This window comes from Streptomyces sp. NPDC000134, from assembly GCF_042899225.1.
Lineage (GTDB): Bacteria > Actinomycetota > Actinomycetes > Streptomycetales > Streptomycetaceae > Streptomyces.
This window is the reverse complement of sequence record NZ_JBIAZN010000025.1, coordinates 57,672-115,342: the sequence shown is the minus strand read 5'-3', so window position 1 is coordinate 115,342 and position 57,671 is coordinate 57,672. Positions and strand designations below refer to the sequence as shown.

The 57,671-nt window shown below is 71.5% G+C and carries 43 protein-coding genes and 4 pseudogenes (2 of these 47 cut by a window edge); 21 read left to right on the top strand and 26 right to left on the bottom strand.

What is annotated here, in order from left to right:
- From ACFY32_RS30070 to ACFY32_RS30050, 5 genes are all read left to right on the top strand, one after another.
- Nucleotides 1–1,229, top strand: the 3' portion of a protein-coding gene (locus ACFY32_RS30070) for a protoporphyrinogen/coproporphyrinogen oxidase (protein WP_390675932.1). It extends 166 nt beyond the left edge of the window; 1,229 of the gene's 1,395 nt are visible here — the last part of the coding sequence; its start codon lies beyond the left edge, outside the window; the stop codon is at nt 1,227–1,229.
- A 55-nt stretch (nt 1,230–1,284) separates the two neighbouring features.
- Nucleotides 1,285–2,853: a prenyltransferase/squalene oxidase repeat-containing protein gene (locus ACFY32_RS30065; protein ID WP_390675931.1), complete on the top strand. Its 1,569-nt coding sequence runs from the start codon at nt 1,285–1,287 to the stop codon at nt 2,851–2,853.
- Nucleotides 2,850–3,761: a hypothetical protein gene (locus tag ACFY32_RS30060; RefSeq protein WP_390675930.1), complete on the top strand. Its 912-nt coding sequence runs from the start codon at nt 2,850–2,852 to the stop codon at nt 3,759–3,761. Before ACFY32_RS30065 ends, ACFY32_RS30060 begins: the two co-directional genes overlap by 4 nt.
- Before the next feature lie 64 nt (nt 3,762–3,825).
- A complete protein-coding gene (locus ACFY32_RS30055) occupies nt 3,826–4,092 on the top strand; it encodes a hypothetical protein (RefSeq protein ID WP_390675929.1) in 267 nt (88 codons plus the stop codon).
- Between the two features lie 78 nt (nt 4,093–4,170).
- Nucleotides 4,171–5,667: an ABC1 kinase family protein gene (locus ACFY32_RS30050; RefSeq protein ID WP_390675928.1), complete on the top strand. Its 1,497-nt coding sequence runs from the start codon at nt 4,171–4,173 to the stop codon at nt 5,665–5,667.
- Nucleotides 5,668–5,675: 8 nt separating this feature from the next.
- On the opposite strand, the gene ACFY32_RS30045 is transcribed toward ACFY32_RS30050, so the two are convergent.
- The gene (locus ACFY32_RS30045) at nt 5,676–7,148 is read right to left on the bottom strand and encodes an FAD-binding oxidoreductase (protein ID WP_390675927.1); all 1,473 of its coding nucleotides are present in this window, start codon (nt 7,146–7,148) and stop codon (nt 5,676–5,678) included.
- A 227-nt stretch (nt 7,149–7,375) separates the two neighbouring features.
- Between ACFY32_RS30045 and ACFY32_RS30040 the strand changes: the two genes are divergently transcribed.
- The gene (locus ACFY32_RS30040) at nt 7,376–8,167 is read left to right on the top strand and encodes an SDR family oxidoreductase (protein WP_390675926.1); all 792 of its coding nucleotides are present in this window, start codon (nt 7,376–7,378) and stop codon (nt 8,165–8,167) included.
- Nucleotides 8,168–8,478: 311 nt separating this feature from the next.
- On the opposite strand, the gene ACFY32_RS30035 is transcribed toward ACFY32_RS30040, so the two are convergent.
- The 6 genes and pseudogenes from ACFY32_RS30035 to ACFY32_RS30010 all read right to left on the bottom strand — a co-directional run bounded on the left by ACFY32_RS30035 (nt 8,479) and on the right by ACFY32_RS30010 (nt 17,353).
- Nucleotides 8,479–8,784 (bottom strand): hypothetical protein, encoded by a 306-nt coding sequence (locus ACFY32_RS30035; protein ID WP_390675938.1) that lies wholly within the window; start codon nt 8,782–8,784, stop codon nt 8,479–8,481.
- Nucleotides 8,785–9,234: 450 nt separating this feature from the next.
- Nucleotides 9,235–9,416: pseudogene (locus ACFY32_RS30030) on the bottom strand (IS701 family transposase); the annotation flags it as partial.
- Nucleotides 9,417–9,541: 125 nt separating this feature from the next.
- On the bottom strand, nt 9,542–15,796 hold the full coding sequence (locus ACFY32_RS30025) for a type I polyketide synthase (protein WP_390675925.1): 6,255 nt from the start codon (nt 15,794–15,796) through the stop codon (nt 9,542–9,544).
- On the bottom strand, nt 15,796–16,008 hold the full coding sequence (locus ACFY32_RS30020; protein WP_390675924.1) for a hypothetical protein: 213 nt from the start codon (nt 16,006–16,008) through the stop codon (nt 15,796–15,798). Before ACFY32_RS30020 ends, ACFY32_RS30025 begins: the two co-directional genes overlap by 1 nt.
- A gap of 86 nt (nt 16,009–16,094) precedes the next feature.
- On the bottom strand, nt 16,095–16,772 hold the full coding sequence (locus tag ACFY32_RS30015) for a class I SAM-dependent methyltransferase (protein WP_390675923.1): 678 nt from the start codon (nt 16,770–16,772) through the stop codon (nt 16,095–16,097).
- Between the two features lie 242 nt (nt 16,773–17,014).
- Nucleotides 17,015–17,353, bottom strand: a complete 339-nt coding sequence (locus tag ACFY32_RS30010; RefSeq protein ID WP_390675922.1) for a hypothetical protein — start codon at nt 17,351–17,353, stop codon at nt 17,015–17,017.
- A gap of 68 nt (nt 17,354–17,421) precedes the next feature.
- On the opposite strand from ACFY32_RS30010, the gene ACFY32_RS30005 reads away from it, so the two are divergent.
- The 3 genes from ACFY32_RS30005 to ACFY32_RS29995 all read left to right on the top strand — a co-directional run bounded on the left by ACFY32_RS30005 (nt 17,422) and on the right by ACFY32_RS29995 (nt 20,461).
- A complete protein-coding gene (locus ACFY32_RS30005) occupies nt 17,422–18,102 on the top strand; it encodes a formylglycine-generating enzyme family protein (RefSeq protein WP_390675921.1) in 681 nt (226 codons plus the stop codon).
- 108 nt (nt 18,103–18,210) lie between these two features.
- Complete coding sequence (locus ACFY32_RS30000; RefSeq protein WP_390675920.1) at nt 18,211–19,530, top strand: hypothetical protein; 1,320 nt, start codon at nt 18,211–18,213, stop codon at nt 19,528–19,530.
- A gap of 130 nt (nt 19,531–19,660) precedes the next feature.
- Nucleotides 19,661–20,461, top strand: a complete 801-nt coding sequence (locus tag ACFY32_RS29995; protein WP_390675919.1) for a GNAT family N-acetyltransferase — start codon at nt 19,661–19,663, stop codon at nt 20,459–20,461.
- A 57-nt stretch (nt 20,462–20,518) separates the two neighbouring features.
- On the opposite strand, the gene ACFY32_RS29990 is transcribed toward ACFY32_RS29995, so the two are convergent.
- Nucleotides 20,519–21,628, bottom strand: a complete 1,110-nt coding sequence (locus tag ACFY32_RS29990) for a B12-binding domain-containing protein (RefSeq protein WP_390675918.1) — start codon at nt 21,626–21,628, stop codon at nt 20,519–20,521.
- Complete coding sequence (locus tag ACFY32_RS29985) at nt 21,625–23,166, bottom strand: PP2C family protein-serine/threonine phosphatase (protein ID WP_390675937.1); 1,542 nt, start codon at nt 23,164–23,166, stop codon at nt 21,625–21,627. The genes ACFY32_RS29990 and ACFY32_RS29985 overlap by 4 nt, the downstream gene beginning before the upstream one ends.
- A gap of 393 nt (nt 23,167–23,559) precedes the next feature.
- Between ACFY32_RS29985 and ACFY32_RS29980 the strand changes: the two genes are divergently transcribed.
- Nucleotides 23,560–23,901, top strand: a complete 342-nt coding sequence (locus tag ACFY32_RS29980; protein ID WP_390675917.1) for a plasmid stabilization protein — start codon at nt 23,560–23,562, stop codon at nt 23,899–23,901.
- A gap of 161 nt (nt 23,902–24,062) precedes the next feature.
- Here ACFY32_RS29980 and ACFY32_RS29975 read toward each other — a convergent pair whose 3' ends face one another.
- Nucleotides 24,063–25,325, bottom strand: a complete 1,263-nt coding sequence (locus tag ACFY32_RS29975) for a cation:proton antiporter (protein ID WP_390675916.1) — start codon at nt 25,323–25,325, stop codon at nt 24,063–24,065.
- Nucleotides 25,326–25,749: 424 nt separating this feature from the next.
- Here ACFY32_RS29975 and ACFY32_RS29970 point away from each other — a divergent pair, with 424 nt between their 5' ends.
- Nucleotides 25,750–26,118, top strand: a complete 369-nt coding sequence (locus ACFY32_RS29970) for an STAS domain-containing protein (RefSeq protein ID WP_390675915.1) — start codon at nt 25,750–25,752, stop codon at nt 26,116–26,118.
- Nucleotides 26,119–26,160: 42 nt separating this feature from the next.
- Here the strand turns inward: ACFY32_RS29970 and ACFY32_RS29965 are convergent, their stop codons facing one another.
- From ACFY32_RS29965 to larE, 5 genes are all read right to left on the bottom strand, one after another.
- A complete protein-coding gene (locus ACFY32_RS29965) occupies nt 26,161–28,194 on the bottom strand; it encodes a SpoIIE family protein phosphatase (RefSeq protein WP_390675914.1) in 2,034 nt (677 codons plus the stop codon).
- 1 nt (nt 28,195) lies between these two features.
- Nucleotides 28,196–29,356, bottom strand: a complete 1,161-nt coding sequence (locus ACFY32_RS29960; protein WP_390675913.1) for an acyl-CoA dehydrogenase family protein — start codon at nt 29,354–29,356, stop codon at nt 28,196–28,198.
- Nucleotides 29,357–29,599: 243 nt separating this feature from the next.
- Entirely contained in the window at nt 29,600–30,754 is a 1,155-nt protein-coding gene (larC, locus tag ACFY32_RS29955; RefSeq protein ID WP_390675912.1) for a nickel pincer cofactor biosynthesis protein LarC, read from the bottom strand.
- Nucleotides 30,751–31,446, bottom strand: a complete 696-nt coding sequence (larB, locus tag ACFY32_RS29950) for a nickel pincer cofactor biosynthesis protein LarB (RefSeq protein WP_390675911.1) — start codon at nt 31,444–31,446, stop codon at nt 30,751–30,753. The genes larC and larB overlap by 4 nt, the downstream gene beginning before the upstream one ends.
- Nucleotides 31,443–32,291 carry an ATP-dependent sacrificial sulfur transferase LarE gene (gene larE / locus ACFY32_RS29945; protein ID WP_390675910.1) on the bottom strand — a complete coding sequence of 283 codons (849 nt, stop codon included), beginning with the start codon at nt 32,289–32,291 and terminating at the stop codon, nt 31,443–31,445. The genes larB and larE overlap by 4 nt, the downstream gene beginning before the upstream one ends.
- 193 nt (nt 32,292–32,484) lie before the next feature.
- On the opposite strand from larE, the gene ACFY32_RS29940 reads away from it, so the two are divergent.
- Complete coding sequence (locus ACFY32_RS29940) at nt 32,485–33,324, top strand: SigB/SigF/SigG family RNA polymerase sigma factor (RefSeq protein WP_390675909.1); 840 nt, start codon at nt 32,485–32,487, stop codon at nt 33,322–33,324.
- A gap of 80 nt (nt 33,325–33,404) precedes the next feature.
- Here ACFY32_RS29940 and ACFY32_RS29935 read toward each other — a convergent pair whose 3' ends face one another.
- From ACFY32_RS29935 to ACFY32_RS29925, 3 genes are all read right to left on the bottom strand, one after another.
- Nucleotides 33,405–33,827, bottom strand: coding sequence for an STAS domain-containing protein (locus ACFY32_RS29935; protein WP_390675908.1), 423 nt, complete (start codon nt 33,825–33,827; stop codon nt 33,405–33,407).
- Between the two features lie 82 nt (nt 33,828–33,909).
- Entirely contained in the window at nt 33,910–36,354 is a 2,445-nt protein-coding gene (locus ACFY32_RS29930; RefSeq protein ID WP_390675907.1) for a SpoIIE family protein phosphatase, read from the bottom strand.
- Between the two features lie 197 nt (nt 36,355–36,551).
- Nucleotides 36,552–37,304 (bottom strand): alpha/beta fold hydrolase, encoded by a 753-nt coding sequence (locus ACFY32_RS29925; protein WP_390675906.1) that lies wholly within the window; start codon nt 37,302–37,304, stop codon nt 36,552–36,554.
- Nucleotides 37,305–37,696: 392 nt separating this feature from the next.
- On the opposite strand from ACFY32_RS29925, the gene ACFY32_RS29920 reads away from it, so the two are divergent.
- Entirely contained in the window at nt 37,697–38,236 is a 540-nt protein-coding gene (locus tag ACFY32_RS29920) for a DUF488 family protein (protein WP_390675905.1), read from the top strand.
- A gap of 201 nt (nt 38,237–38,437) precedes the next feature.
- Here ACFY32_RS29920 and ACFY32_RS29915 read toward each other — a convergent pair whose 3' ends face one another.
- A complete protein-coding gene (locus ACFY32_RS29915) occupies nt 38,438–38,665 on the bottom strand; it encodes a DUF5133 domain-containing protein (RefSeq protein ID WP_390675904.1) in 228 nt (75 codons plus the stop codon).
- 378 nt (nt 38,666–39,043) lie between these two features.
- Between ACFY32_RS29915 and ACFY32_RS29910 the strand changes: the two genes are divergently transcribed.
- Nucleotides 39,044–39,610, top strand: coding sequence for a DUF6817 domain-containing protein (locus tag ACFY32_RS29910; protein ID WP_390675903.1), 567 nt, complete (start codon nt 39,044–39,046; stop codon nt 39,608–39,610).
- A 795-nt stretch (nt 39,611–40,405) separates the two neighbouring features.
- Nucleotides 40,406–43,636, top strand: coding sequence for an ATP-binding protein (locus tag ACFY32_RS29905; RefSeq protein WP_390675902.1), 3,231 nt, complete (start codon nt 40,406–40,408; stop codon nt 43,634–43,636).
- Nucleotides 43,637–43,646: 10 nt separating this feature from the next.
- Here ACFY32_RS29905 and ACFY32_RS29900 read toward each other — a convergent pair whose 3' ends face one another.
- Nucleotides 43,647–45,083, bottom strand: coding sequence for a hypothetical protein (locus ACFY32_RS29900; protein ID WP_390675901.1), 1,437 nt, complete (start codon nt 45,081–45,083; stop codon nt 43,647–43,649).
- 204 nt (nt 45,084–45,287) lie between these two features.
- Here ACFY32_RS29900 and ACFY32_RS29895 point away from each other — a divergent pair, with 204 nt between their 5' ends.
- The 3 genes and pseudogenes from ACFY32_RS29895 to ACFY32_RS29885 form a co-directional block, all read left to right on the top strand.
- The gene (locus tag ACFY32_RS29895) at nt 45,288–46,967 is read left to right on the top strand and encodes a carboxylesterase/lipase family protein (RefSeq protein ID WP_390675900.1); all 1,680 of its coding nucleotides are present in this window, start codon (nt 45,288–45,290) and stop codon (nt 46,965–46,967) included.
- Nucleotides 46,968–47,090: 123 nt separating this feature from the next.
- Nucleotides 47,091–47,759, top strand: coding sequence for a Type 1 glutamine amidotransferase-like domain-containing protein (locus ACFY32_RS29890; RefSeq protein ID WP_390675899.1), 669 nt, complete (start codon nt 47,091–47,093; stop codon nt 47,757–47,759).
- 555 nt (nt 47,760–48,314) lie between these two features.
- Nucleotides 48,315–48,512: pseudogene (locus ACFY32_RS29885) on the top strand (alpha-amylase); the annotation flags it as partial.
- Nucleotides 48,513–48,522: 10 nt separating this feature from the next.
- On the opposite strand, the pseudogene ACFY32_RS29880 reads toward ACFY32_RS29885, so the two are convergent.
- Together ACFY32_RS29880 and ACFY32_RS29875 are read right to left on the bottom strand one after the other, a co-directional pair.
- Nucleotides 48,523–49,639 (bottom strand): annotated as a pseudogene (locus ACFY32_RS29880) (amidohydrolase family protein); the annotation flags it as partial.
- Between the two features lie 354 nt (nt 49,640–49,993).
- A complete protein-coding gene (locus ACFY32_RS29875; protein ID WP_390675898.1) occupies nt 49,994–51,181 on the bottom strand; it encodes a PP2C family protein-serine/threonine phosphatase in 1,188 nt (395 codons plus the stop codon).
- 280 nt (nt 51,182–51,461) lie between these two features.
- On the opposite strand from ACFY32_RS29875, the gene ACFY32_RS29870 reads away from it, so the two are divergent.
- Entirely contained in the window at nt 51,462–52,229 is a 768-nt protein-coding gene (locus ACFY32_RS29870) for a GNAT family N-acetyltransferase (RefSeq protein WP_390675936.1), read from the top strand.
- A gap of 135 nt (nt 52,230–52,364) precedes the next feature.
- Here the strand turns inward: ACFY32_RS29870 and ACFY32_RS29865 are convergent.
- The 3 genes and pseudogenes from ACFY32_RS29865 to ACFY32_RS29855 all read right to left on the bottom strand — a co-directional run.
- Nucleotides 52,365–53,012: pseudogene (locus tag ACFY32_RS29865) on the bottom strand (NAD(P)-dependent oxidoreductase); the annotation flags it as partial.
- A gap of 163 nt (nt 53,013–53,175) precedes the next feature.
- Nucleotides 53,176–53,817, bottom strand: a complete 642-nt coding sequence (locus ACFY32_RS29860) for a hypothetical protein (protein WP_390675897.1) — start codon at nt 53,815–53,817, stop codon at nt 53,176–53,178.
- Nucleotides 53,818–54,112: 295 nt separating this feature from the next.
- The gene (locus ACFY32_RS29855; RefSeq protein WP_390675896.1) at nt 54,113–55,018 is read right to left on the bottom strand and encodes an NADP-dependent oxidoreductase; all 906 of its coding nucleotides are present in this window, start codon (nt 55,016–55,018) and stop codon (nt 54,113–54,115) included.
- A 147-nt stretch (nt 55,019–55,165) separates the two neighbouring features.
- Here ACFY32_RS29855 and ACFY32_RS29850 point away from each other — a divergent pair, with 147 nt between their 5' ends.
- Nucleotides 55,166–55,537 carry a MerR family transcriptional regulator gene (locus ACFY32_RS29850; RefSeq protein WP_390675895.1) on the top strand — a complete coding sequence of 124 codons (372 nt, stop codon included), beginning with the start codon at nt 55,166–55,168 and terminating at the stop codon, nt 55,535–55,537.
- 242 nt (nt 55,538–55,779) lie between these two features.
- On the opposite strand, the gene ACFY32_RS29845 is transcribed toward ACFY32_RS29850, so the two are convergent.
- Complete coding sequence (locus tag ACFY32_RS29845) at nt 55,780–56,025, bottom strand: DUF5133 domain-containing protein (RefSeq protein WP_390675894.1); 246 nt, start codon at nt 56,023–56,025, stop codon at nt 55,780–55,782.
- A gap of 542 nt (nt 56,026–56,567) precedes the next feature.
- On the opposite strand from ACFY32_RS29845, the gene ACFY32_RS29840 reads away from it, so the two are divergent.
- Nucleotides 56,568–57,671: the 5' portion of a cellulose-binding domain-containing protein gene (locus ACFY32_RS29840; RefSeq protein ID WP_390675893.1), read on the top strand. It continues 96 nt past the right edge of the window; only the first 1,104 of its 1,200 coding nucleotides appear in the window; the start codon lies at nt 56,568–56,570; its stop codon lies beyond the right edge, outside the window.

Below are 57,671 nucleotides of genomic sequence, written 5' to 3'. Positions count from 1 at the left end.
GGGCGACGCTGCTCACCTTCCGCTACCAGGAGATGCTCAACCTCATCGTCGACGCCGGCCTGGCCGCCGAAGTCCTCCCGGCGTCGGATGTGCTCGGCTTCGTACGGGATGGCCGTGTCTCGCGCATGCGCGTCGGTACGGCTACCGGTCTCCTGCGCGGCATGACACGGTCCGGGGTGCCCGGAACCGACCTGCTCAAGGTCGCTGCGGATTTCCACCGGATACGCAAGCGCCTCGGCTGGGACCTGTCGGCGGCCGCGGCGGACGACTTCGAGTCGGTCGGCGACTACGCGGTGCGCCGGGGTCTCTCGCCGAGGACGCTGGAGTACCTGCTGGATCCCCTCGCGTGCAGTTTCTCCTTGGCCGGCGCCGACCAGGCCTCCATACTCACGGCCTTCCAGTTCTTCGACGTCGCCGTGAAGGGCGGGGGCTTCTTCACGTCGTCTCGCGGGGTCGCCTTCCTGCCGCAGGGGCTCGCCCGCCGGCTCTCCATCGAATACGGCGTCACCACGCACGGGGTGGAAGCCCGGCGCGGGGATGTGGACGTCTCATGGTCCGGGCACGACCGGCCGTCCCGGACCAGTACGGTCCAGGGCTGTGTGATCGCGGTGCCGCCACACCGGGCAGCCGCGCTCTACGACCAGCTGACGGCCGAGCAGTTGTCGCACATCTCGGGCATGGAGTACTCCCGCAGTGTGCACATCAACTTCTTGCTGGACCGCCGGACCAGAGAGCAGGCGCGCATCCTTTTCGTTCCTCGGGTGGAGGACCCCACGGTGATCGGCTTCTCGCAGGAGCACAACGCGTCGCCGAAGCGGTACCCCGACGGCAAGGGCGTGGTCCTGGTGAACCCCCGGCGGGAGTGGTGCGACCGGAACTGGGACCTCGACGACGAGAAACTGGCCGCGAGCTGCCTCGCCTCGGCCGAACGGCTCGGACTGCTCCCCGAACTGCGGGACCACACGGAGGCGCTGTACGTGAACCGCTTCGACCCCTGCCTCGTGGTCCGCAGACCGGGAGACATACGGGCACTGGCCCGCTTCGCCGGCTCCTTCGATCCTGCCAGCCGCGTCAGATTCGCGGGCAGTGACTACCTGGGTCATTCGTCGACCAACGGCGCCATCGCCTCCGGTGAGGCCGCGGCCGCGGGGCTGCTGGGCACCCTCGGCCTGGAGCCGCGATGGCGGACCCGGCGGTACCGGACGGTCGCCTCCCTACGGAAAGGCTAGAAGCCCAGCGACGAACGACCCGCTCTCCTGCGCCAGAGAGGGGACGCAGAAACCGATGCGCCCGAGTCAACACACGCGGGGCGGTGCGTGGAGCGCCGAAAATCTCCCCGGAGCACACGAGCACCTGCGCGCCGAGCTCGTCAGACGTCTGGAGGGACGGCTCTCGGTCGACGGCGCCCTGCGTGACCCCTGCCGCAGCAGGGTCCTGGAGACCGCGCTCGCCTTCCCTCTCCTGCGCGGCCATCCCCGGTACGGCGAGCGGGAACGGGCGGCCGAACACCATCTGCGTGAGCACCACGCGCGGGCTGCGCCACTCGAACGCGTTCTGGCCGAGGGCGCGTTGCGGAACGGCACACGACTCGGCGGCGACCTCGTCGAGGACGTCATCGCCCGGACGCCCGGCTTCACCTCCCGGCGTAAACGCGCGCTGATCGATGCCTTCGGAACCGTACTGGGCGCCCGCCCCCGGCTGCCTTGGGACGAGCAGGCGTTCGCCCTGGACGGCCTGCACAGCTGGGCGCGTGTGCAGACGACCGCGGCCAAAGTCCTCACCGCTCACGCCTCGGGACGCCCGGACCGCATCACCGACGAGGACGTACGGGTACTGCTGGAGACGCGGCGCGGGCGTGACGTGTGGGAGGGGAACATCCTCATCTTCCTCTGCGTGCTCCACGCACTGGCCAGGCTTCCCCGCACCGGCGCCGTCGTGGAGGACGGGCTGCGCACGCTGGTACGGCACCAGCGTGACGACGGCGGGTTCCCGTTCGTGACCGACACGGACAACTGGAGCACCGCCACGGCCGGCGTCGCCCTGGCCGCAGCCCGCGCGCCCCGCGCCACGCTGTCCAGGATCGAGACGTACCTGCTTCGGCGGCAGCAGCCCGCGGGCGGCTGGTCCTACACGGACCGTGCGCACCAGACTGACGTGGACGACACGTCGGTAGCCGTCCAGTTCCTCCACTGCACCGGCCCCGCGCGCAACCGCGAGGCCATCGCCCAGGGGTTGCGCTCCATCGAGGCCGTCGCCCGGCCGGACGGCGGGTTCCCCACCTACGTCGTCCAGGCGCCTTCCGAAGCGAGCATGACCGCGGCCGCCCTGGACGCCCTGAGCACGGACTGGGACCGGCACGGACGGCTGATGGACGACGGGCTGAGGTACCTGGCGTCGCAGCAGAACGCCGACGGCACCTTCCCTCCCGACTGGAGCAGCAGCCGCTTGCACACGGTCTTCCGGGTCGTCCTGACCGCCGGCAGGTACCCCTCGGACGCGCCGGCGCACGTACGGCACATGCTGCGCAGGTGCATGAGGGCGGTCCTCACCGAGCAGAACGAGGACGGCGGCTTCGGTCAGCGCGTGGGCGACCCCAGCGACGTCATCAGCACGGCCTACGGGCTGATCGCCCTGTGCCGTCACCCCAATCCCCGTCCGGCCGCCGCCGCTATCAAGTACCTGCTGGCGGCCCGGGACAACGACGGAGGACTCTCCTCCCCGCCCGACTCCATCGGCCCCAGGCCGTTCCTCTTCACCGTGCCGGTACTCGCCGAGATCTTCACCCTCCTGGCTCTGGGACACGTGGCGCACCGCGTCGCGCCGGCGCCCGGGGACAGGGAGCGCACGCCGTGAACCGAAGCCCGGTGCCACTCGCGCCCGACCTGCCGTTCCCCGCGCGGATCAATCCGCACACGAGTGACCTCGCGGGCCCCCTGCTGCGCTGGGCGACGGACCTGGCGGCGCTGCCCGGCTCCGCGGTGGCGGACTGGCGGGCGGCGCGCTTCGACGTCCTCGTCGGGCGCATGTACCCCCTGGCGGACAGTGACCTCCTCCCCGTGATCGGCCGAGGCGTGCTGTGGCTGTTCCTGTATGACGACCATCTCGATCCCGGCCGGCCCGGCGCGGATCCGGTCCGCGCCGAAGTCACCACCCGGCTCGCCACCCGTGTCGTCGACGAGCCCTGGACGCCGTCTCCTCCGGACCCTCTGCTGCGGGCGCTGTGGGAGGTGTGCCAGCAGTTGCGGGAACGCGGGGATGCCGCCTGGTGGCGGCGGTGTGCCGGGGACCTGACCGACTTCCTGGACAGCATGCGCCACGAGGTGTCCGCCAGGGCGGCGCACCGCCCTCCCGCTCTCAGTGCCTACCTGGACGCGCGCCGGCGCACCTCGGGCTGGATGGTTCTCACCGACCTGGCCGAACTGTGCACCGGCCAACTGCCCGCGGGGATTCACCACTCGAATCTGTTCGAGCGGCTGCGGGCGTCCTCCGCGGACGTGGCCTGCGCCGTGAACGACCTGCTCTCCCTGGAGAAGGAGGCGGCGGCGGGAGAACTGCACAACCAGGTGCTCATCCGTCAGCGACTGCATCGCTGTGACCGTCCGACCGCCCGGCGGCTGACGCTGCGGTGGGCGCGTGCCCGGCTCGGCGACTACACCCGGGACCGGGAGCGGTTCCGGGACACCTCGTACACCGACGGCCTGGAAAGCCTCATGCGCGGAAGCCTCGACTGGAGCAGGGAGACCGCACGTTACTCCGGCTGACCGTCCGGTGTGCCGGAGTACCTCAACCCCGCGGCCCGGGGCCGCCCGAGAGATCGGAACGACAGTGAGCAGGAAGAACATCCTGGACAAGATGATCGACCGTGCTGACGACATCAACCGGGACATGCGGAAGGCCACCCGGCGTGCCGTCAAGAGCAGGAAGAAGAGGGGGAACAGGGACAAGGCGGCCCGGAAACTGGCCCGGCGCAACAGCGAGGACATCCGGGCCCTCGCCACCCAGGTGGCGCTCTTGTCCGCGAACGTCTCCGCGCTGACCGAGCGGGACGCCGGGACCGGCTCAGCACCGGCTTCCGGCGGAGGCAAAGGATAGCGGGCGCCCGCGGCCCCCTGCCCGTCTCCGGGGGCCCGGAGCCGGCCGCCCCCGGCTCACGACGATGGAGGAGCGCGGATGCCCGAGCGACGGGCGAGTCACACGGCCAGGGCATTCGGCCGCCTGATGGCCGAGGAGGTCCACGACGCCGTTCCGTGGGCCGCCGCACGCCGGGAGCCGTCCGGCCCCTCACGCGAGCGCAGGGCGCGGCGGCTGCGCGGCACGCTGGAGGAACTCGGTCCGCTGTACATCAAGGTGGGGCAGATCCTCGCCACCCGGCCCGACTTCGTACCGCAGTACGTCATGGACGAACTCGCGCAGCTCAACGACCGCGTCACGGTCTCCCCGTTCTCTTGGTTCGTTCCCGCGCTCCAGGAGGAGCTGGGCGCCGACTGGGAGCACAGGTTCAGTGACTTCCGCACCGGCGAGCCACTCGGCACGGCGTCGCTCGCCCAGGTCTACCGGGCCACGCTCGCCGACGGCAGCCCCTGCGTGGTCAAGATCCAGCGTCCGGGGGCCACCGGCACCGTGCTCGGCGACATGAAGGTGATGCGGCACGCGGCGCGGGTGCTGCGCACCGCCCTGCCCGAGTTCAGCCACGTCGTCGACGTCGGGGCCATGCTGGAGGTGCTGTTCAAGGCGATGGAGGACGAGCTCGACTTCACGCGCGAGGCCCGGAACCAGAAGGACGCCCGCAAACTGGCCCGGCGCTACAAGCGGCTGCGGGTGCCCAAGGTCATCACCGCCACCCCCCGGGTGCTGGTGATGAGACTGGCGGACGGTGAGTCCGTCAGCCGGCTCAAGGAGGGCGTCCCGTCGGCGAGCGCCAGGAAGAAGATCGCCCGTGACTTCATGTCCTACATGTTCCGCGGCTACTTCGTCGACCGCTTCTTCCACGCCGACCCGCACCCCGGCAATCTGCTGCTGAGCGCGGACGGCAAGGGCCACCTCATCGACTGGGGGATGGTGGGCCGGGTGGACACCAGTACCAGCGCCGCCCTGCTCGGTGTGTTCCTGGCCCTGGTGCGCAACGACGGGCCGGGGCTGGCCCGGCAGTGGATGAGTCTGGGCAGTGCGACCCCGGGCAGCGACGTGTCCGGCTTCATCGGTGACATCACCCGCGAGGTGCCGCACTGGAGTGACGCCTCCCTGGAGGAGCTCAACTTCGGTGTCGCGCTCACCTCGGTCCTGCGGTACTCCACGCGACGCGGCGTCCGGACCACGCCCATGGTGTCCGTCGTCGGCAAGTCGCTCGCCAACGCCGAGGGATCGGTGCGCGGCTTCCACCCGAAGCTGAAGTTCTCCGAACTCCTGCGCACGGTACTGCCCGACGTGATGGGCGACCTGGTGCGGGAGCGCTGCACCCTGGAGCAGGGCAGCGAGTACGTCCTGTATCTGATGGGCCTGGCCCAGCACGCTCCCGGAGAGTTGCAGCGGCTCCGCACAGATCTGGCGGAGCGCCAGCTGACCGTGCACACCCGCTCGCAGGCCGCCGACTCCGCCAGGAGGTCGGCGGCAGCAGCCGCTCTCGCGGGCCGTCTCGCCCGGCGCGTCCTCCCCCTGCCCGAGAGCTGAGACCTCCGCTACCCGTCGTGCAGCGGGACGATGTTCCAGTTGGAGCGGAACAGGTTGGCCGGGTCGTAGCGCGCCTTCACCCGGCCGAGGGCCCGATGGTTCGCTTCTCCGCCCAGGGCTTCTACGACCCGATCCGCCTCGTCGGGGTTCAGCATGTTGACGTAGGCGTTCGTCTCGGTGGTCGCCGCCACCGCGTCGGCCACCCGGCGCAGTTGCCCGATATTTCCCGCGTCCTGTGCCGCCTCGGACCAGTGGGTGTCCAGGACCATCCACAAGGGCGACCGTCGGTTGCCGAAGGCGGATGCTCCTTCGGGAACGTCACCGATGGCGCCGCCGGTGTGGATGAGGGCCGTCTCCCCGTCCATCCTCATGTGCGCCCAGAAACGCAGCAGCGCGTCGACGGCCTCGTCGGTGAGGTCACCGAGATGCAATTCCTTGGTGTAACAGCGCCGGCCGACCCGGAACTCGTCGTCCAGCATTTTCTGGACTCCCTCGGCGAAGGGCAGCACCTCGGTCGTGGTGACACACGGGTGTCCCGTACTGTTCAGCCGCTCGATCTCCCGTTTCCCCTCCGGCGATTCGTCGTCGCCCAGCCACATGGCGATCAGCATCATCATCCGCTCACCCACCAGTTCGGGCGGCACGAATGGATACGGCGGCATACGGCGCTTCAAGGACACGTTCCAGCCGACCGTGGCCGAAACCTCCGGAAGGCGCCGGGCGTACTCGCGCAAGGCGGCCCCGGCATCACGCGGCCGGTACAGGGCCGCGCCCACGCGGATGTTCGGGCCGAACGGATGGGCGCGTAATCCGAAACGCGTGACCACACCGTAATTGCCGCCACCGCCCCGCAGCGCCCAGAACAGGTCCGGGTGACTCGTCGAGGACGCCCGCACCACTGTGCCGTCGGCCAGCACGACATCCAGATAGCGGAAGTTGTCGCAGGTCAGCCCGAACCTTCGGGAGAGCCAGCCGAATCCGCCCCCCAGCGCGAGGCCGCCCAGCCCCGTCGTGGACACGGTGCCGGAGGGAATGACGAGCCCATGCGGGGCGGTGGCCCGGTCCAGATCCGCCAGCAGGCAACCGCCGTCCGCCTCCACGGCTCGCCGCGCCGGGTCAACCCCGACCTCGCGCATGCCTCCGAGGTCGATGGTCAGTCCGCCGTCGCACAGGGCGGAACCCGACACGGAGTGGCCGCCGCCGCGAACGGAGAAGTCCACACGGTGCCGCCGGGCGGCGTCGACCGCCGCGACGACATCCGCCGTGGACGCGCAGTATGCGATGAGGCCGGGGCGTTTGTCGACCATGGCGTTCCACACGGCCCGGCGTTCCTCGTAGGCCGGCTCGCCGGGCTGTATGAGCTTTCCCCGCAATCGCGGGCTGAGTTCTTCGATGAGCACGGCTCGCATTGCTTCGTCCACCGCACGAAGCCGAGCAGGCGGCTGATCGCCATTCGGGCCGGACATGCTCTTGTCGCTCATGTCACCCTCCTCCGTCGGCCCATTGTTTCACTCACGGCAGATGACGGAAACGCCCGTCTCACCCGGGTCCGTGAACGAGTTGAACTCCCGCCGCGTTCTCGGCCCGCCGGCCACTGGCGGACGCCGCGAGGGTGCGCGACACTCCTGGACGAGTCCATCCGCCGCCTTACCCCGACACCGGAACTCCGGAACCCCGGATTCTCGGACCACCGGACAGGAGCACACCAATGGATCTGCGACTGGCGGGAAAGACCGCTGTGGTTACCGGGGGCAGCAAAGGTGTGGGCCTGGCGACCACGCGCTTGCTGCGTTCTGAAGGGGTCGAAGTGGTGACGGGTTCCCGTACGATCACTGCGGATCTGGCGGAACTCGACGTGACACCGGTCTCCGTGGACCTCTCCACCCCGGACGGCCCCGGCCGGCTGATCGAGACCGCCGTCGAAATCCTGGGTGGCATCGACTTCCTGGTCAACAACGTCGGAGTCGGCGATGCCCAGGACATGGTGCCGGGCGCCACACGGATGCTGACGGACCTTCCCGACTCGGCGTGGGACCACGCCTTCGCTCTGCATTTCTACAGCGCCCTCCGTGCCATCCGGGCGGCGCTTCCCAACCTGGTGGAGCGCAAAGGCGTGGTGGTGAACGTTTCGTCGTCCTCCGCCCGCATGGTCAGCGGCGGCCCCTACGACTACAGCGTGGCCAAGGCGGCCCTGAGTGCGCTGACCAAGGTGGTCGCCGAGCAGTACGGTCCCTTGGGCGTACGAGCCGTCACCGTCTCCCCCGGCCCCGTGGAGACCGGGGTGTTCACCGATCCCGACGGCTTCGTCGGCAGCCTGGCCAAGGCCAAGGACATGGAGCACCGGGCGTTCTCGGAGCAGCTCATGGAGCAGATCGGCTCCTCCACCCAGCGCATCACCGCTCCGGAAGAGGTCGCGAGGCTCATCGTCTTCCTGCTGTCACCCAGCAACATCCACGGTGCCGAGTACCTGATCGACGGGGGTGCCATCAAGCATCTCTGAACAGCCGTCGCTTCGGCGGGGTGGTGCGTGCTCGGAACGGCTTTGCCCCCTGATCTCGGACTCAGGAGACACTGGGTCCTGAGGATTTGAGAACGCACATCTCGTGGTCATGAAGCACTACCCGTCGCAGTTCAAGGCGGATGCGGTCGGACTGTACCGGTCGCGGCCCCAGGCGACGATCCGGCTGGTCGCTGCCGGTCTGGGCATCAGCCCAGAGATCCTGCGGAACCGGGGCCGGGCGGCCGGTGCGAGCCGACCGCGCGGACGGCGTGCGAAGACACCCGCCGGCCGTCCTGGCCAGCACCGATTCCTCAGCCAATGTCCGCGGCTACCAACGCCTGCTGGACTTCGCCCGCCAGCAGGTTTCCGGCCGCCGCTGCTGGGCCCTGGAAGGCATCGGCAGCTAAGGCGCCGGCCTCGCGGTCTTCCTGGACCAGGCCGGTGAGCAGGTCGTCGAGGTCTGCCGCCCGAAACGAGCGGCCAACCGCGGCGGCCGCAAGTCCGACATGCTCGACGCCATCCGGGCTGCCGAGGAGGCCCTGGCCACCGAGCATCCAATCCAGCCCCGCCTCGGTGGCGAACGCGAAGCGCTGCGGGTGCTGCTTTCCACCCGTCACGGCGCAGTCCTCGCTTCCACCGCCGCGAATCACTGGCTCCAAACGCGACCTGGGCTGGGACGGCTGCAGGGTCCATCTCACCGAGACGTGCGGCCCCGACTCCCGCACTTGATCACGCATGTGGTCACCACCGCCGCCGCGGTCAATGACGACCGCATGGCTGCGGTGGTCCATGCCGGTCTCGCCCAGCGGGAGTTGCTGCCCGCGGAACATTGGGTCGACACCGGCTATGCCAACAGCCCCGCCATGGTCGCCGCCCACCGCGATCACGGCGTGGAACTGCATGGCCCGCTGCAGGCGGTCAACAGCGTCCAGGCCACGCGTGATGACGGCGCCTACGGGCAGGATGCCTTCACCATCGACTGGGACAACCAGAGCGTCACCTGCCCGAACGGCCGTGCCAGCAAATCGTGGGCCGTGCACAGCTCCCAGCGGCGCATGCCGGTGATCGAACAGGTCGTGGACGGGATGGTCGACCGCCCAGCGGGTGACCACGGTGTCGTGCCGGGTGGTGGCCATGACATGGAAGACGTCCGCCCCTCCAACGCGGAGCGCCACCCCTTGGAGAAGCCGTAGGCGGCGTCCGCGGTCACCCACCGGAACGGGATCTTGTCTGCGACGGCGCGGCGGCTTTCAAGCCCTGGACCGAGACGGGCATCGAGAATGCTCGTAACGCGAGGCATCCGACATGCGCCACCTGGACCGCGCAAAGCAGAAAGGTCGTCCAGCCAGCAGACCGGGTCGCCGGCCCCGGGCGTTAACCGTCGGCCGGCGCCTGCGCCCCCGTGACCTCGTCCGCCCCGCCGGACTTTCTGGGTGGGTTCAGGAGCTTGTCGATGTGCCGAGCCATGGCCTCCGGGGTGGGGTGATCGAAGGCGGCTGTTGCGGCAAGCCGAATGCCAAGGGCGTTGTTGAGGCGGGTGCGGAACTCGGTCGACGCTAGCGAGTCGAATCCAGCGTTTCGGAATGGCTGGTCGGCTGGGATGTCCTCGGGGCTTGCGTGACCCAGGATCGCGGCCGCATGGCCGCAGACGAGGGTGGTGAGCGCCGTGAGCCGTTCGCCAATGGGCAGAGAGCACAGCGCGGCCAGGTCGGCCTGTTGTGGGCCGCTGGCACCGTGGGCTGCGGTCGCTGGCCGGCGCCGACCGGCCTGACGTGGCAGGTCGGCATACAGGTCTGGCAGGCTCGGATCATCAGTCAGTGGGACCAGCGCGGTGACTGCTACGTGTGGTTGGTCGAGTTCTATCGCGGTGTCGAAAGCGCCCAGAGCCTGCCGGGTCCCCATCGGCGCCATGCCCAGCCTGGCCCACCGGGCGAGCTCGGTGCTGCCGACCTTGACGGTCAGCTCGCTGGCCTGCTGCCACATGCCCCAGGAGATGGAGACAGCGGGCAGCCCGAGCTGACGTCGATGGTGGGCCAGCGCGTCGAGGAAGGAGTTGGCGGCGGCATAATTTGCCTGGCCGGGTGCTCCTACTATTCCTGCCATGCTGGAATAGAGTACGAACGCCCGCAGGTCCAGCGTGCGGGTCACGTCGTGCAGGTTCAGCGCGGCATCGACCTTGGCCCGCAGCACGGTATCCAGCCGTTCCGGGGTCAGGTCGTCGACCAGCGCGTCGTCTAGCACCCCGGCAGCATGGATGACGGCGGTCAGCCGATGCGCGGCTGGTACGCAGGCGAGCAGCCTGGCGAGGGCGGCGCGGTCGGCGGTGTCACAGGCCGCAACCGTCACCGTGGCCCCCAGGTCTTGCAGCTCTCGCTTGAGCTCTGGGGCACCGGCAGCCTGCTCGCCACGGCGGCTGACCAGCAGCAGCCGACGTGCCTGATGCGCGATGATCAGGTGCCGCGCCAGCAGGCCGCCGAGGACGCCCGTACCGCCGGTGATGAGCACGGTGCCGTCCGGATCGAGTTCCGCGGCCTGTGCGAGGACCACCTTGCCCGTGGTCAGCCCGTGGCTGAGGCGCCGGAACGCCTGGCGGGCATGACGGATGCTCCACAACTGCGTCGGCAGGGGGGTGATGGATCCCGCCTCGAACAGTGCCAGAAGCTCGCCGTAGGCTGATCTGAGTACCTCGGGTGGCAGCCGGTCAAGGCGGAAGTACTGGTAGTTGACATCGGGATACTGGATCTTGACCCGCGCGGGATCGCGCGCGCCTAGCATGCCCATTTCCACGTAGCAGCCGCCGGGACGGAGCAGCCGAAGCGACGCGTCAACGAATTCCCCGGTCAGGCTGCCCAGGATGAGATCGAACCCGGTACCACCGGTCGCCTCCCGCAGTTCCTGCTCGAAGGCAAGGCTCCGTGAGCTGGCGATATGCTCTCGCGGGACACCCATCGCGACCACGAGCGGCTGCTTGGCCGGGCTGGCGGTCGCGTAGATGTCAGCGCCACGGGCTCGGGCGAGCTGGACGGCGGCCATGCCCACTCCGCCGGCCGCGGCGTGGATGAGGACCTTCTGCCCCGCTTCCAGGGCCGCCAGCTCATGGAATGAGTGATGGGCGGTGACGAAAGCCGCGAAGAAGCCCGCGGCCTGCGGTAGCGTCCAGCGCGGGTGGACCGGGTAAACCCAGCGGCAGTCGGCGTCCACCATCGGGCCGAAGCCGCCAGGCACGAAGGCGAGCACCCGATCTCCGCGCTGAATGCCCATGACACCTTCGCCTGTCTCGACTACCGTCCCCGCCGATTCGAAGCCGATCGGGGCGTCCACCTGACCGAGGCAGACCAGGGTGTCGCGGAAGTTGACGCCGGACGCGTGCACACGGATGCGCACGTGCCCGGGTGCCACCGGCTCGCGCAGTTGCGGTACGCGAACCGCTGCCACGTCTTCGATGGTGTGCGAGGGCGGCGCTGCGAGGTGCCAGGGGATATCGTCCGCCGACAGGTCAAGGATCTGGCCGCCATGTCCTTTAGCGAGGCGGGGTGCCAGCATCCGTTCGCCGCGCAGCGCGAGCCGCGGCCGCCCGGTGGCGACCGCCGCTGCTAGGACGGCGGGATCAGGGGTGCCGTCGAGATCGATGTGCTGTATCCGGCCGGGGTGCTCCTGTTGTGCAGCGCGGAGCATCCCGGCGACGGCCGCACCTGGCAGGTCCTCGATCGGCTCTCCGAAGGTGGTGCTGTGCACGCGCCTGGTCAGGACTACCAGCCTGGAGTCCTGCAGCCGCGGATCGGCCAGGAAAGCCTGTACTTCGGCGAGTACGCGGCACAGTCGGCCGCGTACTCGGTTGGCCGTTTCTGCTGGCGGCAGCGGATCAGGGAACCCGGAACCACCGTCGCGGTCGTCCAGTATCACCACGGCCGGCACTGGGGCGGTCGCGGACGCCACCGCGGACACGGTGGGGCAGCGTGCGCCGTCGGACAAGTCAGTCCGGGTGCTGACGATGGCCCAGGAGGGCATGTCGGCCGGCCTGTCCAGTGCCGGAACGCGCCGCCACGTGGGCCGGAAGGTGACGTTGTCGGCCGCAGTGACCACGGCCCGCAGCGCCCGCGCGGTCGTCGGCCGGACCCGCAGGCCGTCGATGGCGCAAACCAGTTTCCCGTCCGGCCCGCTTACGCGCACCTGGAACAGGGCCGGGTCCGTGAGGGTCAATGTGCTGCGCAACGTGTTGGCGCCTAGGCCGGTATACGTGAGCTTGCCGATCGTGTACGGCAGGAGCGTCCCCGCGTGGTCGGTCGGGTGGGCTGGACCGGTGAACATGATTCCATGCAGCGCGGCGTCCAACAGCGCGGGATGGATCGCGAAGCCACTCGCGCCGCCCGCGCCGTCGGGCTGCCCAGGGCTGAGCCGAGCCTCGGTATACCAGGTACGGCCGGCTGCCCAGGCGGCCGTCAGGTTGCGGAAGCAAGGACCGTATTCGTGACCGCGGCGCTTGAGGCTTTCATAGCAGCCGGTTACGTCAGCGGACTCGGCCCCGGCGGCCGGCCACGGCCCGGCCGATGCGGGCGCGCCGCTGTCGTCGTCGGCGTGGTCCCCACGGGGAGAGGCGAACGCCTCCGCGTTCAAGGCCCATGGCGCGACGGAATCGCGGGTCCGGGAGTACAGCCGGTGGGAGCGGCGTCCCGCGTCATCGGAGCTGTGAACCTGGATGTCCACGCCGTCGCCGAGAAGCGGGATCGGGGCATGCAGCACGATGTCCTTCAGGCACCGGGCCGGGAATGCGGCGTGCATGAGCAGGTCGAGCATGCCGGTGGCCGGCAGGAGCGGCACCCCGTGCACCGCGTGGTCGGCCAGCCATGGCGCCGCGGCAAGCGATACCTGGCCGGTGTGCACGGTTGTGCCATCGGGCAGGTCAGTGACCGCCGCTAGCCACGGATGCCCGGTCGCGCGCAGGCCAGCCGCGGCCAGGCCCGCGGTGCGGGCCTTCGGCGGCAGCCAATAGCGTCGGCGCTGGAACCGGCTGACGGGTAGGCCAGTGGGGGCGCCATCCGGATAGAGCGCCCGCCAGTCGGGTTCCACGCCGCGTGTCCAGGCGGCGGCCAGCGCCGCGGTGAAGTCGGCGATGCCACCCTCGCCGCGGCGCAGCGTCCGCCCGCCGAACGCATCGATGCCTGCGTCGGCGGCGATATCACGGATCGCACCGACCAGCACCGGGTGTGGTGAGACCTCGATGAAGTGCCGGCATCCCCGCTCTAACGCGCGGGTGATCGCCTGCTGGAAGAGCACCGGCCGCCGCAGCCCCTCGTACCAGTAGCAGTCGTCCAGCTTCTCCTGGCCGACCGGCTCGCCGGTGACCGAGGAAATCATGGGCAGTGCGGGCGGACATGGGCGCAGCCCGCTCAGGTCGCCGAGCACCGCCTCACGGACCGCGTCCATGTGTCGGCAATGTGAGGCGTAATCGACGTCGAGTCGTTTCGCCCACGTGCCCTGCGCCTCGCAGCGTGCGAGCAGGTCTGTCAGCGCGTCGGCGTCCCCGCTGACCACCGTGGCGGCAGGCCCGTTGACGGCGGCCACCTCTAGCCGGCCGCTCCATCTGCGCAGCAACTCGCCCGCACGGTCGGCGGGCAGCGCCAGCGACGCCATCGCTCCGGTGCCGGCGACCCTGCGCACAGCCCGGCTGCGCACAGCCACCACTCGTGCCGCCTCCTCCAGAGTGAGTATCCCGGCGAAGTATGCTGCGGCGATCTCGCCCTGGCTGTGCCCGATCACCGCAGCAGGGCGAATGCCGTGTGCGCGCCACAGCTCAGCCAGTGACACGTACATCGCGAAAAGCGCCGGCTGCACCTCCTCCGCGCGGTCCAGCGATCCACCACCGCGTACCGCGACGGTGACATCGCAACCGGTCCAGGGCCGCAGCGCCTCGGCACACCGGACCATTGCCCCTGCGAATACCGCGGATTCATCCATGAGGCGGGCGGCCATCCCCGGCCAGTGCGCGCCCTGACCGGGAAAGACGAACGCCACCCCCGCGCCGTCGCGTGCCCTCCCCCGTGCTCCGGCGGCTTCCGGCACGCTCCCGTCGGCGGCGAGGACATCCAGACCGGCTATCAGCGTCCCCATGTCATTCCCCAAGACGACAGCCCGCTCGGGCAGGGCGCTGCGGGTGACGGCCAGTGACCAGCCAGCATCCCCCAGGGCAGCGGCCGTGTCGCTGGACTCACGTGCCCAGCGGGCCAGCGCCGACGCCTGTGCCTGCAACCCGGCCGCCGAGCCCGCGGACAGCGGCCACGCCATCTGGCCGGGGGTCCGGGTTCGGGACCGATGGCGAGCGGGGCGCTGCGGTGCCTCCTCAACCACCACATGCGCGTTGGTGCCGCCGATGCCGTATGCGAGCACTCCGGCCCGGCGTACCCGGCCACCGCGCGGCCAGTCCTGCGGCTGCTGCAGCAGCCGCATCGTGCCCCGGGACCAGTCGACCGCGGGAGTCGGATTGGCGGCGTGCAGCGTCGCAGGCATCAACTCGCGCTCTATGGCCATGACCGCCTTGATCACGCCGGCCATGCCAGCGGCCTGCTGGGCGTGACCGATGTTCGTCTTCGCCGACCCCACCCATACCGGGTTGCCCGAGGTGTGATGCGCCCCGTATGTGGCCTGGATGGACGCTGCCTCGATCGGGTCGCCGACCCGGGTGCCGGTACCGTGGGCCTCGACTAGGTCCACATCGTCCGGTCGCAGCCGGGCATCCGCTAGCGCCGCGGCGATGACGGCCTCCTGCGCGGGACCACTGGGCACCGCGAGCGCCGTGCTGGCCCCGTCGTGGTTCACCGCGGTGCCGCGGACGAGGGCGAGCACCGGCCAGGCTGCCGCTGTTGCTCTCGACAATGGTGCCAGGACGAGGGTACCGATGCCTTCACCGGGGGCGAAGCCGTCGGCCTCCGCGGCGAACGCCTTGCACCGGCCGTCCGCGGTGAGCGCCCCGGTGTGATCGAGCGCGATCAGCCCGGCCGGGGATGTCACTACGCACACGCCAGACGCGATCGCCAGGTCACACTCGCCCGCGCGCAGGCCTCGTACCGCCAGGTGTAGCGCCACCAGCGATGACGAGCACGCGGTGTCCACCGACATCGTCGGGCCGTGCAGGCCGAGCACGTATGACAGCCGTCCGGCCGCCGCGGAGATGACGCTGCCAGTCGCCTCGTATCCGAGCAGGTCGGGGGTGACCTCGCCCACGTCCGTGTAACGTGTGTCGCTCACGCCGACGTAAACGCCGGTGCGGGAACCGCGCAGCGATGACGCGGCGATCTGCGCTCGCTCTAGCGCGAGCCAGGCGCTTTCCAGCAGCAGCCGGTGCTGCGGGTCCATGGCCGTGGCCTCACGCGGGCCGATACCGAAGAATCCGGCGTCAAAGCCCGCGACATCGTCAAGGAAGGCGCCCTTGAAGGCGCCGGCGTTCATCACCGGCGGCGCAGACTGCAGCCCACGGAACATGGCCAGGTCCCAGCCCCGGTCGGACGGCGGGCTCGTGGAGGAATGACGGCCAAGCGCCAGCATCTCCCAATACTGCTCAGGAGAATCCGCTCCGCCTGGAAATCTACAGTCCATGCCGACGATCGCGATCTGTTCATTCTCGCCCCGGTCCACTACATCCCCTTTCGCAGTTCGCGCGGTAGCCCTTTTGCCCGATGCATATTCACGGTTACCCAACGGGTGCGCAGGCGCTCCGCGATGTGGGCACGCAGCACGTCCAGGCTGAGGACTGTGCCGATGAGGCGGCCAATACACGCTGCCGAATCCTGGTACATCTTGGCGTTCACCGGAGAGGGCCGGTCAATCACTTTCACCATGTGCACCATCCATCCTTTCGGCGGGCTAGCACGGCTCCGGAATCGCACCCGCCCGGATGGCGTTCGGGAGGAGGGCGTCGCCTTGCCGAGGCGCGTCAGCGGGCGGGCACTTCCGCCTCGAACACGGCTGCGCAGCCGTATACTCGCAGGCCGAAAAGCGGGAACCGGGCCGCGAGTACCGACCGCAGATCAGCGAGGCTGTCCCGCTGGTTATGGAAGAAGCCCCTGCCATTGAACAGGGCCAAAGCCGCGCGTGCCTGGAGCGTTACGGGCACGTCGACAGTGAGGATGGTGCTGCCGAACACGTGGCCGCCGGGCTTGACGCAGGCGGCCAAGTGGTCAAGTACGTGCCCCGCCTTTTCTGGTATGGCACCTGGCAAGCAGTGCAGCAGCATGGTGGCGGCGGCTGACCCGAACGTGTCCGGTTCGAAAGGCAGCGGTTCCAGCGCGTTGACCCGCTGGAGGGTGGGCTTGTAGCGCGCCAGCCGTGACATCGTGTAATCGAGACTGTACGGATTCAAGTCGGCTAGGGTGATCCGCTGGTCGTTGCCAGGCTTCTGGCACCGGTCCAGCAGGTAACCGGTACCGACGCCCAGATCGAGATGATTCGGCGCCAGGTTCCGCTCGTACAGGCTGAGCAGATGGGCGACAGGCACGCGCCAGAAGTACGGGCAGGTGACCCGGTAGACTGCCAGGTCATATAACGCCAGCGTCCAGGGCCGGTACACGGCCTGGCCTGCTTCTACCTCTGGATCAAGGGCATCGCTCGGCATGTCACGCCTTACCTCCTGAGGTCGGGACGTTCATGAGTGCCTGCCTTTCCGCGACGGTGAGGTCGCGGAAGCCGCCCGATGGAAAATCCGCCGGCACTTGCCACGATGTCTCACGCGGTGCCAGCGGAACTAGCGCGCCGCCACGGCAACGTGTTGAAGCCGAATCGGTGTTGAACCGCTTTGAGTCTCGTCGAGACTCCGATGTGCCCCGTGATCCGTCGAGTCGGCATGCTGGTTTTAGGCTAGGGGCTTGAGGGGCAGGGCACCAGGGCCTTTGAGAAGTGATCTTTTGTTCGGTTTCGTAAGGCCAGCCCGAGGGCGGTGCGGGGCCGTAGGCGGCGGCTGGTGCGGCGGAGGGCGGCTGCGATATTGGTGCGGCCGTCCTGGCGGTGGATGCCGACAGCGAGGTTACGCAGGCCGGCCATGACGCGGGGCGGCAGGTTCTCCGCGGTGTTGAAAGTGAAGGCCGCCAGCATCAGAGCCACGAGCACCGCCAGCGCGTGCCAGGGAGCCGGGCGTCCGGTGACCGCACCGCTTCTTCCTGCCGTCGCCCGTCGCGCCTGATCGGTGGCACCGTCCATGGGGGTACCTCACCGGGCTCGTCGTTCCCGGCGCAACCGAATTCGCGTCCCGTTAGGATCTCCTGATCATGGACGTGATGACGGGAACCGAGATGATCACCATCCCGCCGGGGCAGGTAACCCTGTCGGACCGGCGGACGCAGCGCAGTTGGTCGGTCGAACTCGCGCCCTACCGGCTCGCCGCGACCCCGGTCACCCAGGCGTTGTACACGCAGATCACAGGGCGCCGGCCGAGCGCCGCCCCCGGGGACCAGTTGCCCGTCGAGTGCGTCTCCTGGTGGGACGCGGTGCGGTTCTGCAACGCTCTGTCCCGACATGTGGGCCTCACGCCCGCCTACCGCTTCCGTGCCGAGGCCGAGGCCGAGGATATCGAGTGGGACGTCTCCGCCGACGGGTACCGGCTGCCGACCGAAGCCGAGTGGGAGCACGCCTGCCGTGCCGGGACGGCCGGACCGCGCTACGGGGAGCTGGACGATATCGCCTGGTACCGCGGCAACTCGCACGAGCGCATCCGCGAGGTGGGCGGCAAACGCTCCAACCCATGGGGGCTGTACGACATGCTCGGCAACGTCTGGGACTGGTGCTGGGACATCTACGACGCCGAGGTCTACGGCGCCTACCGAGTGCTCCGTGGCGGTGGCTGGTTCGATGAGCACTGGAGTTGCCGGGCCTCCGCACGACGCCGCAGCCACCCGACCTTCCGGGTCGATGACGTGGGATTCCGCGTCGCGCGTTCCATCGTGCGCTGACCCACGTCGTGTGCGAGAGCGAGGGCCACTCCTCCTGAAGTACGACCCGGCCGCCGCGGCAGCCCCAGCACTGTGAAGCCCCCCGGTGGTACGGGAGATGATGTCCGAATGACACTGCTGCCGGTCACCGTCCCCGCGTCGCTGCTGAGCATCCACCGCCTCGACCCCGAGAGCGGGGAATGGGGTCTCAGGGTCGATCACGCGGTGGCGACGGCAGCCGGCGAGACGTACGTGCTGACCGGGCTGCGCCGCTATCGAGGGCACGCGGTCGGGTCGGCCGATCCCGCCGAGCAGAACTTCGGGTACCAGATGATCACCCGTCACGGCGTGGACGGAAAGCCCGCCGCCACCGCCGTGTTCGGACAGGCGGTGCCGGGCGGAGCCCCGTCGGCCGTACCGGAGGGCGACGGGGCGACCCTGGCCGTCCTGCCGGACGGTGCGGTCGCCGTCAGCTCCCAGCCCGGCAGCACCTACCTTCTCTCCCCGGACCTGGACAAGGTCCTCGCGTCCTGGCCGATGTCATCGGGGTGGGGGAAGGAGGAGGGCCCCGGGGAGGACCCGTTCGCCGCGTCGATCGCCGTCACTCCCGCGGGACGGCTGCTGTGCATGATCTCCGAGTACGGGCTCAGCGACTGGGCCGACGCCCACCCCAACCTCGTCGCCGTCTCCGGCCCCGGCGCCCTCCTCGGTCCAGGTCACAAGCCCGTGCTGCGCGCCATCGCCACCCTGGACGCGCGCACCGACCGCCAGAGCGACGCCGGCCGTCACGCGCACGTGCGGTACGGCGACGCGCCGGTGGGGCGCGGCAACCGGCCCTCGCCCTCGCTGACCGAGGCCCTGTCGGAACTCACCGGGACCAGCGGAAATCTCCACGGCTACGTCGATTCCACGATGACCCGCCCGGCGGCGCTCGGCGACGACCTGTTCGTCGTCCCGGTCTTCGGGAAGACCTACCGCTCCAGCAACCGGGGTCAGGAGTTCAGCTTCGCCCTCGTCGACGACCGCGGGGTGGTGCGGGGTCGGCTGGGAGGTCTGCACCTGCGCGACGACAGCCCGTTCACCGGCTTCGACTTCACCGTGGTCGCCGACCCGCACCGTGGCCGCGCCTTCCACCTCAACCGCTACGGCCTGTACGCGTGGAGCGCCGACGGGGTGCTGCGGGCCCGGATGTCCACCGCGGACAGGGCGTTCAAGCCCCTCGTCCACTTCGCGCTTCTTGAGTGCACCCCCGCGGGGGAGTTGCTCCTCGCACACCGCAAGCAGCACCTGCTGCTGCGCGTAACGGTGCCACTGGACCTCGACGAACTGGCGGCGGCGGTGGAGGCCGCGCTGAAGGGCTACGGGCGCGAGCGCACCGCGCTGAAGAGGGAGTACGCCCCTGTGAACTGGCTGTGGTCGGACGACTCGGCTGGGGTCAGCCATCTCTGACGTCCCCCGCGTCCGTCGTCCGTGTAGATCGTCGCGGTTGCGCTTCGCGCGGTCGCGCGAACTCGGGACCGCTTCCTTTCGTTGAGTCCTGCGACAGCTCTCGCCGTACACGACCGTTTGAGGAGTCTCAGTGACGGATCTCGCGGACTCGATCGAATCGATGGAACAGCTCGCCACGGTCTGGCGGGCGTTGGTCCTCGACCGTGACCCCAGGGCAGACGTACGTGACCTCCCGGGCATCGCCGTCCGCTGGGCGGACTGCCGCTTCGCCTTCTGGAACTGTGTCACGCTGACGGAGGTGCAGGCCGACGCCGCCCTCGTGGCCCGGCGCACGGCCGAGGCGGCGGAGATCATGCGGTCGAAGCGGCACCCCGGTTTCCTGTGGCTCTTCGAAGACCTCCTGGACGAGGGGGCACGCGCCGCCCTGGACGACGCCGCCGAACGGGCGGGCCTCCGACTCGCCTTCCCCGGCACCGGCATGGCCGGGGACCTGCTGCCCGTACCCGACCCCGTTCATCCCGACCTGACGTTCGTACGGGTCCGCACCGACGACCACCTGACCGCCTACGCCGACCTCAACTCCCGTGCCTACGGTTTCTCCCTGGACGAGGGCCGCGACGGCCTGGCCGGCTCCGCCCTGTGGAAGGACGGCGTGTACGCCTACCTCGGCCTGCGGGACGGCGTACCGGTGACGTGCGCGGGGGCCGTGGAGGCGGACGGCCGGCTGTTCGTCGCGCTGGTCGCCACGGACCCCGAGTGGCAGCGGCGGGGTTACGGGGAGGCCGTGACCAGGAAGGCGCTGCACGAGGGTGCGCGGGCCACCGGGCTGACGCGCGCCACCTTGCACGCGACGCAGGCGGGGGCGCCGGTCTACCCGCGCATCGGCTTCCGACCGAACTCACCCATCCGTTTTTACGGACTGGACGGCTGACGACCCAGCAGGCCGCCAGCGTGAGGCCCGCCTTGTGTCGAAGACCGGGATTCGTTCTCAGCGGCGGGCGGTGAGCGCGGTGCGGCCGGCGTCGAGGTGACGGCGGGCGCGGGGGAAGTCGAGCAGTTGGTCTTCCAGCAGGTCCAGGGCCGGCAGCAGGGAGCGGTCCGGGACACCGCGGGCGGTGAGGACGTCCGCGGTCCAGGCGAGGAAGCCGGCGAACAGGTCGGAGTCGTCGACGTACAGGGCGGCGGCGAGGAAGTCCACGATGTGGGCGATGTCCTCGGCGGTGCGTTCGCGCTGGTCGTCGTCGTAGTGGGCCATGGCGGGGAAGCGCTCCCGCAGGCGCTGCAAGGTCTCGCGGACCAGGGTGCGGGATGCCTGGGTGACCAGGGTGTATTCCTGGTCGGCGAGATGCGGCAGGTCGTCGGCCACCTGATGGGGCGGCCCGGGTGCGGGCAGGGGGCCGGCGGCGAGCCGGTCGGCGGCGGCGCGGGCGTCCGGCGCCCAGGCGTCGGCGCGCAGTTGGCGGGCGTAGCGACCGTCGGCTCCGAAGGCGAGGCCACCGACCATGACCGGTGTGCCGACGGCCTGGACGGCGGTGATGGCGGCGTGGGCCAGGGGCAGGCGGGTGGACAGCGCGGCGGACAGGCAGACGGCGTCCGCGCCGGTGCGGTGGATCTGTCCGATCAGGTGGGCTGTGGGCACCTGGGCCCCGAGGTAGGTGACCTGCCAGCCGCGTAGCCTGAGTGTCTCGGCGAGCAGGCGTGCGGGCAGGGCGTGCCATTCCTTGTCCACGCAGGCGACCGTCACCTTGCCGACGAACGTGTCGGGGCGCTGGACGGGCAGCGCGGCGATGACACGGTCGTTGATGGCGGTGGCGGCGTGCTCGTCGGCGACGCTCATGCGGTCGGCGGCCCATTCGATGCCCACCTTGTGCTGGACGGCGCCGATCACTTCGAGAAGGACCGTCTCCGCCGCCAGGCCGGCGTCCAGGGCGTCGGTGACGACGCCGAGGGCGGCGTACTCGTCCGCCGCCCGTACCGCCGTGAAGAGCTTGTCCGCCCATCCCCCGGCCCGCTCGTCGCCCGGGGAGGGGGCGAAACGGGCGCCGATGCGGTGCCGGCCGGGTTCCTGGCCGGGGCTGGAGGTGGAGGTGTCCGTCATGTTGTGTATCTGCCCGCGGTCGTGCCGTCCACGGCACTGAGGTGCGCGCCGCGCGGGGCGGTGATGGCCAGGACGGCGATGTCGTCGTGGCTTCCGTCGCCGATCCATTCGTCGGCGAGCATCTGCACGCGCTCGACGACGGCCTGGGCGGGCATCCCGGCATAGCCGCGCAGAGAGCGCTGCAGGCGCTCTTCACCGAACATGGTGTCGCCCAGCGGGCCGCCCCTGGCCTCCGTGACGCCGTCGGTGTAGAGCAGACAGGTTTCGCCCGGCGCGAGCCGCAGCTCGGCGGTGCGGGTGGCGATCTCGGGCAGGACTCCGATCAGGCTGCCGCCGGTGTCGGCCTTCTCCACGCTGCCCTCGCGGCGCAGGATCAGCGGCGGGGCGTGGCCGGCGGAGGTCAGGCGCAGCAGGACGTCGCGCTCCTCCCGGCGGGCGGACGCCAGGACGAGGGTGACGAAACGGGTGGAGTGGGCGTTGCGCAGGGAGTTGTTGAGCAGTCGCAGCATCCGGCCGTGGTCGTCTCCGAGCGGAAGCAGGGCGTGCAGGGTGTTGCGGATCTTGCCGGTGAGGACCGCGGCCTCCAGGCCCTTGCCGGCCACGTCGCCGAGCACGGCCAGGGACTCCGAGCCGTGCTGGGTGGCCGGGTGGACGTCGTAGAAGTCACCGCCGACACGGTCGGTGTCGACGCTGGCCCGGTAGCCGCCGGCGAACTCCACCCCCTCCACCTCGCGCAACGTGGGCGGCAGCAGGTCACGCATGAGGATGTCGGTGATCGCGCTCTGCTCGGCGTACAGGCGCGCGGCGGACATCGCCGCGCCGGCCCGAGCGGCGAACAGCCCGGCGGACGCCTCCTCGGACTCGCTGAACGCGGCCCGCGGGGCCCGGCGCAGCAGGACCAGCGCACCGGCCGGCACGCCGTGGCCGGGAAGCGGGGTGATCGTCAGCGAACCGACCTCGCCGAAGCCCTCGGGAACCATCCAGTCGGCAGCGGCGGCGGGGTCTATCCAGCGGGAGGGCACCGGCGGGAAGCCCCGCAGCGCCTCCGGCAGCCCGGGGACGTTTCCGACATCGCTGGAGACGGTGGAGTGGACCAGGCGTCCGTGCTGGTCGCAGAGGACCATCGGCAGTCTCTTCGCCGTGGTCGGCGCGATGACCAGCGCCGCGTCGGCCAAGTGCTCCGCGGCCAGACGCGCGGTGACCTCCATGCATCGCTGCAGGTTCAGCGACGCGAGCAGGGCGCTGGACGCCTCGGTCAGGAACCGGGTGCGTTCGCGTTCGGCCTCCAGTTCTTCGACGGCCGACCGGTAGGCGGTCTCCTCCACCAGCCACCACACCGTGTCCCCGTCCGCGAGCGCCGACGGCCGCGCCGAGAAGAACCCCTCCCCCACCGCGCCGCTGACCGAGCCGGTGCCGGGAGCCGCGGCGGCGAGCCAGCCCGGCGCCGACAGCGCCTCACCGACGCGGGCCCCGGGCAGCAGCACCCGCGCGGCGTCGTTGAGCTCCGCGACGCGCCCGGCCGCGTCCATCACCACCATCGGGTGAGGGTCGGCGGCGGCGCCCGCCACGGGTGCGGTGCGAGCGCGGGGCATATCCGGGGAGGCAGGCATGAGAAGGGCACCCTCCAAGGGGGTAGGCCCTCAATCTGCCTTAAGGGCGGTACGTGGCGGTCCGACGGCAACGGTCACGCATGCCCGGCCGTCCGTGCAACCTTGGAACCGTGACCTTGTTCACCTCGATGCACAGCGACTCCAAGGCAGCCGCCGCTCCTGCTGTCTTTTGCGAAAACTTACGGAGGGCCGATGACATCGTAACGCTTCGGCCATGCGGGCTGTCCGGACCGGCCGGGATCGTTTGGCCACCGCGGCGCAGGCAACCCGTTCCGGCGGCCATCCGAGAGTCGGACGACCGGCATCAGGAGGAGACGCGCCATGCCTGCAGGAGCCAGCGCCAAGCGGGAACGTCAGTACGAGCACATCAAGGACAGCGCTGAGGACCGCGGAGCGTCCGAGGGCCGGGCGAAGGAGATCGCCGCCAGGACCGTGAACAAGGAGCGTGCCCGCTCCGGCGAGGCGAAGTCCGCCAGCAGCAGCTCCACCAAGGGCAAGTCGCCGTCGCAGCGCGGCGGCGAGAAGTCCCGTTCCTCGCGCGGCGCGGGCTCGGGCGGGGGCCCGACGCGGGAGCAACTGTACGAGGAGGCGAAGAAGAAGGGCGTCGAGGGCAGGTCCACGATGAACAAGGACCAGCTCGCCAAGGCTCTCGGCCGGAACTGATCCCCTCCTCGCTCCTCGCGCTCCGCGTCAGCCCTTGCCGTCGCGCGGCAGGGGGCTTCCGCTTCCACTTCGTCGTGACGCGAGTCACCCGGTCGCTACAGCCGCATCGCGAGAGCGGCGCCGGAACGCGGCCTCGGCGCAACGTCGTACTCGTGGCGGTCCTACGAGCCCGCGGGCGTGGTTCCGCGCAGCCGGTCCAGGCGTTTCACGACCGGGCCGGCCGTGACGCCGTGCAGCACGACGGAGGCGAGGACGGTGAACGTCACCACCGCCCACAGCTCCCGCGCCGGTACGGGGAAATCGTGCTGTCCGAGGGCGTAGGCGAGGTAGTAGAGGGAGCCGATGCCCCGGATGCCGTAGGCCGCGGTCACCCAGCGCTCGCTGTGCCGCATCCGGGTGCCGAGCAGGCCGGTCCACCCGGACAGGGGCCGGATCACGAGCAGCAGGATCAGGCCGGTGGCCGCTCCCCGCCACGTCAGCGCGTCCAGACCGCCGAGCGCGATGAAGGCTCCCACCAGGAACAGCAGCACAGCGGTGAACAGACGCTCGACTTGTTCGATGAAGTCGTGCAGGACGTTGTGGAAGCCGTGAGCGCGTTCCTCCGCGCGGATGGAGCAGGCGGTGACGAACACGGCGAGGAAGCCGTAGCCGTGCAGCAGCTCGGTCACGCCGTAGGCCAGGAAAGTGGCGCCCAGGGCCACGAATCCCTCCCGGTGCTCGGACAACCGCAGCACCGGTGAGCGGGTCTGGAAGAACAGCTTGCCGAGCGAACGGCCGATCAGCCAGCCGCTCAGCAACCCGATCGCACTCTTGAGGGCGAGGTCTTCCAGCGCCCACCCGCCCATCCAATCGGCGGACCAGCCTGCCCCGGCCGCGGCCGCCAGGGCGACCGCCGCGTAGGTGAGGGGGAATGCCAGACCGTCGTTCAGGCCCGCCTCGCTGGTCAGAGCGAACCGCACCTCGTCCTCGTCGTGCTCGTTCTCGGTCGGCTCCCCCACCCGGACTTCCGAAGCGAGCACCGGATCGGTCGGTGCCAGCACCGCGGCCAGCAGCAGTGCCGCCGCGGGCGGCCAGTCGAGCAGCCACCAGGCCGTCAGGGCGGTGCAGACGACGGTCAACGGCATGGTGACGCCCAGCAGCCGCCAGGTCGCGGCCCATCGCCGCAGGCCCATCGGCCGGTCGAGCGCCAGTCCGGCGCCCATCAGGGCGACGATCACGCAGATCTCCGTGATGTGCTCCACCATCAGCCGGTCGTCCACCGGGTCGATGACCGGCAGCGGCAACGGCAGCAGATACACGCCGATGCCGGCCCCCAGGAACACGAGGGGAAGCGACAGCGGCCTGCCGACGACCACCCGCGGCAGTACCGCCGCGAGCAGCGCGCCCGCCCCGAGCCATGCCAGCACGGCGTCGCCTATCGTCACCGCGCCGATTCCCCCTCGATCGAGTCCGTCCGTGGTGGCCGAGGCTGTGCATGCGGGAGGACGGCCCCCGGCCGCTCCCGTCATCCGGCTCTCGGCTGCTCCGACGTAACCCCCCATACCCTGCATTCGCCCTTGATCACCTGCGGACGACGCACCGGTACCCGACCTGTCCTGCCCCCGCCGCAGTGCTGCGGCCTCGGTTTCCGGGACGCCGGACCCCCCGTGACGGACCCGCCTACCCCGACGACCGCACCCCACCCCGGTTCGAGGAGTCCCGGCCGGGGGGCGGCTTCGGCGGACGGCCACCGGCCTCTGCGGTCACCGGGTAATCTCCTGGTCATGCGGGAAGTACCGGAAGGGAGCGACGCCGTGGTGCGCGCTCCTCGCGTTCCCGCCGTACACGATCGTCAGGACAGGAGGAGCGGTGACCGACCACCCGCTGACCGTCACCCGTGAGGTCGATCCGTCCGGCGCCATCGTGCTGGCGGTGGCCGGGGACCTGGACTACAGCAACGCGCAGCGGCTCACCGACGCCGCTGACCTGGTCGCCTTCGAGGCCGGCACCCATGTGGTGCTGGATCTGTCGCGGCTGACCTACTGCGACTCGACGGGCATCACGGTGTTCGTCAACATCCACCGCCGCGCCGGGGCGGGTGGCTCCCGGCTGGTCCTGGCCGGGGTCGGCGCCGACCTGATGCGCGTCTTCCGTATCGTCGGACTCGATCAGATGTTCGTCTTCGAGCCCTCCGGCCGGCAGGCAGCCGACGCCACGCGTCCCCGGGAAGACGCCTGAGGCTCCTCGCTCCCGCTCGCCCTCTTGGGCCCGGTCCGCGTCCTACGGCGATGCGGTGACCGCGAGGAGGGCGAGGTCGTCGCGGCGTTTGTCGCCCCACCTTTCGAGCGCCGAGGTGAACAGCGCTCCGGCGATCTCCTCGGCCGGGCTCTTCCCCGGGGTCAGGCGCAGTGCCTGGACCTCGTCGGCGAGGTCCTCCGGCTCGCGGGAGCGGTAGTTGCCCGCGCCTTCGGTGAAGCCGTCGGTGTAGAGCACCAGCGTGTCCCCCGGGCGCAGGTCGACAGAACGCACCGGATGGTGCAGATGGTCGAAGACACCCAGCATCGGCCCGTGTTCCTGGAGCAGGCTGGTGGCGCCGTCGGCGCGGCGCAGGATCGGGTACGGATGGCCGGCGGAGGTCACCTGCACGCGCAGGCCGGTGGCGGCACCCGGATCGATGAGGACGTAGACCAGTGTGCAGAAGGGGCTGTTGTCGCGGCGCAGTGCCCGGTGGACCAGGGGCAGGACGTAGCCGGGCGCGGGGTCCTGCTGGGTGGCGGTCCACAGGGTGTGGCGCACCAGTCCGGTGGCCGCGGCGGCGACGGGGCCCTTGCCGCAGATGTCGCCCAGGGCGAGGGCCCACCTGCCGTCCTCCAGAGGGAAGACGTCGTAGAAGTCGCCGCCGATCTGGAGACTGTCGCCCTGGGCGCGGTAGCGGGCGGCGATGTCCAGGCCGGGCATCGCCGGCAGGGCGGGGGGCAGCAGCGGCGCCTGCAGCGCCTCCGTGGTGGTGCGCAGCCGGTTCAGCAACTGGTCCTGGCGGATGCCGACCGCGATCCGGTCGGCGATCCCCGCCAGGGCGTCCAGGGCGGTCGAGGGGAGCGGCTCGCGCGAGAAGAGGGCCATCACCCCGATGAGTTCACCGTTGGTGATCAGCGGATATCCGGCGAAGGCGGTCATCGCCTCGCGCTGTGCCCACTCCTGGTCGTTGACGCGGGGGTCCCCGATGACGGAGTTGGTGAGGTGAGGGCGGCGTTCGGCGGCGATGAGCCCGATCTTGAGCTGGCCGACCTCGATGCGGGAATGCCCTCCGTCCAGATGGGTGTACAGGCCCGCGCTGGCCAGCAGATGGAGCACGTTCTCATCGGGCTTGAGCACCCAGACACGGGCGAAGGCGGCGCCCAGGCGATCGACGACGGCCTGCGCGCAGCTCTGCAGCCGCTCCGCGAGCGGGGCGTTGCTCGTCATGGCGTCCGCCACGTCACCGGCGAGCAGGGCGTGGCTGGTCCGCTCCGCCAGCTCCCGCCGCACGTCGGTGGCGGCGGTGATGTCTTCGAGGACGACGAGCGTGTACAGCGTGCCGTCGGCTGCCGTCGTCCGCTGGGTGCCGATCCGCAGGAGCTGCGGTCTGCCGTCGACGATCCGCGAGAACAGCGAGGCCCGGTGGGAGCTTTCGTCGGCCGCCACGAGGTGGTCGGTCAGTTGGGGGCGGACGTGTTCGGGGAAGAGGTCGGGCAGTGGACGGTTGAGGGAACCGCCGCTCAGGGAGAGCGTCTTCGCGGCTCGGCGGTTCCAGGCGGTGATGCGGCATTCGCCGTCCACCGCGAGTGCGCCGACGAGGCTCTGATGGAACAACGGGCCGAACAACTGTTCACCCGGCTGGCGGACGGGTGCGCTGGCCGCTTCCAGGGTGCGCTGGAGGGCGGCTTGTGTCGCGCGGTAGCTGTGGGCGCGGGTGAGCTGCTCCAGCGCCGCGCGGGCGGTGCCCGGCAGCAGGTGCAGGTCCTCGACGCCGACCCGGTGGTCCTCCGTGGTGAGCAGGGAGAGCATCTGGTTCTTCTGCCGGTCGCCATCGCCCACGAGCATGACGATGCCCAGTTGGGGGATGCGGGCCTTGAGCGTGGTGACGAGGCCGTTGGGCGCGGTGACGGCCGGGCCCACGACCAGCAGTGTCGGTCGTCCCTCGGCGTCGGGACCGGGGGCCTCCGGGTGATCCATGCGGACGATCTCGGCGTCCGCGGCCAGCTCCGTGCGCAGGGCGGCCTCCGCGGCGTCGTCCAGTCCCGCCAGCAGCACGCGGCAGCGCAAGGGGGCCACGTCAGTCCCCCAGCAGCGGGCGTCCCAGCAGGGCCCGGCCCGTCCATGTCCGCAGCGTGTCGGTGAGCGGGGCCATCACATGGGCGGCCCGCGCGTCGCGCAGGTACCGGTGCAGCGGACCGTCCTGGGCGTAACCGATACCGCCGGTCAGGGTGAGCGCGTCGTTGATGACGCTCTCGGCGGTCTCGGCGACCTCGGCCTTGGCCGAGCACACGCCCAGCAGCGCCTCGGGGCCTCCCGCCTCCGCTTCGAGGGCCGCCTGGTAGACGAGCCGGCGCGTGCGTTCCACCCGCGCCCACATGGTGCCCAGCCGGTGCTGGACGAGGGGGTTGGCCGCCAGCGTGCTGCCGCTGTGGGCGTACTCCCGTCCCAGCACGTGTCCGCGGGCCTCCTCCAGCGCGGCCTTGGCCACGCCGAGGTAGGTGCCGGCCATCGCGATCAGGAAGAACGGGGCGACCACATTGAAGACGTACCAGATCTCGTCGCCTTCCTCGCCCAGCAGCCGGCTGCGCGGTACGACGGCGGCGTCCAGGGTCAGGCCGCTGGAGGCGTTGCCGCGCATCCCCATGCCCCGCCACGGCGCGCCCCAGACCAGGCCGGGGGTGTCGCGGTCCACCACGACACACGAGAACTGGCCGGGCAGGGCCTCGGTGTCCGCGGCGACCGTGGACAGCACGTAGGAGTCGGCATGCCCGCCGTTGGTCACGAAGCTCTTCGCGCCCGTCAGCCGGAGGTTGTCGGCGTGTGTGGTCATCCGGGTCCGGGAGATCCAGAACTCTCCGCCCGTGCCGGGCTCCGACAGCGCCAAGGTGGTCAAGTGCTCACCCGCCGCTATCGACTTCAGGTAGCGGGAACGCTGATCATTGGTGGCCTTCGCGGCGATGACCGCGGAGGCGACCAGGTGCATGCCGAAGCAGATGGAGGTCGACGCGCACGCCTGTCCGGTGGCCTCCCCGACCTGGGCGACGGCCAGCAGCCCGTGGCCCATGCCGCCGCTGCTCTCCGGGACGACCAGGCCCCCGAGCTCAGCACGCAGCGCGGCCATCCCTTCGGCCGGCCAGCGGCGCTCCGCGTCCACGGCTGCCGCACGTGGGGCCAGAACGTCCTCGGCCAGTCGCCGGGCAGTCGCCACGGCCGCACCGAGCTCCTCCACCTTCGCCACTCATCCTTCCTTGCCTCGGGGTGCCGCGGTCCCGTAGGACGGCGGCACCCTCCGCGTGCGGCATCACACCGCACGCCACGGAAAAGCCAACGGCCCACCCTGCCACGTCCCGGTCACCTGGGCCCAATGAGGTCACCGCCGCTCCGGTGCGAGAATCCTGCCGTGCGGCCCGCCGTCGCCGCGTCGTGGGGCGCCATCGGGTGACTCGGCGGTTGTCGGCGCGCCGGCGGTTGTCGGCGCGCCTCACGCCCCGGGCCGGTCGTCCGGGCGCGCCGCCCGTGCCGCGACCTCGCGCAGCGGCAGGCCGAGCGCCTCCGCCGCCGCCTTCAGGTCCTCGTACTCGGCTTTGGCGCCGTGGGGTCCGCGCTTGACGCGCACCGGGTGACCGCCGACGTCGACCGTGGCCACCGTACGGGGCAGCGCGGTGCGGCGCACGCGCCTGTCCCTCACGCCCAGCGTGCCGGTCTCGGCGAAGAGGACCTCGCGCAGCCGGCCGGTGTCGCCGGGGCGGCACAGCACATGGGCGACGTGGGCGGGGCGGCCCTTCTTCATCACCGCGGGCACCACCCAGGCGTCCAGGGCGCCCTCGTCCAGCAGCCGGGCCACCAGGTGCCCGAGCAGCTCTCCGGTCACGTCGTCGAGGTTGGTCTCCAACTGCACCAGCTCTTCACCGGCCGGTGCGGCGGCGTCGGCCTCGCCGAGCACGGCCTGCAGTACGTTCGGACGGCCCGGGAACCGTTTCGTGCCCGCGCCGTAGCCGGTGCGCACCGGCCGCATCGCGGGCATCGGGCCGTAACCGGTGCCGGCGGCCTTCAGCAGCGCGGCGCCGGTCGGGGTCACCGTCTCACCGGTCACGTCGATGCCCCGCACCCGGGCGCCGGTCAGGAGTGCCATGGTGGCGGGCGCGGGCACCGGCAGGACGCCGTGGCGGGTACGCACCTCACCGCTTCCCACGCCGACCGGCGCGCTGCGCACCTCGGTGATCCTCAGCACATGCAGCGCCGCCGCCACGCCGACGGTGTCCACCACGGTGTCCAGGCCGCCCAGTTCGTGCAGGTGCACCTCGGCCGGATCGGCACCGTGCAGGGCGGCCTCCACCTCCGCCACGGCCGTGACGGCCCGCGCGGCCAGGGCGGCTACGGGGGGCGGCGAGGCCGTTCGGACCCGCTGGAGCAGTTCCGCCGCTCGCCGTTCGGTCGCCTCGTCGGCCACGTCCACTCGGGCCCGGGTGGCCCGGATTCCGTCGACGTCGACCCGCTGCGCGTCCAGCTTCCAGTCGGTCAGTCCCGTGGAGGACACCGCGGCGCGCACCTCGTCCAGCGGCGCCCCCAGGTCCAGCAGGGCGCCCAGCAGCATGTCACCGGAGAGGCCGGTGGCGGGGTTCAGCCACAGGATCACGCCGGCCGCCGGGTGGCGCGGGCGAGCCGGAAGGCCGCCATGGCGGCGGAGAACCCGGAGTCGATGTTGACCACCGTCAGCCCGGCCGCGCAGGAGGACAGCATGGCCAGCAGCGCGGTCACGCCCTCCAGGGAGGCCCCGTACCCGGTGGAGGTGGGGACCGCGACGACCGGGGCGGCGACCAGTCCGCCCACCGCGCTGGCCAGGGCGCCCTCCATGCCGGCCACGACGATCACCGTATCGGCCCGGCGCAGCTCGTCGGCGACGGCCAGCAGCCGGTGCAGCCCCGCGACACCCACATCGCGGATCACCTCGACCCGCAGGCCGACGGCCGAGGCCACCGCCGCCGCCTCGGCGGCCACCGGGCCGTCCGAGGTGCCGGCGCTGACCACGCAGAGACGGAAATCCCCGGCGGGCGCGGGCCGCCACACCAGCAGACGGGCAGCCTCGTCCCACCGTCCGCCGGGCACCTCGCCCAGCACCTCGGAGGCCGTACCGGTGTCGACGCGGGTGACCAGCACCGGCCCGGTGTTGGCCGTCAGCAGACGCCGGACGATCGCGACGACCTCGGCGGGCGTCTTGCCGGGCCCGTACACCACCTCGGGCAGCCCTTGCCGGGCCTCCCGCGCGGTGTCGACCCGCGCGAAGCCCAGATCCTCGAAACCCGGTCCAGCCTGCGGCTCCCCGCTCACGCCCCCGCCTCCCGCACCGACGGCATGCCGAGCAGCACGTTCATCCGGCCGCTGCTGAAGCCGGCCAGGTCCAGGGCGCAGAACACGAAACCCGCCCGCCGTACCGCCGCGTCCAGTTCATCGCGCACCGTCACCGCCCGGTCGATGTCCCGCGCGGGCAGCTCCAGCCGGGCAACGGTGCCCTCCGCGTGGGCCCGCACCCGGCAGTCGGCGAAACCGAGCGCCTTCACCGACGCCTCGGCCCGTTCGACGCGCGCCAGCACCTCGGTGGTGACCGGGTCCCCGTAGGCCACCCGGGAGGCCAGACAGGCGGCCGCCGGCTTGTCCGCGACACCGAGATCCAGTTCCAGCAGGCGTGCCACGGCGCGGATCGTCGCCTTGTCCAGGCCGGCGTCCACCAGCGGGGCGACCGAACCGCGCTCGGCGGCCGCCCGCAGACCGGGCCGGTGGTCCCCCAGATCGTCGAGGTTGGTGCCCAGCGCGACGGCGGCCCCGGACAGCTCCGCCAGCGGGGCCAGCGCGTCGAACAGCGCGCTCTTGCAGTGGTAGCAGCGGTCGCCGCCGTTGGCCCGGTACTCCGGGCGGTCCTGCTCGTCGGTGCACACCTCGATGTGCCGCAGACCACGAGTCCGGGCGAACGAGCGGGCGAACTCCCGCTCCGCCGCCGGCAGGCTCGGCGACACCGCCGTGACGGCCACCGCCCGTTCGCCGAGCACCTCCCCCGCCACGGCCGCCAGCAGGCAGGAGTCCACACCGCCGGACAGCCCGACGATCAGCCGGTCCTCGCGCGCCACACGCGCCCGGAGCCGCTCCAGCGCCTCACGTATCCGCAGTCCCTCGTCCATATCCCCGCAACTGTAGGTCAACGGCGAACGGCCCGGCGCGGCGGCATCATGGCACCGCGGCGTCCCGTCCGTCGCGGTCCGGCCTCCCGGAAAAAATAAAATTCCGCAGGAATGCATGCTCACCTCCGGGGTAGACGCAAGCTCGCCGGACGAGGAACCGGCAACGAGGACGATCTACTGGTAGGGGCGGAAAATGGCGACGACCATGCAGACTGCGAGGGAGACGGTGGGTGCTCCGGAGGTCGCGGACCCCTCCAAGGTCGCGCCGAGAGACGCGCGGGAGCTGTCGAAGCTGTTCTTCGACCGGCTGGCGACGCTGGAGGAGGGGACACCCGAGTACCAGTACACGCGCAACACGCTGATCGAGATGAACATGTCCCTGGTCCGCTTCGCGGCCGGCCGGTTCCGCAGCCGGGGTCCGGAGGAGATGGAGGACATCGTCCAGGTCGGCATGATCGGACTGATCAAGGCCATCGACCGGTTCGAGATCTCCCGCGAGGTGGAGTTCACCTCCTTCGCCGTGCCGTACATCGTCGGCGAGATCAAGCGGTTCTTCCGGGACACCTCCTGGGCCGTGCACGTGCCGCGCCGCCTCCAGGAGGCCCGCGTGCAGTTGGCCCGCGCCACCGAGGAGCTGCGCAGCCGGCTCGGCCGCAACCCCACGACCAAGGAACTGGCCGAGCTGATGAGCCTGCCGGAGAAGGAGGTCGCTGAGGCCCGGCTGGCGTCGAACGGCTACAACTCCGCCTCCCTGGACGCCGCCATCGGCGGCAGCGAGGACGGCGAGGCCGCGCTGGCGGACTTCATCGGCGCCGACGACGCCGCGCTCGAACTGGTCGAGGACTTCCACGCCCTCGCCCCGATGCTCAGCGAACTCGACGAGCGCGACCGGCAGATCATCCACTGGAGGTTCGTCGAGGAACTCACCCAGAAGGAGATCGGCGAGCGTCTCGGGGTCTCCCAGATGCACGTCTCCCGGCTGCTCTCGCGGCTGCTGGGCCGCCTGCGCGAGGGTCTGCTCAGCACCGTCTGAGGGCCGGCGCCCGGACTGGGACGCGGTGGTCGCGGTGTCCTCGCGTGAACAGGACGCCGTGTCCCGCTCCGGGCGAGGGTTCAGTGCGCGGCGAGCGCGTCCTCGACCGTCGCGTGCAGCGGCAGGACCGTCGTGAGACGGGTGAGTTCGAGTATCCGTCTGACCTCCGGCTGCACCCCGGTCAACGCGAACCGGTGGCCCGCGTCCGAACGGCGGCGCTGAACGTCGACGAAGGCTCCCAGCGCGCTGGAGTCGCAGAAGTCCACGCGGGCCAGGTCCAGGATCAGCAGCGGAACGTCGCGCATCTCCGGGGTGGACACGTGTCCCAGCAACTGGGGCGCCGTGTGGTAGTCGATGGCGCCGTCCACGGTGACGACCGCGTGGCGTGGGCCGCGGTGCGAGGCGAGGGAGAGCGTGGGCCCGGCGGGGAGCAGACCGCCGGGCTCGGCCAGAGGTGTGCCGGCGACGGGACCGTGCGCGTCGGGAGCGGGTGAGGTAGTCATCGGGGGCAGCTCTCCTGGAAGCGGGGCAGAGGGGTCGGCCGGGCGCCGTGGAGCCGGTCGGGGAAGCGGCCGGGGTGCGTGATCACGAGGCCTTGACCTCCGCCCACACCACTTTCCCTCCGTCGATCCGGCGGGTGCCCCATCGTGTCGCGATGGCGTCGACCAGGAATATGCCCCGGTGGCCGAACTCCCCGGGCTGGGACACGATCAGACGGGGTTCCTCGGGGTTGCTGTCGGTGACTTCCAGTACCACCCGCTCACCCGACCGCCTCAGCTCCACCCGCAGCGGTGTCCTGGCGTGCCGGACGGCGTTGGCGACCATCTCGTCCGCGATCAGCATCATGTCGTTCATCAGGTGCCGCAGTCCCCACTCCCGCATGGTCCTGGAGACCAGGTCGCGGGCGTCGGGGACGGCGCTGGAGACGGGGGCGTACTCACGCGCGACCGTCGCCTGCTGAGACGCTTCCTCGGGCCGGTGCAAGTACAGCATGGCGATGTCGTCCTCGTGTTCGCCGTCGGTCAGAGCGTTCAGCCAGGAGTCGCAGTCCGCCTCGATCTCGCCCACCGGCCCGGCCAGCAGCTCCCCCAGCAGCCGCAGTCCCTCGTCGATGGGGCGTCCACGGCGTTCGACCAGCCCGTCGGTGTACAGCAGCAGCCGCGACCCCGGCGGCAGGGGAACGTCCTGCTCCTGGTAATGGCGCCTGCCCACGCCCAACGGCGGCCCGACCTCCTCGTCCAGGAACCTCACGCTGCCTTCCGGGTCGCGGCGGGCCGGCGGCAGGTGCCCGGCGACGGCCAGACGCAGCCGGTCCCGGCGCGGGTCGAGCACCGCGTAGACGCAGGTGGCGATGGAGCCGGGAGCGATGTCGTCGAGCAGCGCGCTCAGTTGCTCCAGCACGTCGGCGGGGCCGAGGCCGAGCTGTGCGTAGGCGCGGCAGGCCGTGCGGATCTGGCCCATGACCGCCGCCGCCTTGACGCCCTTGCCCATCGAGTCGCCGACGACCAGCGCCAACGCGCCGTCGGTCAGGGGTATCAGGTCCACCCAGTCACCGCCTGCGCCGCGATCGCGTGCGGCGGGCAGGTACCGTGACGTACTGGTGATGCCGTCGACATGGGGAAGCTTCGGCAGCAGGTGGCGTTGCAGTTCCATGGCCGCCTCCCGCTCCTGGCGGTACGTCTGCGCGTTCTGCAGCGCTACGGCTGTCTGGGCGGCGACACCGGTGATCAGGCGCTCGTGCCGCTCGGTGAAGACCCCTCGTTCCGGATGGCCGAAGAAGAACCCGCCGAGCACCGTCCCCCGGGACATCACCGGTACGGCCAGGTAGCTGCGCACCGGCAGGTGCCCCTCCGGCATCCCGTGGTGCGGCGCGTTGTGGCCGTAGCGCGGGTCCGTGGTGATGTCGTCGGACCTCATCACGCCGAGGCCCCGGAAGGTGGGCTCGAACACCTGGGTGTTGCGCGGCATGGGGAACTTGTCGAAGGCGGACCGGTCCACGCCGGAGATCACATAGAGCAGATACGACTCCCCCGTCTCACCGAGCACGTTGTAGAAGAAGGCGCCGAACGCCGCCCCGGCCAGGCGGGTGGCGGCGTCGACCGCGTGCTGGACCAGCGCGTCGAGGTCCAGTTCCGCGGCCAGGACGCCGCCGACCTCCTGCAGCAGTTCGACGATCGCGGCCTCCTCGCGCAGTTCCCGCTCACGCTGCTCCAGCTCCCACTGGGACCGGCGCAGCTCCGCCGCGGCGGAGCGCAGCTCGGTGACGACCGTCTGCAGCTCCGCGGCCCGCTGTCCCGTCAGGCTCTCCAGGTCCTCCAGAAGGGCACGGACCGCGTCCGTCCGCACGGCCGGAGACGCCGGGTGGCCGGAGAGCAGCGCCAGGCGCGTGCTGCCGCCGAGGGTGCGGAAGAGCGCCGCGGTCCCGGCGGGCAGCGCAATACGGGAAAGCAGCACCACGGCGTAACGCCGACCGGGCGACAGGGTCCCGCCGAAGGCCAGTGCGGAACGGACGTCCCGCTCGGGGTGGAACTCCCCCAGTTCCTCCGGCCGGACGTCGGTCACGTGCACCGCCGGACCGTCGGCGTCGCCGTCAGGCGGCGCGCTGCCGTCCGCGTCCTGGGCCGTTCCGCCGAGGCGTTCGAGCAGCCGGTGCATCAGGGGTGCCTCGCGGGCGGTGCCGGACGACGGTACGGGCCTGCCCGGCGCGTCGGATTCCGCCGTACCGCCGGGCCGGCGGGTGTGCGGCCCGCGGTATCCCGCCAGGGCGTACCGCCTCGGGTCTCCCTCGGTCACCGGCGTCCTGTTGGCGGGGGCGGCGTCGGCGTCGCACGGGTCGCTGACGAAGACGCCCACCGCGCGGCAGGCGGGCTCGTCACGTCCGTCGACCAGGCTGTCGTGGAGAAAGTCGGCGACCCGTTGCGCCGCGGTGCCCGGTGAGTCGGCGCCGCTGACGGCTTCCCGCAGGCGGGCCCCACACCGGGCGGTCTCACTGAGACCGAAGGCCGAGAGGTCGAATCGGACATCCTGCACTCTGCGTCGCACCTCGATGACGAAAGCGGAAATCCACGGACGAGCAGCAGCACCGTGGCCCTCACAGGGTAAACCCCAGGCTCCTCCCGTTGCTCCCCGATTGACGCCTTGCTCCTGCGTGCTGTTCGCGACGGTGCTCGGCGGCTGTGCCACGGGCGACGAGGACGCTCCGCAGCTCCGGGGTCAGGAACCGGGTGTCACGCGTCAGCCCCGGTCGTGGACTTCTCGATCAGCTCGGCCACGGCATCCGGAGTGCTGTAGTGCGCCGCGTGCGCGGCGTCCGTCATCTCGACCGCGCGCCCGTCGGGGAGCAACCGTGTCGCGCGCCGGGCCCAGGCCGCGGAGACCACGGTGTCACCGGCCCCGCGTACCACGAGCGTCGGTACGTCGACCCGGGCCAGGTGGCTTTCGAACGCCATGGCGGCGTCCCTCAGCGCGTGGCGCAGGGACACGGCGAATCGCACGGGCCCGGTGAGCAGGTAATCCGCCGCGGCCAGACCGATCAGGGCCGGCGGTTCCCGCCACGCGTCCGCGAGCAGCCGGACTCCGTGGCGCCAGGCGGACACCCCCGGTGTGAGCGCCGGGCCGAGCAGTACGAGCCGGTGGGCCAGACCCGGGTGGCGGGCGGCGAGGGCAGCGGCGACCTGGCAGCCGACCGAGTTGGCCACCACCAGGCTCGGTCCCCGTACGAGCTGGCCATGCCAGCGGGCCAGGGCTTCGGCGGTCCGCACCACGTCGGGCATCCGGCGCACGCAGACGCGGGACCGAGCGCTGCCGGGCAGGTCCGGCACGAGCACGGTGACCCCGTTCGCGGCCAGTCGTCGCGCCAGCGGTGCGAAGTAGCGTCCCGACAGTCCCAGCCCGTGCACCAGCACCACTGACGGGGCACCCGCGTGCGGCGGGGGGCCGAAGACACGGGTGAAGAGACCGGCGACGGTGCGCTGTTCCATCCGTCCCCTATTACCCCGTCGCGGCCTCCTACACGGCCGCGACGCCCCGTGCGTCCGGCGACCGGGGCACGGACCGTCGAGCGCGCTGTCGCGACCGGGCCGGGCTTCGGGCACGTATCTCCTCACATCGTCGGCCCGGAACGTCCGTCCGCGAGGCCGAAGGACGGGTGACACGGCGCCGCGCGGTGTTGTCGGACGGCGGGTGAGGGGCAGAGGCAACAGGAAGGGCGTGATCGGGCGAGTACCTGGGACGGAGCCGACGTGGTGGACCGGATCGCCGATGTGTGGGAGCCGCGGACACCCCGTGGCCGGGGCCCGGTGCGGCCGGCGGTGGTGGACCGGCGTCTGCGGGAGGACGCGTACGGGGCCGACGTACGTACGCGGTGCCCGCGGTGACCGGCCGCCCCCTGCTCACCTTCGGCCACGGCACCGCCGGGCGTGCGAAGCTGACCGGGTTGCTGCACGGGGCCGACGTGGCCGCGGTCGTGGACGTGCGTATCGGGCCCGGAAGTCGGCGCGACCCCGACCTCGGCCGTGACCGGCTGGCTCGATGGCTGCCGGAGGCCGGCCTCGCCTACCGCTGGGAGCAGGCCCTGGGCGGCTTCCGCAAAGCCCCGCCGGACTCCCCCGACGTCATCTGGCGCAACGCCTCCTTCAGGGGGTACGCCGCCTACACGCGCGAGCCCGATTTCGTGGCGGCCATGGACCGGCTGCTCGGGGAAGCCTCCTCGACGCGCACCGCGGTGATGTGCAGCGAGGCGGTCTGGTGGCGCTGCCACCGGCGCCTGATCGCCGACTTCGCCTCCGTCGCGAGGAGCACCCCGGTACTGCACCTGATGCATGCCGGCCGACTGGTACCGCACCCGCCGACGCCGGGGCTGCGCCTTCGTCCCGACGGCCTGCTCGTCTACGACGACACCGCAGCCTCGTAGGGCGAGTACCGAACCCGTTCGCGGGCCGGGGTCCGGGACGGCAGGCGGACGGCGGCCGCCCGGATCGGGCGACCGCCGTGGTTCGTGTCCACAAGCGAGAAGCGTGAGGGGCGCACGTCGAACCGTGCGGTCGGTCCTCCGGGTCCGAGCCCCTGGGCTCGGCCGTCACCGTGCTTCGCCGGCGGAGCGGACGTGACGCGGTCAGGCGGTGAGGAGAGCGTCGTCCTCGGCGCGGGCACCGGGCAGACGGCGACGGGCCGCGGCGAGGGCGGCATCGATGTCCCGCGTGCCGGTCGACACGCACAGCGTGTACGTGACGTCGTCCAGGCGCCGGCGCACCTCCTCGCTGCCGTCCTCGGCGTGCAGGACGCGCAGCGCCTCGTACTGGTCGATGAGGTTCCGCAGTACTGCGGGGTGTGCCATGAGCATCGGAACTCTCCTGTTGCCGGCATTCGCGTGGGCGGTACAAGCAGTCTTGTGCCCCGAGTCCGCGTTCCCACTCCGACGTGTTGCCGGCACGGCCGGGACCGGCGTGCCGGCGAGGCTTCCCGGTAGCGGGGTCTCGGCGTCCCGCCGGCGCGTCGGACGAGGCCGACTCGGGGTGCTGTGCCGGTGCCGCACGCGGGGAAGCACCCAAGCCATATCTGGGGTGAGTGGAGGAAATCCCAGGATTGACTTGGAGAGCCAGCCGCCGGACGATCGTCGCAGGCCCCGGCGGCAACCCGCCCGGCGTCTTCGTACGGCTCCGGACCGGCGAAGGCGCCGGGCGGGTGCCGACCGACCTGTCGCCGAAGGGAGCCGGAGACCGTGCCCGCTCTTGCTGCCACGACCGACCGCGTTGTCACGCTGCTGCGTGAGTGCGGTGCCGAAAGCATCGTCCACCCCGGCGGCACGCTCCTGGCCCACCTCCAGCGCGTACAGGCGCGGCTGGCGGCGTGGAAGGCCCGTCCGGCCCTCCAACTGGCCGGCCTGTGTCACGCGTTCTACGGCACGGACGGCTTTCCGACAGCGCTGCTGCCGCTTGACCGCCGCCATGACCTCGCCGCGGTGATCGGCACCGAGGCCGAGTCACTCGTGTACCTGTACGCCGCATGCGACCGGAAGGCCACGTACCCGGCTCTCCACCGGGCCGACGCCGCCTTCCACGACCGGTTCACCGGCCGCTCCCACGTACCGGGGCCACAGTCGCGCCGGGACTTCACCGAACTGTCGGCGGCCAACGAACTCGACCTCGCCGTCATCGACTCCGTCTTCCGTGACACGTGGGGCCCTCGGTTGCTCGCCCTGTTCACCCGACTCCGGCATCTGCTGAGCACGGACGCCTGGCTCGACTGCCGTACCGTCCTCCAGGCCGGTCCGTGCTCGTCGGCGTGAAGGCCGGCCCGCGCTGGGACGGTGGACATCCGGCCACTGCCGACCGCCGGCGTCCCCCGCGGGGCCGGGCGTGCGCAGGTCGAGCAGAACGGCGACGCGGCCCCGGCCGCCCGGACCGAGCGCGTCGTGGCCGTTCTGGATCAGCTCCACCAGGGCACGACCCGCGTACTCCTGGGCCATCTCCTCGCTCAGTTCCTTGAGGCTCTCGGAGAACCGCCAGTCGCTGCCCGCCTGCCGGGCCAGCTCGATGCGGCGCCGGGACAGCGCGGTGATGGTGTCGTCGTCGATGGGCAAGGTTTCCCCCTCGCGGCCGCGGCCGGCACGGATGACCAGCGCCTGTCGCCGGCCGGCCGGTCCCCGGAGCATCGGACGGACGGGGCGGCCCGGCGGCGGGATTCGGCCAAGCCGGTTACGGCGCAATCGCGCAGGTCGACGGGGTTCGCGGGCGTCCTCGCGCTCGCTGCTCCGGGGAGGCGGCACGTGCGCGCCGGACCGCGCCGACCGAAAGACGCCGACGCCCGCCGGCTCTTGTCAGACCCGCGTGATAGCGGGGCCGGACCGGTGAACGGGGCTGCCGAAGGGGCGGTGTCAGCAGAGGGCCGACTGAAAGGATCGGTACCCGCCCGCCGGTGAACTCGTGCGCCGCGTCGGGGCGTTGCACGCAGTTGATCCGCTTTTCGAACAACCACTACGCTCCGGACCAGGGACGACGGCTGCGGCCGACGGGACCCCGGAACGCCGCGGGGGTGGTGGCATGGGTTGCTCGGGGAGCGGATGTGGTGGCCGGTGCCGGACATGAGCACACGGGCGCCCGGCGGGCTGCTCCTGGGGCGCGAGGACTTCCTGCGCGCGGTGCGGGCGGGTGTCGAGCGCGCGGTCGCCGGGCACGGTGGCGTGCTGCTGGTCACCGGTGAGGCGGGGATCGGCAAGACGTCCCTCGCCGGGCGGGCGGTCCAGGAGGCGCGGAGCGAGGGTCTGGCCGTGCTGCGCGGGGCGTGCTGGGACGCCGACGGCACTCCCGGGTACTGGCCCTGGACGCAGGTCGTGCGGAACCTGCGCAGGTCCGCGCGGACGGAGACGTGGCAGGTCGCCTCGGAAGCGGCCGGGGTGGCCTTGGAGGTCCTGCTCGAAGGGAGTGGGGCCGAGGCCGGGGACGTGGCTCGGTTCCAGTTGTTCGACGCGGTCACCACCTTGCTGGTCACCGCCGCACAGCAGCAGCCCTTGCTGGTCGTGCTGGAGGACGTGCACTGGGCCGACTCGGCCTCGGTGGCGTTGCTGGAGTTCGCCGCCCAGCACCTGTCGCTGGAGCGGGTGCTGATCCTGGCCACGTGCCGGGACGTGGAGATCGAGCGGCCCGACCATCCGTCGCGCGACCGGCTGCGCTCGCTCATGACCCGGGCCACGACGCTCTCGCTCCCGGGCCTGGGAGCGGCGGACGTCGCCGAACTGATGCACCGCACGGCCGGTCGGGCACCGGACGACACCCTGGTCACCGAGGTCCTGCGCCGCACCGGGGGGAACCCCTTCTTCGTCCAGGAGACCGCTCGGCTGTGGGCCGGCGGTCATGAGGTGACGGCGGTGTCGCCGGGTCTGCACGCCGCGCTCCAGCAGCGGCTACGGCTGCTGGACGACCCGGTGGCGGCCTGCCTCGGTGCCGCGTCGGTGCTGGGGCGGCGGTTCCGCACCGACATCCTGGCCCGCCTCCTGGACAGCCCGCCGACGCAGGTACGCCGCTGGCTGGCCCAGGCGGCCGACGCCCATCTGGTCGACCGGGAGTGCTCGGGAGTGGTCGTCTTCAAGCACGACCTGGTGCGCGAGACGCTGTACGGCTGCCTGGACGCGCGACGGGCCCGCAGGCTCCACGCCGCGGCCGTACCCGCGCTGCGCGACACGGCGGCGGCTTCGGTGGACGTGATACTCCCCGTGGAACTGGCCCGTCACGCCACCCTCGCGTTCGAGGAACTGGACCGGGACGAGGCCGTGGATCTGATGCTGTCCGCGGCGCGGCACGCGGAGCACCGTATGGCGCACGAGGAGGCGGTGGGCCACTACGAGCGCGCCCTGGACCGCCTCGCCGGCACAGACCCGGCCCGGCGCGCGCTGATCGGCCTCGACCTCGGGCTGGCGCTCCAGTCGGCCGGCGAACAGGCGCGCTCATGGCGGGTGTTCGCGGACGCCGCCGCGCTCGTGCGGGACCTGGGCCGACCGCTGCTGCTGGGCCGCGCCGCGCTCACGCTCTACGGCGCCGACGGACGCGGCGACACGACCCTGCTGAGGCCGCGCGCCCTTCACTGGGCGCACGCGCAGCTTCGCGCTCGCGGCAGGACGACGCCCGAAGGACGCCACGGCCCCGCGGGCCACGAGGCCGTACCGGCGGCCCCGGACGACACCGGACTCCAGCTCTCGGAGTCCCGGTTGGCCCGGCGCGTCGCGGCGGCGGTGATCGCCGAGGCCCGTGCGGCGGGCGACGACGACGCCCTGCACATCGGTCTGTGGGCGCGTATGCAGGCGGAGTGGGGGCCGCAGGGCGCGGGCGGCCGACGCGAGCTGGCCGCCGAGCTCGTCGCGGTGTCCCGGCGCCGCGGCGACCGCTGGACCGAGCATGTGGCGATGTCCATGCGGTGGGTCGCGGCGCTCGAGGCGGACGACCCGCGGTTCCTCGAGGACTTCCACACCATGGTGGCCGTGGCCGCCGCCGACGGCTCCCCGCGCCTGCGGCTGACCTCCCTCATCGACCGCAGTGTCGTCCACGCCATGGCGGGCGAGTTCGCCGAGGCGGCGCGCCTGCTCGACGAGTCGGAGTCCCTGAGCGTCACCGGCCCCACCTACCACCGGCACTTCCTCTCCCACCACCGGTGGGCCCTGCTCGTCCTGCGGGGCGAGTTCACCGAGGCCAGGCGGTCACTGGACGCCCTGCGGAGCCGTCAGCACCCGTACGTCCTCCTGCTGGAGGCCCTCACCGAGCTGGAGGCCGGGGAGCGGCCGCGCGTGCCCGTTCCCCGGCCGGGCGCGGGAGTCGACGGAGACACGGCGCTGTACCGCGGCCTCGCCCCGCTCTGGCTGCGCTACCAGGCACAGGCGGCCGCCGCCTCGGGCGACCCGGCGTGGTGCGAGGACGCCCGCGCCGCGCTGGCCCCGTACGAGGGCCAGTGGCTGGTCTCCCTGCTGGGCTGGGACATCGGCGGCCCGGCGGCGCTGTGGCTGGGCGTCCTCGACGCCGCCCGCCGGCAGTGGGACTGCGCGATCCGCCGGCTCACCGCGGCTCTCCGGTCTGCCGAGCGGCTGCACGCACCGCCCTGGTCGCTGCGGGCCCGGATCGAACTGGCCCGCGCGCTCGCGGAGCGGGACACCGACGGCGGCCCCGACCTCGCCGCCCTGCTCGACGAGGCGACGTCGCAGGCTCAGCATCTGGGCATGCCCCATCTGCTCACCCGCGTCGGGCACCTCACCGCCCGCCCGCCGCAGGGCCGGCCGGCCGCCTCGGTGTGCGAGTTCCGGCGCACCGGCGAGGTGTGGCGCCTGACGTACGAGGGCCGCACCGTGCACCTGCCGGACGCGAAGGGCCTGCGGGACCTGCACGTCCTGCTGAGCCTCCCCGGCCAGGACATCGCCGCGGTCCGACTGCTGAACCCGGGCGACGACTCCGTGGCCACGGCGCACGGCCTGGGCGCCGACGAGGTCCTGGACGAAGAGGCCCGTCGGCGCTACCGCTGTCACCTGGAGCGACTGGAGACGGAGATCGACCGCGCGGTGGCGCGGGGCGACGACGCCCGCGCGGTGGCCTACGACCGGGAGCGCGCCGCCTTGCTGGGCGAACTGCGGCGTCACACGGGTCTCGCGGGCCGCCCACGCCGTCTGGACGACCCGCGCGAACGCGCCCGCAAGAATGTCACCGCCCGTATCCGCGACACCCTGCGCAGGCTGGACGAACAGCACCCGGCCCTCGCCGCGCATCTGCGCCGCGCCGTCTCCACCGGGACGATGTGCCGCTACGCCCCGGGCCAGGACATCCACTGGCATCTGTGAGCCGGTGGTGTCAGAGGGGTTGCCAGTCGTGCCAGGTGCTGCCGGGCTGGTGCTGCCAGCGGTGGTGGACGCCGCCGGGGTTGTTGGCGACGATCTCCAGACGGCCGTCGCGGTTGCGCAGGGCCCGGATGAAGTAACCGCCGCCGCCGAAGTCCTGCCAGGTGCGCCAGGCCCCGGCCCGGTCCACCTGATAGTTGTGCTGCAGGAGATCATCGTTCATGGCGAACACCTCCAGCCGCCCGTCGTGCGACTCCACCACGGCAAGCCGCGCCCCGGACGGACCGCCCAGCGGCTGCCACTCGTACCAGTCACCACCCGGCGTGTTCTGCCAACGGTGATGCACCCCCGACACGTTCGACGCGAACACCTCCAGCCGCCCGTCATGATTGCCACCCACCACCACATGCTCACCACCCAGCCCGAAATCGACCCACTGCCGCCACGTCCCCGACAGATCCGTCTGACACGTATGCCGGAAGACGTCATCGGTGAGCGCGAACACCTCCAGCCGCCCGTCCGAAGCCGACGCCACCGCCAACCGCGCACCCGCCGGACCACCCAACGGACGCCAGTCGTGCCACGTACCACCAGGCGCCTCATGCCAACGATGATGAACACCCGAGGAATTGGACGCGAACACCTCCAACCGGCCGTCATGATTCCTGCCCACCGCCAGATGCTCACCCCCACCCCCGAACGTGTACCAGTCGGCCCACTCCCCCGACCCCTTCACCTGATACCGATGCACGAACGTCCCACCACTCATCGCGAACAACTCCAACCGCCCGTCCGGCGCCGCCGACAACGCGACCGTCGCCGACCCCGGCCCCCCGAACGCCCGCCACCCCGACCAGGCACCACCCACCGCCACCTGATACGTGTGATAAATCTGATCGACCGCCGCATGAAACACCTCCACCCGACCATCCACCGACAACCCCACCGCCAACCGCTGCCGCCGATCCGGCACCACCGGAGCGTTCCACCAACTGGTCTCCTTGCGGGCGCCGGCCCAGGAGAAGCTGAAGTGGATGTGGTCGGTGTGGGGGTTGGCGCCACGGTAGGGCTGCCAGCCGGCGTCGGGGCGGTTGGCCATCCAGATGCGCCGGTTCCAGATCATGTACATGATGCCGAAGCGGCGGGCGAGGGCGTGCGGGTTGCCGTGCCGGTCGGTGGCGTGCAGCCAGTCGATCAGGTCGTCGGCCAGGTGGCCCTGGCTGTGGACTTTCACGCCCCAGTCCCAGGCGCGGCCCTCCTTGTGTTCGCTCTGGCCTCCGCTGCCGCAGGCTCTGCTGATCCCCAGGTCGGTCGTGCCGGGGTAGGCGGCGAGCACCAGGTCGCGGAAGTCGAGCAGACCGGGTTTGGCACCGGGGTCGCAGTCGCGTTGCGGGTCGTAGGACGCGTAGTTGTCGATGCCGGGGCCGAAATCGGGCGTCGTCGGCGCCATGGCGGGCTCCCTCGGGATGCGGCCCTCGCCGGGTGCGAGGGGCCGTACCCCTGAAGCGCGTGATCGCAACGCGCGGGCCGCCGGACGCGATCACGCGCCTCCTCCACGACCGGACCCCCCAACTGGGGCGCGCACCCCGGCCGATCAGGTCACCGGCGGCGCGTCCGCGCGTCGGGGGCCATAGCCACGAGGAAGGCTTTCGCCGTGACGAATCGCCCCACGCCCCGTCGGTCGTACGTCGTGATGACGGTCGGCGCCCTGACGCTCTCCACGCTGATGTCCGCCCTCCCGGCCTCCGCCGCGCGCCCCGCCCACGGGGCCGCCGACGCCCAGCCCTCCGCTCCGGCCGGCACCGCCGTCGGAGAGACGGTGCGCACGGAGGCGGGGCTGGTGGCCGGGGCCCGGTCGGGCGCGTACCGCGTCTTCCGGGGCGTCCCGTACGCGGGCGCTCCCGAGGGACCTCACCGGTGGGCCCCGCCCCGGCCGGTACGGCCGTGGAAGGGCGTCAGGGACGCGACGAAACCGGGGCCGTTGTGCCCGCAGGTGCCCTCCCAGTACGCGCAGACCGCCAGCACGGAGGAGGACTGCCTGGTCCTTGACGTCACCACACCGCCGGCGGCCGACCGGCGGCGGCCCGCGCCCGTGCTCGTGTGGGTCCACGGGGACGGTGCCGTGGGCGGCGGTTCCTTCTTCGACGGGCGCCGGCTGGCCGGGCGGGGACTGGTGGTCGTCAGCCTCAACTACCGTCTCGGCGTCTTCGGCGGCCTGGCCCTGCCCGGACTGGACGGCTCCGGCACCTTCGGACTCCAGGACCAGCAGGCGGCGCTGAGGTGGGTACGGGACAACGCACGCGCCTTCGGCGGGGACCCCGGCAATGTCACCGTGGCGGGGGTGTCCTTCGGCGCGTCCGCCATCGCCGGGCACCTGACGTCTCCCGCGTCCAAGGGCCTCTTCCACCGGGCGGTCATGGCGAGCGGTGAGGGCATGATGGACATGCCGGCCGGCGCGATGGGTCCGGACGTGCCGGGATACCCGTGGTACGTCTGGCGGAGCGGTCGGGAGATGGAGGACATCACGACCGAGATGATCTCGTCCCTCGGCTGCCCCGGCGACCGGCCCGCACAGACCCTCGCCTGTCTGCGCGCCCTGCCGGTGAAGACGATCCTGGAGGTGCCGTACATCATGAACGCCTTCCAGTCCTTCGGCTACGGGAACGCCACGCTGCCCCAGTTGCCGCCCACGGCCCTGCGCGCCGGGCGTCTGCACCGTGTGCCCGTCCTGTCGGGGGCCACCCTCGACGAGCACCGCCTCTTCGTCGGGATGACGTACGACGCGGTGGGCAGGCCGTTCACCGAGGCCGACTACGATCGCGCGCTGCGTACCGCCTTCGGTGCGCGGTCGGCCGGACGGGTGCGGGACGAGTACCCGACGACCGCCTTCTCCTCCCCGGCCCTGGCCTGGTCCGCCGTGATCACCGACCGCATGTGGGCGCGCGGCACCCAGGCCATGCACGACGCCTTGGGACGGCATGTGCCGCTGTACGCCTACGAGTTCGCCGACCGGAAGGCGCCGATGTTCCTGCCGCTGTCCGGTGACTTCGACTTCGGCGCCTACCACTCCGCGGACATCCCGTACCTGTTCGAGGACGAGGCGGCCGAGCCGCAGTTCACTGCGGAGCAGCACAGGCTGTCGGCGGCGATGACCGACTACTGGGCCGCGTTCGCCCGCACCGGCGCACCGCACGGCCCCGGGTCGCCCGCCTGGCCGGCCCACCGCCCGGGGGACGCCGGGCGGCCGTACACCCAGTCCCTCGCACCACGGCGTATCGGCCCCGTCGACTACCGCCGCACACACCGCCTCGACTTCTGGCACCGCATGCCCTGACATGGATCGGCGCCCGGTCCTCTCACCCGTTCGCCGACAGTCGGGCGTCGTCAGGGAGATCGACGCGGAACAAGGCACAAGGAGCTTTTGCGCGCGCCCGGTGAGCCGTGCTTGGCTCGCCGCATGAACTTCTTGTTGACGGCATCCGGTCTGCGTAACGCGACACTGCGGGATGCCCTGCGGGACATGCTGGGCAAGCCGTTCGGATCGGCGAACGTGGTGTACGTCCCCACGGCGTCACTCGCCGAGCCCGGGGACCACGGGTGGCTCGTGGCGGACATCAACCGGCTGCACGGCCTCGGCTGGCGGGAGTTCGACATCCTGGAGCTGAACGGCCTGCCCCGGCAGATGGTGCTCGACCGGCTGCTGCACGCCGACGTCATCTACGTCAGCGGCGGCAGCCACTACCACCTCGCGCGCAGCATCACCGGCACCGGCCTGGCCGACGGCTTCCTGCAGGCGCTGGAGAGCCGGGTCTACGTGGGGTTCAGCGCCGGATCGATGATCTTCAGCCGTCATCTCACCGCACACTCCGCCGACGTCATCGGCGACACCGCCGACCTGCACGCCCTCGGCACCACGACCGTGGAGCCGCCGTTCGGCCTCTTCGACTGGTATCTCAAGCCTCACCTGTACTCACCGGACTTCCCCGAACGGGACGACGCCTGGGCGGACCGCATCGCCGCGCGGGCGGACTTCCCGATCTACTTCATCGACGACGAGACGGCGATTCGCGTCAGGGACGGCAAGGCGGACGTCGTTTCCGAGGGCCGGTGGCGGTTCCACCCGTGACGCGAAGCACGTGTGGACGGCTCCTCGGCAGTCTCGCGACGGCTTTCCCTGGTCCCGTGAGGCACCCGCGCCACCCGGGACGTGGCGCGGAACCGGACCGATCGCCCACGGGCGTTCTTGCAGCGGCGAGCGACCCGATCACCACCCCGAGGGCTGTCACCTGCGCCTTACGGAACATGTCGTCCGGCGCACGTGAAACGGTTGAACCGTCACCTCCTCACCGCCCTCGTGCGCTTCGCGTTTTCGCAATTCAGCGGAGTGAGGACCGGAAAGGGATCACCTGACCGAATGTGCGATGGGCGGTTTGCGTCCGCCGCGCCCAGCGGCGAAAGCTTCGGTTGTTGAACATGAAGCGCCGCCAACTGCGACTTGAGTGTTCATGAAATGGACACCTGCTCGGGAGAGTGATCACATGGAGAATCGGCATCGAAGTCTTCGCCACCCGGTGCGCCGCGCGGCCACCGCAGTGGCTTCCCTGGCGGCACTCCTGGTGACCGGCGCGGTCACCGCCGCGCCCGCGAGCACGCCCCCTCGGCCCCTTCCGAACAAGCGCCTTCCTGTGTCGTCCTGTACGAAAGCTGGCGGTACACCCAGGCCGACAATCGATGCGCCGCGACGGTGACCGTGAAGGTGGTCTACCAGGACGGTGCCGAGGGGGCGTGCTACACGGTGCGGCCCGGTGAGGTCACCACCGTCGGCGCGGGCTATCTCGGTCCCAACGGACACACCCGATACGCCGCCCTGTGCCCCTGATCCGCGCCGGTCAGTTCGCGCAGCAGCTCTCGCGGCGGAGGACGCGGCCGACCTCGTGCCAGTGCTCGTCGTCGCCGGCCGTCCGCCCGGCGGCGAGCCGGTGGGGGCCGACCACGTCCTTCCGGCGGTGCACGATGCCGTCGCGCATCACCCAGGAGACGCGGGTCAGGTCGGTGAAGTCCTGGAAGGGATTGCCGTCGATCACCGTGAGATCGGCCAGCTTGCCGGGTTCCGCGGTGCCCAGGTCGTCCTCGACGCCGAACATCCCGGCGGGCACGACGGTGGCGGTCCGCAGGGTCCGGGCCCGTCAGATGTGTCGTCAGGTCCTGGCCGACCTGGATGCCTGGCGACAGCAGGTGGCTTCCGGCCGGAACGCCGAGCCCGTCGTGGGCGGTACGGGACGCCTCCGCCATGACCTGGGCGGAAGCACGGACGTAGGTCTTGACGAAGTCGTGGTCGAGGGCGACGGCCCGTAGGAGGGTGCGCCGCAGTCCGTCGGCGGTGGTGTGGGCACGGCCCATGCTGTACGCGACCCGGCTGCCGTCGATGAGTTCACCGGTGGTGAGCAGCCGGGGTCCGGCGATGGCGCCGCCGTCGATGCCCTCGCGCAGGCGTGCCTGTTCGTAGGCGAAGCCGCCCAGGGAGACGTTGGTGGTGATGCCGTAGGCGAGCATCAGGCTGTTCTGCCTGCCGCCGTAGATGTTCTGGTACGGGTGGGTGTGGGAGTCCCACAGGCCGGGGATCACGGTGCATCCGGAGGCGTCGATCCGTCGTTCTCCGGCTCGCCCGGCGCCGGTGCGGTGCCGTTCGACGGCGGTGATGCGGTTGCCGGTGACGACGATGTCGACGTCCTCGCGAACGGTGTCCCCCGTGCCGTTCCACAGCCGTCCGGCGTGCACCCGGGTCACGTCGGTGCGGGGCGGCAGGCTGCGGCCGGCCGCCAGCGGAACCCGGAGGGTGCGGCGCCTGGTGCCGTCCCGGTCGACCATGCGCAGGTGGCCGCCGGAGAGGTAGAGCAGGCGGCGGGAGTCACCGGACCACGACGGGTGGTCGGCCGGTTCGTCGGTGAGGCGCCGGGGCCCGCCGGCGGGTGTGCCGTCCGGGCCGACCGGCAGGGCCCACGGCGCCGGCCGGGCGTCGTAGGCGCCCGGACCCGGCCGTGGGCGGCCCGGCCGGCTCTTCGCCGGGGAATCCCCGCGTCGGTGTGGTCATGAGGAGGGCGGCCGTGGTGGGGGGGGAATTGACGGGGTCTCACTTCCGCGAACGTCAGGGCCGCCGGGTCCTACAAGCAGCCCTCACTATGGCATCGCTCCCGCTGCGGGCGTGAGATGTCGACGAGGTTGGGCTCGCCCCCGAGGGAGGTATCGCGACGCCGAGCGCGGCCTCGCCGTCTTTACACCCGCCCACTGACCTGAGCATGGCTTCATCGCGCGCACCGAACGCCCGGGTCGACAGCCCGCGCCCGCTCCCCCGCCTCCAGGTCAGGCGTTCGAGCCGGGGGGCGCGGAATCCGGGCCGTGCCAGTCCAGGCACAGGACGGTGGCGTCGTCCTTCACCTGGCCGTGGCAGGCGTCGGCGACCGCGGCGACCATGGCGCGTACGGCCTCCCGGGGGTGCTCGGCCGCGGTGGCGCGGATGATCCCGGGCAGGTCGACGACCTCCGCTTGGCGGTCCTGCATGCCGTCGGTGTAGAAGACGAGGCGGTCCCCGGGGCGCAGATCGATGTCCTGTACCTGGTAGGTCCCTTGCGCGGGAACGCCGAAGGGGAGGTTGATGTGCAGTTTGATCTCGTCGACCGTGCCGTCGCGCAGCCGCAGGGGCCACGGGTGGCCCGCGTTGACGAGCTGGGCGCCGCTCCCGTCCAGGGCGATGCGCAGCAGTTGTCCGGTGGCGAAGGTCCGTCGGCCGTGCTCGATGAGGGCCTGGTGGGCCCGGTGGGCCTGCTCGGCCAGGTCGGTACCGGCGCGGCGGGCGCCGCGGGAGGCGTTGACCAGGAGGGTGGCCATGAGGGAGGCGTCGACGTCATGGCCCATGGCGTCGGTGATGGACAGGTGGAGGGTGTCCTGGTCGAGGCTGTAGTCATAGGTGTCACCGGCGATGTCGGAGGCCGGGACCAGGGCGCCGGCGAGGGCGAACTCGGCGGCCTCGCAGGAGGGCGCCGAAGGCAGGAGCTGGCGCTGGATCTCCGCGGCCAGCTTGACCGTGGCGGTGCGGTTGCCCCAGTGATAGAGGTCCGTGAAGCGCCGGTCGGTGACGATGATGTACGCCAGCGCGTGCGCGGCCTCCTCGACCTGTTCCAGTATGTCCGGCGTGATGTGGGTGAGCTGGAGTTCCAGGACACCGATGGCGTCGCCCCGGTTGGTGACCGGGGCGAGCACCCGCTGCTCCCGGGCGTTCCGCGGCCCCAGCACCAGTTTCTGGGTGCGCAGGACCTCGTCGTAGGCACTGCCGTCCAGGGGAATCTGATCGACGCCGCGCTCCCTCGGTGCCGCCCCCACCTCATCGACCCGCAGCAGGCGCCGTCCGACGACATCGACGAACAGGAACGACACGTAACGCGCGCCGAACCGCTCGCGCAGGTTGCGCGCCACGACATCGAGGGAGTGCACCGGTGCGGCTCTCTCTGCCGCTGCCAGTACCTCGGCCAGCCCGATCCGGTCTTGTTCCACTCATCCTCCCGACGTTACAGACCCTCCTTCCCACCGATGCCCTGCTCATCACAGCCGTACCGGGTACCCGGCCCCCAGGGCTGCGGGCGGGGCGTGGACGTTCGACCACCGACCGTGCCGCGGAAGCGGGCCGACCCGGCCCGACCGTCTTTGGGCGCCGTGCAAATGGCCCGCGGTGTGAATGGCCCGCGGTGTAAATGGCCTGCGGTCCTCGCCCGGTGCTGCTTGGGTCCATCGCATGAATGATCACTTCTTCGATGGAACCGACTTGGCGGACAGGATGGAACGCAACCTGGCGGAACACGCCTGTCACCTGCACCGGCGTACGACCGGTGCGACCGTCAACGAGGCCCGCGACCTCCTGGTCGCGGACAGTGGCCTGGACGACGACACTTTCAACATCGTGGCCGCCGCCCGCTTCACCGACGCCGACGCCACGGCACGTATCACCGACACCGTTCGGACGCTGGCCGGCACCGGCCGCCGTTTCTCCTGGTGGGTGGGGCCCGCCTCGACACCACCGGACCTCACCGCCCGCCTGGCGGCGGCGGGTCTGCCCGCGTCCGAGCGCGAGACGGCGATGTGGGCCGGACTGGACGACGTCATGCCGCCACCGCCCGCCGTCCCGGGACTGGACATCCGGAGGGTGACCACGCCCGGACAACTCGCCGACTACGCCACGGTCCTCGCCGCGAACTGGGACCCGCCCGCCGAAACCGTCCGCCGCTTCTTCGCACGGGCCGCCCCGCAGGCACTGGCCGCGCACTGCCCGGCCCGGTACCTGGTCGGCTACGCGGAGAACCGTCCGGTCTGCTCCGCCGAAGTGTTCCACCACGCGGGAGTGGCCGGCGTCTACAACATCGCCACCCTCGCCACCCACCGCCGACGCGGCTACGGGGGTGCCATCACGCTCGCGGCCCTGCGCACGGCCCGCGAGCGGAACCACCGCATCGCGGTCCTGCAGGCGTCGGCCGACGGCGAGCCCGTCTACCGCCGCCTGGGCTTCCGCTCCTGCGGCCGGTTCACCGAACATGCGGTCACCCCTTGAGCCACCAGGACCACGGGCTTGTCCGCCCGCCGCCCCCGACCGGACCGCGCACGGCCACGCGCCGATGGCCGCTACGAGGACCGTGACCTCGTAGCGGCCCGAGAGCTTTCCGCCTCCGCGTGGACGCGGGGCCGGTCAGCGCACCAGCAGGTCGATCACGCCCGTCAGGTCCTCCTCGCCGCTGCCCTCGGCCAGGCGGCGGCGCATGAGCTCGAAGTAGGGACTGAGCAGTTCCGGGCTGACCCCCTGCTGCTCGGCGGTGCTCAGGAAGGTCAGCGTGCCGGCCACCTGCATGGCGAGGTGGGAGACCACGCCCTCGGTGTAGTCGCCGGTTCGGATCTGGTGGGCGGTCCGGTGCACTGCCGGGGCCATCGCGACGAGCCAGTCGGCGAGCAGCGGGGCGAGCGCCACGGGGTCGATGTCCTCCTTGCGGATCAGGGCGAAGGCGTGCGCGGCCCCGGCGAACATCCCGTACATGGCGCTGAGCAGGGCCACGTCGTGCAGGGCCGCGAAGCCCGCGTCCTCGCCGACGTAGGTGGTGCCGGCCGGGACGCCGAGGGTCTCCTGGTGCTGCTCGAACAGCTCCCGTGAGCCGCTGTAGAAGACGTAGCCGCCGGCCTCCGGGACGCCGATCATCGGGGGGACGGCCATGATCCCGCCGTCCAGGTAGCGGGCACCGCGCTCGCGGGCCCACTCGGCCCGGGTGCGGGCCTGGGCGGGGGTGCTGGTGGTCAGGTTGACCAGGTCCCGGCCGGCCAGGTCGGTGCCGGCCAGCAGGGATTCCCACTCGTCGCCCAGGAGACAGCAACGGCGCCTGTCTGTCCACGCGGGCTTTCACCGGCGATCGGCAAGCGTACGTCCTCGGCGTGTACGGCGAGAGAAAGCGGCACCGCCCTTCCTGGTGCCCCCCAGGGCGGCACCAGGAAGAACGAAGGAGTCCGGCGACTCACCCGAGGGGCACCGGTACCATCTCCCAGCGCTGCTGCGGGTACTCGTACTCGCTGTCGTCTACCGGATCTACCATGCGAGCCAGCCACGCGCTCACTTGCCCCGGCAAGAAGCCGAGACTGAGGTACAGCACCTTCCGGCAGTAGTAGGAGGCCGCCACGCAGGCCCGCCCGCTGGAGGTACCGCCCAGGAAGTCGAATGCCTGGCGGGAGCTGCCGTTGCAGGTGGCGAGGCGGGCGATGCCCGTCAGGACCCCGTTCCTGTTGACCTCCGCCTCCAGGCACCGGTTCCAGGCGTAGCTGCGCACCTCCGTGTACTGCGAGCCGTAACTGGACGGCTGGACCAGCCAGATCGAGTAGAAGTCGGTGCACGCGCCCAGTCCGCGCATGTAGAGGGCGGTGTCGTTGGTGGCCGAGTCGATCTGCGGTCCCGCCGCCAGGCAGTCGTGATAGTTGGCTTTGTAGATGCGGTAGAGGCCGGGCGGGATGGCGGCCAGCGGCGATGCTTCCCGCGCGGTCCGCGCCCCGGCGGAGGGCTCCTGGGCGGGCGCCGCGGCGGCCGGGCCGAGCATCGCCGCGCAGGCTGCCAGTAGGGCGGTCACGGCGGCCAGGACCGTGCGGACCCATCTGTGACGTTTCATGGAATCACCCCTCGTGGGATCGGAGACAGCATGGCTGCCCCTGTCATGTCCCACACAACGTGTCGCCCGTAAAGCGCGAAGCGGGATATCCCCTGCCGTCCAGTCGACATCCGGCCCTGCTTCCCGACGTCGCGGTGCACGATCACGGCCGGGCCGCAGGCCGGGGCGGCGTGCGCGACATGCCGGCCTGGCCGGGCGGCAGACGGCGGAAGACCCGCCTGCCGTCCGGGCGACCGGGGCGGCTCCCGCGACTTCGCGCTGCTGTGAGCGCGTCACGGGCGCCAAGGCGCGGCGCTCACAGGCGGACCACGATCTTCCCCCGCACGTGTCCGCGCTGGGCATACGCGTGCGCTTCCGCGATCCGTTCGAGCGGGTACGTCCGCTCGATACGCGGTGTGTAGCGGCCCTGCCGGCCGAGTTCGCCCGCTTCGGCGAGGAGTGTGGAGTCGTTCTCCGCGTTGGCCACGTGCACACCCAGGCGCTGGGCGTTGGCGTAGTCGGCGACCGTCGACACCCGGGCGGGGTCGCCCACGATCGCGATGAGATCGGCCAGGGACCCGGAGGCCGCGGTGTCGAGCGCGAGGTCGACGCCGTCGGGAGCCAGGGCGGCGAGGCGTTCCGCGAGGCCGGTGCCGTACGTGGTGGGAACGGCTCCGAGAGAGGTGAAGAACTCGTGATTGCGCTCGCCGGCCGTCCCGATCACGGTGGCGCCCCGAGCCACCGCGATCTCGACCGCCGCACTGCCCACGCCACCGGCGGCGCCCTCGACGAGCAGCGTGCGCCCCCGCAGGGGACCGAGCGCCCTCAGCCCGCCCATCGCCGTCACGGATGCCAGACCGGCGCCCGCGGCCTCCTCGTCGGTCCAGGTGGCGGGTGCGTGGGCCCAGGCCGAGAGCACGGCCAGCTCCGCCGTCGCCCCGGTGACGCCGCCCAGTCCGAAGACCCGGTCGCCGATGTCCACGCCCCGCACCCCCTCGCCCGTCTCGTCGACCACACCGGCGGCGTCACGCCCGGGAATCGCGGGCAGGTCCACGGGAAGCACCTCGCGCACCGCGCCTGAACGCACCTTCCAGTCCACGGGGTTGACGCCGGCCGCCGCGACACGGACGCGGATCTCGCCGGGCCCGGGATGCGGGTCCGGCACCTGCTCGACCACGAGGGTCTCCACACCGCCGTACTCGTGATAGCGCACTGCGCGCATGGCGTACCGCCTTTCCACGCGGCCCGAACCGGCCGCCCGTGGGATCAGTGGGGTGAATGTCCGGCGCATGCCGACACCCGGTACGCTAGAACCTGACGTTGACGTCAGGTGCAAGTCGGGCGGGCCGCCCGGGGCGGAGGAGGACCGGTGCGCATCGGTGAGGTCGCCGAGCAGGCGGGAGTGAGCGTCCGGGCGCTGCGCTACTACGAGGAACAGGGTCTGCTGCAGGCCCACCGCAGCCCCGGCGGCCAGCGGCACTATCCCGACTCCGCCGTCGGCCGGGTCCGGCTGATCCAGCAGATGTACGCCGCGGGCCTGCCGAGCAGAGTGGTCCGCGAGGTGCTGCCCTGCGTGGACTCGGGCGCGGAGAAAGCACCCCCGGCCCTCCTCGATCAGATGGCGGCCGAGCGCGTCCGCATCGACGAGAGGATCACCGACCTGCTCGCGGTGCGCGACCGGCTCGACGACGTGATCGCCATGTCACAGAACCCTGAGTCCCCCTGCTCACACGTGTGGTGAGGACGCCTGCCGCGACGACGTGAGGCGCCGACGGCCGGAGCAGCACCCGTTCTCGTTCTCAAGGGGTCTCCCCGGTCGACACGGCGTCGACGCCGACGTGTTCGGCCGCGGCTTCGGGTAGCCGCTCGGCGACCACCCGGGGATCACGCACAGGGCAGTCCTCAGCCGGAACACAGCGAGGCGCCGACCCCCGCGACGGGGTCGGCGCCCAGTGCTCGCCGAGGCTCCTCGGGCGGGCACTGCTACGCGGCCAGCGTCTTCTCCTGCTGGAAGGCGTCCGCCCTGCTCGCGCTGTACTGCTCCAACAGCGCGTCGGCGGCGAGCAGAGCCTGCTCGGCGGTGCGGGCTCCGGTCATCACGCACAGCGTGTACGTCGCGTCCTCAAGAGCCCTGCTGGTGCGACCGGTGGGGCACACGTCGTGCGCGATACGCGCCTGAGTGAACCGGTCCAGCACAGCGCGCAGTTCCTTCTCCGCCGGAATGATCACGGTGACCTCTTTCCCACACGTCCTTCCCGCAGGCGGCCGACCGCGCCGTGCGGAACCGACGTCACGGCTTACCGCCGGGCGCGTCGATCAGCGCTCATGTGCCCCGCGCGGGGAGAACCATGCCACCGTGCCCGGTGACTTTCGGACGTCGTTCCAGGCGGCCTGCCGCCTCACGGATGCGCCGGGGCGGAGCCGGTGGACGGGGTGAACCGAAACAGTTCGGCGGTCGAATCTCTAGGCGCGGTCGGCGCACCGGTGTACGTTCTCGGACCGATGGAGGTATGGGAGCGCTCCCATACGCTCTCCGGAGCGCTCCCATACGGCTCTCCGCTCCGCTTCGTACGTACACGAGGAGGAACGTTGACACTCTTGTCGGCCCTGCTCACACGGCTGCGCGACGGCCCCGGTCCCCGCGACGACCATCGGCCGCCAGGCGGTGGTCGCGCGCTCTGAGATCCCGCTGGATCATGAACCGGCTCAGTACGCCGCAGGCTTCCCCACGAACTGCGCTCCCCCGACCCCTCTCCTCACCGGAGGTACCCATGCGCGCCCCACTTCGGCGCTTACTGCGCCGCCCACCCCGCCAGTGCCGCTCCTGGACGGTCGCGGCACTCCTCGCGGCCGTCGCCCTCCTCGCGTCCGGACTGACCGCCCTGTCGGCGAGCGGCGCGGAGTCCGGCTGCCGGGTCGACTACACCGTGAACCAGTGGACGGGCGGCTACACGGCGCAGTTGAAGATCACCAACCTCGGCGCGGCCCTCACCGGTTGGCGTCTGACCTGGACGCACACCGGCGACCAGCAGGTGACCTCGGCGTGGAACGCCACCGTCACCCAGACCGGCAACTCCGTCACCGCCGTGAACACCAACTGGAACGGCGCGCTGGCCACGGGCGGCACCGCCGACTTCGGTCTCCAGGGCACCTGGCGCTCGTCCGCCCCCACGCCCAGCGACTATGCCCTCAACGGCGTGCCGTGCAGCGTCAACGGCACCCCGCCGCCGACCACCCCGCCGCCCACCACACCGCCTCCGACGACGCCGCCGCCCGGTGCGGACTGCGACGGATCGGCGGTGATCTGCTCGGACTTCGAGGATCAGACCGGCTCCGCGCCGTCCGGTGACTGGCGCTTCACCGCACCCGACTGCCAGGGCACGGGCACGGCCGCCGTCGACTCCGCGGTCGCGCACAGCGGCAGCAAGTCTCTGCGGGTCGACGGCAAGGCGGGCTATTGCAACCACGCCTTCGTCACCGCCGCCGCGGACCTGTCGTCGGTCGGTCCGGTGATGTACCTACGGATGTGGGTGCGGCACAGCACCGCGCTGCCCTCCTCCCACGTCACCTTCGTCTCCCTACCCGACTCCTCCCAGGGCGGGCGCAGCCTGCGTGTCGGGGGTCAGAACGGCGCTCTTCAGTGGAACCGGGAGACCGACGACGCCACCCTGCCCGCGCAGAGTCCGGCCGGTGTGGCACAGAGCCGGCCGCTGCCGACCGGGAACTGGCAGTGCCTGCGGTTCGCCATCTCCACCACCGCCATCGGCCTCGACACCTGGCTCGGCACGGAACAGGTCCCCGGCCTGCACGCCGACGGCGTCCCCACCCAGGACATCGACCAGCAGTGGCTGGTCCGCACCACGCCGCCCCGGCCG

Bases quoted from the DNA above. Each gene is read 5' to 3' on its own strand.
- ACFY32_RS30065 (WP_390675931.1), top strand. From the start codon at position 1,285: ATGCGCCCGAGTCAACACACGCGGGGCGGTGCGTGGAGCGCCGAAAAT.
- ACFY32_RS30050 (WP_390675928.1), top strand. From the start codon at position 4,171: ATGCCCGAGCGACGGGCGAGTCACACGGCCAGGGCATTCGGCCGCCTG.
- ACFY32_RS30045 (WP_390675927.1), bottom strand. From the start codon at position 7,148: ATGAGCGACAAGAGCATGTCCGGCCCGAATGGCGATCAGCCGCCTGCT.
- ACFY32_RS30040 (WP_390675926.1), top strand. From the start codon at position 7,376: ATGGATCTGCGACTGGCGGGAAAGACCGCTGTGGTTACCGGGGGCAGC.
- ACFY32_RS30020 (WP_390675924.1), bottom strand. From the start codon at position 16,008: ATGGTGCACATGGTGAAAGTGATTGACCGGCCCTCTCCGGTGAACGCC.
- ACFY32_RS30015 (WP_390675923.1), bottom strand. From the start codon at position 16,772: ATGCCGAGCGATGCCCTTGATCCAGAGGTAGAAGCAGGCCAGGCCGTG.
- ACFY32_RS30010 (WP_390675922.1), bottom strand. From the start codon at position 17,353: ATGGACGGTGCCACCGATCAGGCGCGACGGGCGACGGCAGGAAGAAGC.
- ACFY32_RS30005 (WP_390675921.1), top strand. From the start codon at position 17,422: ATGGACGTGATGACGGGAACCGAGATGATCACCATCCCGCCGGGGCAG.
- ACFY32_RS30000 (WP_390675920.1), top strand. From the start codon at position 18,211: ATGACACTGCTGCCGGTCACCGTCCCCGCGTCGCTGCTGAGCATCCAC.
- ACFY32_RS29990 (WP_390675918.1), bottom strand. From the start codon at position 21,628: ATGACGGACACCTCCACCTCCAGCCCCGGCCAGGAACCCGGCCGGCAC.
- ACFY32_RS29985 (WP_390675937.1), bottom strand. From the start codon at position 23,166: ATGGTGGTGATGGACGCGGCCGGGCGCGTCGCGGAGCTCAACGACGCC.
- ACFY32_RS29980 (WP_390675917.1), top strand. From the start codon at position 23,560: ATGCCTGCAGGAGCCAGCGCCAAGCGGGAACGTCAGTACGAGCACATC.
- larE (WP_390675910.1), bottom strand. From the start codon at position 32,291: ATGGACGAGGGACTGCGGATACGTGAGGCGCTGGAGCGGCTCCGGGCG.
- ACFY32_RS29940 (WP_390675909.1), top strand. From the start codon at position 32,485: ATGGCGACGACCATGCAGACTGCGAGGGAGACGGTGGGTGCTCCGGAG.
- ACFY32_RS29935 (WP_390675908.1), bottom strand. From the start codon at position 33,827: ATGACTACCTCACCCGCTCCCGACGCGCACGGTCCCGTCGCCGGCACA.
- ACFY32_RS29925 (WP_390675906.1), bottom strand. From the start codon at position 37,304: ATGGAACAGCGCACCGTCGCCGGTCTCTTCACCCGTGTCTTCGGCCCC.
- ACFY32_RS29915 (WP_390675904.1), bottom strand. From the start codon at position 38,665: ATGCTCATGGCACACCCCGCAGTACTGCGGAACCTCATCGACCAGTAC.
- ACFY32_RS29905 (WP_390675902.1), top strand. From the start codon at position 40,406: ATGAGCACACGGGCGCCCGGCGGGCTGCTCCTGGGGCGCGAGGACTTC.
- ACFY32_RS29900 (WP_390675901.1), bottom strand. From the start codon at position 45,083: ATGGCGCCGACGACGCCCGATTTCGGCCCCGGCATCGACAACTACGCG.
- ACFY32_RS29890 (WP_390675899.1), top strand. From the start codon at position 47,091: ATGAACTTCTTGTTGACGGCATCCGGTCTGCGTAACGCGACACTGCGG.
- ACFY32_RS29870 (WP_390675936.1), top strand. From the start codon at position 51,462: ATGGAACGCAACCTGGCGGAACACGCCTGTCACCTGCACCGGCGTACG.
- ACFY32_RS29860 (WP_390675897.1), bottom strand. From the start codon at position 53,817: ATGAAACGTCACAGATGGGTCCGCACGGTCCTGGCCGCCGTGACCGCC.
- ACFY32_RS29855 (WP_390675896.1), bottom strand. From the start codon at position 55,018: ATGCGCGCAGTGCGCTATCACGAGTACGGCGGTGTGGAGACCCTCGTG.